Here is a 57,671-nt window from a genome sequence, read left to right as displayed (position 1 = left end):
AAAAAGCCATTGATAAAACGCTCGTAACCAAATTTAGTCGTACCGTATTTACGCGCTTGATGAATAACCTCTTTTTGTGTGATGTTCGTAAATCCTGCATTTTTTGCTAAAACAGGAATATAACGGTGCATCTCGCCGTGGACATCTATATTTTTTACGACTTCGCTTTTGTACGCTTTTAAGCCGCAATTAAAATCATTGAGTTGTACACCACTAGTTTTACGTGCGGCCCAATTGAAGAGTTTGCTGGGTAAGTTTTTAGAAATAACACTGTCGTAACGCTTTTTTTTCCAGCCGCTGACAAGATCGAAATTACCTTCTGTAATCATTTGATACAACTCTGGAATTTCACTTGGAGAGTCCTGAAGATCTGCATCCATAGTAATAACTACTTTTCCTTGAGCGAGTTTAAAACCTGCATGTAATGCCTGAGACTTCCCGTAGTTCGTCTGAAACTTGATGCCTTTTATAGGGTTAAGAGCCTGAACTTGATTCTGCTTTTCTTCCTGCTGGTAGGCATGGCGCGAAAGCTTGCTTATGATGTCCCAACTTGCATCCGTACTACCATCATCTATATAAATAACTTCATAAGATACAACGGTGGTTTCCATGACGCGATTGATCCATGCCTGCAATTCTGGAAGCGATTCTGCCTCATTTAGAAGCGGGATGATTATGGAAAGATCGGTTTTATTCAAACTCGTAAGGTTTATCCTTTTTAATAATTAGACTGGAGATCAAGCCAAGGACAGTAAAAAACGCCAAATTACCTAGGTATCCAATGATAAGACTAGTAATGCCAAAAGGAGTGGGGCTAATTTTCATAGAATCACGTATTTGATCTTCCGAAACTTGTCCAGCAGCATCTTCCATACCCAACCAACCCAGCATTTTCTCACTCATTTCTACAGATGCCTTTATGGTAAGCTCCAGCAATTCCTGTTTTGCGCCTGAATCAATAATATTGAAAATTAAAATACTTGCAACTACATAACCAAAGAACGCAATGGCAGTGGTAATTACAAAGTAGAGTAGGGCAGTCCCAAAACTGATGTAACCACCTAATTCTTTTTTGGCTTGTTTTTGAGAGTAAACAGCCAAAATAAACATCGCAATTGAAAGAGGGTAGGTAATTAGTGGATTTAGGAAAAGACTTAGGTTTATTTTCCACATGATAAAATAGGCCACTATGAAAAGTGTAAAACCTAGGAGTCCGTTTTTAAATGATATTTTTTTTAAGGTTGAGTCCATCATATTAATCTTGAGCATTTAATATCCAAATATAATAAGGAAAATACTACCAACTATCGCTGAGGTATTTTACTAATAACGAGTCCAGAAATCAACCCTGGAACGGTAAACATAAGAGTTTTAGTCGCAAATCCTAAGGCAAATTCTGATAAAGAAAAAGTTGGTTCTTTGAATACTTTAACCTGGGCCAGGTTGCTCTGAGTCTTGTCATTAATGCCACGCCATGCTTGTAATAAAATTTCTTTGGCGTTGGTATCGATATGGTTAAGCAAAAGGTAGTAGGTAATGGATTCGGTTATAAAAACCAAAAGGATACAAATGAAGTAAGCTAAGATAACTTGTCTAAAAGAAACCTTACCATTCATTACGACCCTTGCCCACACTTGTGCGATGACACCAAATATGATGGGGTAAATATATATAGATGTGTTTAATAGCGGGTTTAAATAATCCTGGGCCTTCCACATGTACATATAGATTCCTAGGGTAAATAATGCTCCTACAAGTCCTAAAATTAAGGAGTTTCTCTTGATCGTTTGTTCCACAAAAATGGTTTTTAAATAAGAACGCAAATATAAAGCTAGGAGGTGTGGTTTTAAGCCTTACATTTGTTTTAAATTAATTAGGAATTAAAAGGTTGTTATTTAAAGAAAAATAATTAAATTTGCAGCCGCAAAAGAATAAGATTTAAGTCATGCAAAAAGGAATACACCCAGAGAATTATAGATTAGTAGCGTTTAAGGATATGTCTAATGAAGAAGTTTTCATTACCAAATCTACTGCAAATACTAGCGAGACCATCGATTTTGAAGGATCAGAATATCCATTGATCAAATTAGAGATTTCTCGTACATCTCACCCATTTTATACGGGAGAAAGCAAACTTATCGATACTGCTGGTCGTATTGATAAATTTAAAAACAAATACTCAAAATTTAAGAAGTAATTTTCTTAGAGTTTTAGTCATATTTACAACGCCTCGCAACTTGCGAGGCGTTTTTATTTTTAAGCCTTTCCATAGGTAAAACCGTCATTAGCTAAGTTTTTTTAAGTGGTTTACGGTGATTTATATAGGGACGATTTTCTTACGGCGATACTGGCGCGAGCTACTCTATGAATACTATTAACCTAGCAGGTTCTCTTTGATTCCAATTTATAAAACCTATTTAAACTGGTGTTTAGAAGATTTATCAAAACCTAATCGATCATAAAAAGTCATCATCGTCGACCTGTAAAGCGAGAAGATCATCCACCTGTGAACCGATCTTTAAATGATGGGTTTGCATTAATTTGTTGCTCAAGATTTGGCTATGTATACCGTCAACTTTGATTTTGTTCCATACTTTTGGATTTAAACAGCTTACTTTTGGAATAAAAGTTCTAAGATACCTTGCCCTACTGGATTGATTTTAATGACAAAAGAGGCCTGCGCATCTGCACCAAATTTACTTTTTAATCACTTTTATTTGTAGACTTATTGCTGCTATATTTTATCAGAAGCTCTATCGAGTATGTCCTTTTCATATTTATTGTGAACGGTAATCATGGCAAGTCCAAAAAGAACAGCCACCACAATTAAAATAGTACTGATCGCACCACTCACTCCAAAAGACATCCTTATTAAAATGGTAGATATAATAAATCCGGAGTTTCTAATGATCTTATGAAATTGATCAGTATAAAATAATGATATTAGAAGAAGTACCACATCAACTAAAATAAGCACGGTAAAAAACTCGTCAAAAAATAGATTGTTGATACTCTCAAAAGGTGCTAAGTCATTAGGAGTAAGAGAAAACCCTATAGCCCAAGTGACAAGAGTGTACAAGGCCATAACAAAGAATAATGGCACCAAAATAACGGCAATTACTTTTTTCTTATAAATGAACTTTTCCACTCTGGGCTTTATGTTATTTATTAGAGTTAATTTTCTTCTGCCTTGCTTTTGAAATTGAAATATAAAATAGAATAGCAGTAGTGATCCTATTAAATCATAAGTAAATTGTAAATCTCCTTTTATTTCAAACCACTCAGAAGAAAGTTCTAAAGAAGCTAAGTCTTTAAATAATTTACGAATAATGATCAACGTTATAATTTCATATTGCTTGGTGATATAGGTAGTGATGGACTGAGGTAAATAATAAATAAGTAAATAAACCTCGTAGATTAGGATAAAAGAAAATGGCGTGTAAACGGCAGATATAGGGTTTTTTAATAATCCGGTGTCTATAGATAACTCTATAAAATCAAATTTGAATAAATAGATCACTGCTAGGTGAACAAAAAAGCTGAGAAGAGCAAGATTGAGAATGACTTTTTCAGTTCTTTCCCGAGTCTTATCAGAGAAAAATTTTTCAAATAGGAATATCATTTTGTTCTTTTGCATATTATTTAGCCCCCTTTTTAAGCGATAGTTAACCGGTCAGTCGTAAAGTCTAAGGTATACTAAATTTTTAGATCATTAACTTTAATACATCTCTAATAGAAAAACAAAATTAGTTGACTGAATTTTTGTCAGTGATTGAAAAACTAGACTTAGCCTGCCAATTCTAAAGGATGTTCTTCTATTTGTTTGGAATTTCACCCATAGCTTTTTCGGCAATAGCAGTTATGGTTAGCGATGGATTTACACCCGGATTAGCTGATATCATTGCTCCATCGATCACTAACATATTGATGTAGCCAAAAACTTTATTGTCTTTATCAATCACACCGGTTGTGCTGTCTTTCCCCATAACGGCACCGCCCAGAATATGTGCGGTAGAAGGAATCCCTGCAAGTGTCTCTAACGCAAAAGAGGTACTTACTCCTTTGATGGCTTTGCTGTAGGCCTTCACCAGCTGTATAGACTCTGGGATAAAAGGCGTAGGAGCTTTACCTGTACTTACAGTCGAGGACATTTGCCCAATCGCGTTGCGTTTAAACTTTAAGGTACTATCCAGCGTTTGCATAAATAGTAAGACAACTGTGTTTTTTGCCCAACCGTTAACAAAATAAATTTTAAAATAATCTACAGGATGTTTAAAAAGCTTACCTATTGTCTTAAAAATACGTGAGGTCACATTAGAACCGGTAACATAGGGCAAATGAGCTAATTTCCAGGCGTCGGAGCCCTCTCCATACCGGCAAATTTCTAGATGACTGTTTTCATCGGTGTGGAGAATGCTGCCTATGGCAATACCTTTAGAATAATTTTTATCTTTTTCCAACCCACTAACACTTATCAAGGTTTCATTATTACTGCGTATATCTTCACCCAACTTATCTGATAAATGGGGTAGTGATTTCATTTTGAGTTTTAAAAGTAACTTTACCGTACCTAAAACACCACCAGAAAAGATCACTCCTTTGGTTTTTATTATTTTACGCTTAGCAAATAACTTAGTACTGCTTTTTATGGAAACTTGATAGCCTTGAGAACCATCAGCAGCATTTATAGGCTGCACATCAATCACTTCATTTTCAGCGCGTATTTCTGCACCATTTTTTTGTGCGAGATAGAGGTAGTTTTTATCCAGGGTATTTTTTGCATTGTATCTACAGCCAGTCATGCAAGCACCACAAAAATTACATCCAGCACGTTCTGGTCCTTTACCTTTAAAGTAGGGGTCCTTTACAGTAACATCAGGCTCACCAAAAAAGACAGCAACTCGAGTAGCATCAAATTTTTCCTTGATATTTAAATCTTTTGCAACTTTGTGGAGACCTAGATCCCCATCAAATAATTTAGGATTTTTTGTAGCGCCTAACATTTGAAGTGCCGTATCGTAATGAGGCTGTAGCTCGGTTTCCCAGTCGTTTAATTCTTTCCAACTACCAGAGTTGAAAAATGTAGTTTTTGGTGTGGGTAGGGTATTGGCGTATACTAAAGAACCACCGCCCACACCAGTTCCAGAAATAATCGCAATATGTTTAAAAACAGAAAGTTTCATGATTCCAAAAAACCTTAGATACGGCACCCATAACCATTTTCTGAAGTTCCAATTGGTTTTAGGAAAGTCTTTTGCTTGATACCATTTTCCCTTTTCAATTACCAAGACTTTATATCCTTTTTGAGATAACCGCAACGCACTAACAGATCCTCCAAAGCCGCTTCCTATTATGATATAATCGTATTCCATATTAGTTGAACTTACATTTAAAGCAATTTTTGAAAAAGAAAATATTAAAGGAAGCTAATTTACGAATAAGATTTAAAAATAGTTGGTGTGTTTAAATTCTTCAAAACACTTAGAAAAGTTTTTTAAAACTATTTTTTAATAAAAAGCCTTCCTAACCCCAATAAAAATAAAAACCATGACTGTATACGCCAAAAAGAATGGCAGTATAAGAGCTTTAAAATCCAATACCAGCATTACAGAAATGATGAGTAATTGGAAACCCAGACCAAAGGTAGAAACACTAGTCATGAACCATTTGGGGAATATTTTTCCAATTCCTGCATTGCGATCTAAAGTATAAATGGTCTTATCAAAAGCCCCATAAAAGAATAGGTACAAACTAAAAAGGACATTGACATGTTGTTGTTTTTCGCCTTTTAATGCCACTGGTGTTTTGGTTTCAAATACACGACTGGTAGTATCACCATCAAATTTATTTCGCAAAATCACGTAGTAGTAGTTGTACAGTGTTCCTTGTAACTGCAGTCCTAAAAAGGCGGTAATACAGATCCATATAGGAGTATCTGTAATGAACCAGATAGATAGGAAAAACAAAGCGTTTAGGATAATGTCTGACACCGAATCTAAATAACGACCCGTGTAGGATGGTTTTTGTTTTACGCGAGCCAGCTCACCATCTGCGGCATCAAGTATGGATTTGAATATCAAAAAGAATCCAGCCAGCCAAAAGTACTCTTGTAGAATACAGTAAATAGCTATGAGTCCGGATATGATAAAACCTATGGTCACATGAATAGGCGTGAACGAAGTGTTTTTTAAGGAGTTGGCGATCATCTTTGCTACTGGTCTTCCGTAATCGGAGAGATCAATAAATTTATGCTCTTGGGGTAATTTGGACATGTAATGTCATAGAAAAAGTACTGCGGAATATACCATTTTAGAAAGCTGCAAATATAAGCTTAAATCCCAGTTTATAAATTGGTTTACAGAAGTAATAAGAATCACCATATTTGAACTAAAAAATACATTTCAGACTTATAAAGTTTAATTCAGAAAGCTCGTACAACAAAAAGAGCCAGTCATAATTATAGGGCTGGCTCTTCAGTTTTCATCCATCAGTAAGATAGATGTTTTCTTTCTTTTTCAAAATATCAAGTTCTATTTTTGGAATAGGTCATCAATCGGTTGGTTTGATGATTGAAAGCGATTTAACAATCGCTTTCAAAGCTTAAACGATCATCACCTAGTCTTAGCTCAACTTCAGTTTCTCCTAATTCTTGTTCGATTTCATGCAAGTTCCAGCTGGCATTAAAATCTGGTAAACCGTTTATATTTATGATGATATCAATATCATTTGCAGTCCCTGAAGCTGACCAGGATCCATTCCATGTAGTGGTGTTTTCAACAACCGTTATGGTTCCATCATTGTTAAATGTAAAAACATATCCTGCATAGTTATCTTCAAGATCGGTATCATTTCTTGTTAAGTCGTCTACTTCAAATTGTAGACAAGCAGCAAAAATACGATCTAAATCAGCTGTTGTACAAGTATCACAATCGTCATCATCATAATCATAATCGTCGTCTTCATCACAACTGTCTTCAGCTGTTTCAATAGCATTTTCTAGCTCTTGAATAGTAGTAACGGTTTGCGTTGTTCCGTCAGCAAGTATCACGGTAATAGGGAAATTAATTGTTACTGACGCAAACTCCTCCAGATCATCTATAAAATCATACATGTCATTATCGTTATTGATGGTAATCGTATTCACTAACACGTTGTTGGTATCAAAAACTGACGCCGTAATAGGGTATTGAAAGTCAATGCATTCGATGTCATCATCATCGTCATTTTCATCTGTACAAGTTGCAGTAAGTGTTGCTAATTCAGTATCAGAGTTTACTGTTACTGTTGAATAATCTGCTAGAATTACTGTAATGGGATAGGAGATGACTACACTGTCTACATCATCATCGAATAGATCAATGATATCTTCAATATCCTCATATCCATCCTCGTCATCAATGATAAGTGTGGTGCCGTTTACGGTAACTGTTACCGGTAATTGAACACTTAAACAGTTGGCACTATCTATAATGTTATCTGCAGAACCATCATTGGTTGCAGTCTTACTCATAAGAAGTGCCACATTTGAGTTTGCGGTAATGGTCGCGTCTGTACGATCATTATTTAAACCATCATCTGTATCACAAGAAGTAATGCTTATTAATAATCCTACTAATAGGAATAAAGTGATTTTTAAAGTTTTCATGTTTTGTTTTTTTAGTGTTGGGCAGTTTTTATTATTTAGTTATTAAAATACAGCCTCTATAAATTAAAACAACTCAAAGATTGAAAGTCCCAAGAAATTTGTCGTTTTTCACGTTTGTTATTTAAACAATTCAATAGCAACGGGATAAAGTTGTAATTCATTAGTTTTATGATCTGTTAAGTAACCTATTCTTTTCTGTAGGAGTAGAAAAATATCAGAATTTATATGATGCTCTATTTTAGTATCTAGGTTTTTTACAAATTAGTTACTTATTATGGTTCAGATTATAGGTTGTGGAATGTATTTGTTTCCGCTTTCGCGAAAGCGTGCAATAAAAAAGCCAACCACAATACGGTGGTTGGCCTTCTAATTTATTGAGAATAAAAAATGGTTTTATGCTATTTAACAGTCGCTCAGAAAACTTAACTCGTCATCACCTAATTGCAAATCAAAATTAGCCTCACCTGGTTCTTGTTCTATTTCTACTAAGTTCCAAGTAGTATTAAAATCGGGTAATCCATTTAAATTTATAGTTACCGTGATGTTATTTCCTGTTCCTGAAGCGGTCCAAGTCCCATTCCATGTAGTTGTGCCATCTACTACGGTTAAGGTTCCATCATTATTGAAAGAGAACAAGTAACCGTCATAGCTATCTGTAAGGTCGGTATCGTTTCTTTCTAACTCACTTACTTCCCAGTCGGTACAAGTGGCAAAAAGGCTGTCCAGGTCATTTGTAGTACAAAAGTCACAATCGTCATCATCGTAGTCGTAATCATCGTCTTCATCACAAGTGTCCTCTGCGGCTTCAATAGCATTTTCTAGCTCTTGAATAGTGGATACGTTTTGTGTAGTGCCATCTGCAAGTAAGAGTGCAATCGGGAAGTTGATGGTTACCGCTGTAAATTGATCTAAGTCATCTATAAAATCATACATGTCATTATCATTATTGATCGTAATGGTATTAATGACATCATTGTTTATATTAAAAACAGATGCTGTTATGGGATATTGAAAATCGATACATTCAATGTCATCATCATTTTCATTCTCACCAGCACAGTTTGAAGCAAGTGCCCTTAATTCTGTATCAGAGTTTACAGTGACTGTAGAATAGTCTTCTAAAACCACTACTATAGGATAAGAAATAACTATGGAATCTATGTCGTCATTAAACGAGTCTATGATGTCCTCAATTTCTTGATAACCATCTTCATTATTTACGATTAAGGTGGTTCCGTTTACAGTAAGGGTTACAGGTAGTTGTACACTTAAACAGTTGGCACTGTCTATAATATTATCTGAAGAACCATCATTTAATGCAGTCTTTAACAGGAGAAGTGCTACTGCTGAATTTGCAGTAAGGGCTTCTTCTGCAGGAGGATCAATAGATAAATCATTTTCTGAACGACAAGAAGTGAAAATGATAAGCAATCCTAATAAGAGGAACAGTAAAGGTTTAAAAGTTTTCATGGTTCAGTTTTTATTTTGTGATCCTATTTTATAATAAGGTGTAGATAGTTTTTATTGTATTATAGGCTTCTTATTATTAAAACAACTCAAGGATTGATTCTCCCGATAAATCTATGTTTTTTATTTACCTTTCTAGACTTAAACAAAGAAAAACTACTCATTGCCTAGATCTCTGCATAAAAACATTTGCGATAAATTATATTTTTCAAAACTATATGAAAAGTACGCCCAAAGTTTGAGTAATATTCTGCTTTATAAATATGGAGCTTTGTTAAATCCAGCAGACAAAGTACAAGAGGCATTTATAAAGCTTTGGGAAAATTGTTCTAAAATAGCCCCAGAAGCAGCAAAGTCTTATCTGTATACCACTTCAACAAATATGATGTTAAACGAAGTGAAGCATCAAAAAGTAGTGCTTAAATATCAAAAGGTAAAACCTAAGGACTATACCAACGAATCACCTGAATTTATTTTGCGTAAAAAAGAATTTTTAGTAAAGCTCGAAGGTGCTTTATCTGATTTGAAAGAAGAGGAAAGAGTTGCTTTTTTACTCAGCAAGGTAGATGGCAAGACCCATAATGAAATAGCAGAAATGCTAGGAGTCACTAAAAAGGTGGTGGAACACCGAATATATGCCGCACTAAAAAAGTTAAAAAGCCAAATAGAAGAATTGAACCGAAAATAATTATGGGATATTTCTCAATTGAATTGTTTTATATATAGAGCATCATCTAATGGAAAAAGAATATTTACTTAAAAAATGGTTGAACAATGACTTGTCTGAGGCAGAGGCGAAGGCTTTTAAAGCTATAGAGGGCTCTGAATTATATAAAGAAATAATTGAAGAAGCACAACGTTTCAAAGGAGGTGCTCAGGAAAAAGTTGCTGATTTTGAATTTCTTCAAAGTAAGTTAAAAATTAAAAAGAAAAAAACTGTTCAATGGTGGAACCTGGCTACTAGAATAGCAGCTGTTTTTATACTTGGTATTGGGATTTACACCTATTTAGATCGAGACCAAATCAATACTTTTGCCACTATTACCGGACAAAAGGAATTAATTACTCTTCCAGATAACTCTATAGTCAACTTAAATGAAACCTCTGAGCTTTTTTATAATGCCTCTAAATGGGAGGATAAAAGGGTATTGAATCTTAAAGGGGAAGCCTTTTTTGATGTAGAAAAAGGAAAACGTTTTGATGTCATTACCAATCAAGGAACAGTAAGTGTTTTAGGTACCGAATTTAATGTGTTGTCTAGAGAAGGTGTTTTTAAAGTTTCTTGTTATGAAGGCTTGGTACAAGTAGCTTATAACAATAACTTAGTCCAAGTACCAGCAGGTACAGAATTTACCCTAGGATCTGGTAAAGTTTTGAAAAGTGATGTGTCGTTATCGCAACCTACCTGGTTGAACAATATGAGTGTTTTTGAAAATGCTGCATTTAAAAATGTGGTTCTAGAATTAGAAGATCAGTACCAAGTGAAAATTCAGTTTCCAACGGACACTACTATGAGTTTTACAGGAGCTTTTGAACATGATGATCTGGAGAATGCATTAAGATCTATAACGCAACCACTTGATATGACTTATATCATACGGAATGATAAGGAGGTAGTGATCAGGAATGGACATGAATAGATATTATATAGCTCTCCTAACCATCTTTCTAGCTTTTCAAACTTCATTTGGACAAAGTCAAATGCAAAAGGTGCCTATTATAGAGGTGTTAAATGAGATTACTGCAATTCATTCGGTAGTTTTTAATTATGAGAGCAGTATCCTCAAAGAGGTAAAAGTGTACCCCTTACCTAAAGAGTCCAGCCTTACCTTTAAGATTGAAAATCTCTCCGAGCAAACGAACCTGGTGTTTAACCAAGTTAGTGCTGCGGTTATAACTATTTCTGAAGCCATTAAATTTTGTGGGTTTATTTATGATGCTCCACTACAGCAGCCGCTTTTAGGAGCAACAATTTCTGGAAGCAAGGATGATGCGGTGAGTGATGCGACTGGTTATTTTGAGATCGATCTATCATCCTTGGAAGAAGTAGTAAGTATTAGATACATAGGCTTTAAGGCGATCACACTTCAAGCGAGTAAGTTTGATTTAGTAGAATGTGCTATCATTTCTATGTCAGTTGAACAGGAATTTATAAACACCGTGTTACTCGAGGCTTATCTGGTTAGAGGAATTGATAAAAATGAAGATTGGACCACGTCTATAGACTATAATAAGTTTAGTCTTTTACCTGGTTTAATCGAGGCTGACGTGCTGCAAACTGTTCAGGCGTTGCCGAGCATTAATAGTGTGGATGAAACCGTTTCAAATATCAATATACGAGGTGGATCAAATGATCAAAACCTCCTACTATGGGATGATATTAAAATGTACCAAACAGGTCATTTTTTTGGGCTCATCTCTAGCTTTAATCCTCACATGACTCAATCTACAAGTGTCATTAATAATGGAACAGATGTATCGTTTACTGATGGAATTTCGGGAACGATTCATATGCAGACAGATAAAAAAGTGAATTCAAATTTTAGCGGAAACCTAGGAGTCAATTTTTTAAATGCAGAATTGTTTTCAAATATTCCGATAGGTAATAAGTCTTCTTTACAAGTAGCCTCTAGAAAATCACTGGATGATCTTTATCGATCACCAACCTACAACAGCTATTTTGATCGAGTCACACAATATACAGAAGCTCAAAATAACGCTGCAGAAGTTAGCAGTTCTGATCAAGGATTTGATTTTTACGATACCTCTTTACGATGGTTGTATAGCCCCACAGACAAAGATGTGTTCCGGGTGAATTTTATCCTTCTTAATAATAACTTGAGCTTTAATGAAACAGCTCGTTTCAATGGAAATTTACAGACGAAAGAAAGTAGCGCATCTCAAAACAGCATCGGCGCAGGAATACATTACAAAAGACAATGGAAAGAAGATTTTTTCACCAGTTTTAGCATTTATGAGAGCAATTACAAATTGCGTTCTATAAATGCTGATGTGCTATCTCAGCAATTCTTTTTACAAGAAAATACAGTTTCAGAAACAAGCCTTAAAGTTGAAAATGTAGTCTTAAAAAATAAATGGCAATTCAAACTTGGATATAGTTTTACGGAAACTGAAGTCATTAATTTAAGGGATATTGATTTGCCGCGATTTGTAAGACGTGATGAAGAAGTTTTAAGAGAACATGGAGCTTTTGGACAGACCTGGTTTACTAATGCTACAAAAGACTTTTCAGTTCGCGCCGGAATACGGGCAAATTACCTGACTAAATTTAAAAAAGTAATTATAGAACCTAGGTTAAGCCTGCGCAAGACTCTAGGCGATCATTTTGAAATCGAAGCATTGGGAGAATTTAAACATCAAAGCACATCGCAGATTATCAATTTTCAAAATGATTTTTTAGGAATTGAAAGCAGACGATGGCAGCTTACTGATAACGAGAGCATTCCTATTATGGAAAGCAAACAAGCCTCTTTAGGCGTTCTCTATAAAAATAAGGGTTGGCTGCTAGACGCCAAAGCTTATTACAAAACAGTAGACGGTATTACCACTCAAAGTCAAGGTTTTACTACTAAATACGAATTTGAGAGACAGCAGGGGAGCTATGATGTTTATGGAGCCGAATTTCTGCTGAGGAAGAAGTTTAGAAAATTCAGCAGTTGGATGAGTTATTCCTATCTGATCAACACTTACACTTTTGAAGGTCTAGAAGAAATTCAACTCCCTAGTAATTATGACCTTACGCACTCGTTTACTATGGGAAGTACCTATAGCATTGACTCTTGGAATGTGTCTGCAGGGCTTAATTATAGAACTGGAAAGCCCACTTCCATACCTTTATTGGGAAATGAAGTAACCAATGGGAATGTAAATTTTGACATAGCAAACGAGCAACGATTACGTGATTATTTAAGAATAGATGCTTCTGCAGTTTATAAGTTTAAAATTAGCGACAGGTTCCGGTCAGAAATTGGCGCTTCTCTTTGGAACATATCGAACAGACAAAATGTGATCAATAACTTTTTTAGGGTTGATGAGGCTAGTGAGGCCAATCAATTTTCAAGATTTTCATTGGGCTTAACTTCCAATATGGTTTTTCGTGTTTATTTTTAAGTCCAATAGCAATAGATGTTGGATTTGTCTTGATTTATTGAGCTAGCAACATAGAGCTGTCTTCTAAGTTAATTTGGACTCTTGATAAACTGCTTGTGACTTGATATCCTATTCTTCTAAACAGGTTTATCCTATGGACTTTATATAAGCTTCCCATAGAGCATGGGTACTGTTGATAGTCATTTCTACATCACCACAGCCACAATAAATTTGAGCTATAAGCTCGCCTTGTTCCAACTTATTAAAAAGATATGATCGGTTTTTTGAATATAAATGGACAGATTATTTTCCACATTTCCATGGGAGTAATCCATAATTCTAGCTTCCTTAATGATTTTATCTGAGCCACATTTTTTACAAGTTATAGTTGATTTTTATGGGATGGTAATGGTATTATAAATACCTTATAAAATCGCAGGCATCGCAAATGTACGCGACCTGTTACTCCCGATATTGTTAAGGTATTTCCCAGATGAGCTATATACTATCACCTATCTTTTGGTGTAGAAATCAGCTTTAAACAAGTCTAAATTTTGATAAAAAAAATTAATCTGCCGTAGCTCTTAATTTTAGTCCTGTTTTAATTTTCTTTATCGTCATTTAGGGAAACGGAAGAAATGGCTAACTGGCACAAATAACAGCAACTAATGTGATAAAAGTCATTTTATCTTCTTTTGCTATAAAGCCATAAATGGATAGTGCGGTTGAAAGTGTTAAGCCAATAATTAATGCTATAGTTACCCCCTTATTCAAGGTCAAGCGAGATCGGAGCTGTTTCTTTGTTTTGTCTTTTAAATCGGTATCTCTCCTATCATTTTGTTTTTTAATTAAGAGCTAAAATTGTTGTACAAGTTTTTAAAAGTAAGCTGGAAATGCACTGACGCAATTTTTTCGGTTGTGGAGAAATCTCATACTTTTTTAAAGCTATAAGTTGCCTATAATAAAGTAAATAGCACCAATTACTAAAAACAGATACCTATCAATTATTAAAAATAATCATTTCTTTCTCTATATACTAACCCATATTAAGAGTCCTTTAATAATCCCTCTTTCGCCTGGAGCTGTATCAGGAAAAAATTTTATTTTAAAATAAAATAGAAAGCGGTGTCAAAATCATAAAAAAAGACCCCGACAAAAGCTGGAGTCTTCTCTTAATTTTAATCTATTGTAGGAGAGAGTTAACAACTACTCTTTCGTGAAAGCGCTATGCAAATATTACAACCCAAAATTAATGCCTACCACAAAGGCGCCATAGCTTCTACCGCTGGTCATGCTGTACACATAATCCACACGGAAAGGTCTAAATTTACCCAAACCTATATTATCAATCCCAGCACTGGCCTCAAAGTAGGGCTTGCGGTCTGTAAATAATGCTTTACCGCTTAGAATCAGATCGTAGTTCAACTGGTTCAATCCAGGGATTTTACCCAATACAAAACCCTTAAAATCGTGCTGTAAGTGGAATTGAGCATAATCACCATTGGTACTGTAATCGTAGTAATTCAATAAGCCAAAACCATAAGGATTCAATGCTTGTAATTTGTAACGCAATCTATTGCCGTTAAAATGCTGGTAGTCCACAAAAGAGATGTCTTCTCCATTGAGAAAAGTACCGCCATTTACCCAGTAACTACTGCGACCTAAGTTGCCCATATCAAAGCTTTGGAAGAGGTTTGCACTGAACTGGTGGAAGTTATTGCGACTGTCATTTGCTCCTATACCACCTTCATATCTCAAAGAAATAGTTGGGTATTTTTCATTGCGTATGTTGTACTTCTGGTCTGGGTAGCTCTGGTACTTCTGTCCAGGACGTATGGTCAGTCCCAAACCGACTTTAAACAGTTCGTGCTCTGTTATAGAGGCAAAACGGTTGTTGTCTAGCGCTACAGGATTGTTACTCGTATAATCCACATCACTCTGTGTGAACCACACCTGGTCTGTGGTGTTATTAAGCGGTTGTCTTTTTTCATAATTAGCGCTTGCCGTTAAGAAAAACCCGTTTGCTATTTCCTCATAAAAGCTCGCTCCGGCAAAATCCACTTCGTAGAATTTGGCAAAATTACGCTCAAAGGCCAGACTGGAAAGGGTGTTTTCTAGTGTGCTGATAGGTTCTGAGTTATTGATTTGTCGAGCTTCTGTCCCAGCAGTTATGGAAATGTTTCTTTTATTAGTTCTATTGAATCTGTAATTAGCGTTAAGCGTATATCGCAATCGGTCGTCTGAGATCCCGTAATTGATATCTGTGCTCACATAAAGACTACGGTTGTAATCGTCATCATAGCCTTTGGAATAGCTCAGTCCAGTTCCTATCACATAACCTTGCACGGTATTAAATCCTTTAAAGGACCCCAAGTCCAAGAGTCCATCATAGCTCAATCTTTCGTTTTTCTTGCTGTTTCTATAGGTATACCCATTTAATGGATCTAAGATCTTGAATTTATTATTGACCCTATCTACACTGTCTTTATATTTGGGGTCGTTGCGTACGGTAGCGATGCTGTCTTTTTTCACATACTCTTTATCTTCTTCTAGGGTAAGAGGGACGGGGCGTTTTTGATTCCAATAACTGCTGTCTTTCTTATTGGCATCTTTTTCAAAACTTAATACCTCTGCACCAAAGGACTTTTTATCAAAGGCAGGCTTAAAATCGTAATTCGTATAGTTGGCCAGGAACCTACCATTTCCTTTAAATCCGAAAAACCCAAATACAAAATCAATACTCTGTGATCGTTTTACCCAGTCACCACTGCTAGGCTCATAAGTAAAGTCTTGGTTAAAGGTAAGTTTCTCAATGGCTGGTACATTGATGTTCTCGCCCAGTGTGCTTAGTTCCAAACCATAAATGGTCCATTGATCTTCTACGATGTACAGGATTCCGTTAAAAGTATTATCCTTAGGACGTCGCGAGATCACTTCTATTTTATTAATTAAGAATTTGTTCTCATCGTAGAAAGTACCTAGCAATTTGTATTTGTAATAGCTAAAAGCATAGTCTGCAATAGGAGAGACGATGCGGTTATTGAGGTCTATATTGTTGTTGTAAAAATCAAAGTTAGCGCTTTCAGCACTGTTAGCGCTAAAGCCGTTATCATCTCCAGATATTTTACTGGCGATAATACGTTCCTTAAAATTATTAGGTGCTTCATAAGCGATTTTAGAAACCGTTTCAGACAAATAGATCACACCACTGCGAGATAACGAGTCCAAAGACCCTTCTAAGTCGCCTATTTCTTGTCCCAAAAATTTTTCAGGCACATCTTCCATACGCCAGATTCCGCGAGAGTAGAAGTCTGCTTTATAGCTAGAAAATTTCTTCCGGTTGGCTTCTCTGTTAGCAATTGCTTCCCGTATGACGCGGTCTGCTGGGTTTTCATTAGAGTTGACCACCACGGTGTCCAATGTGGCAATTTCTTCTTCTAGTACCACGTTTTGAACCTGTCCATTTTTTGTAAAAGCGACAGAAATGGTTTTGGGCTGGTATCCTAGCGACTGGTACACGATCTCGTAGGTCTGAAATTTGTCTAATTTCAATGTGTAACTCCCATTTTGATTGGTCGTTGTTCCTGTGTAAGTGCCTTTGATGTAGATGGAGGCAAAGGCTATGGGCTCGTTGCTCGAGTCAGATAATGTTCCTGTGAGTTGCGCTTTCGCGAAAGCGGAAACGAGCAAAGCAATCAGAAAGGCAATAGCAGTTTTAGTAATAAAATTCATTTGGGTGGTTGTTTGAGTGCAAATTAATAAAGCTCATGTTAATTTAGGTGTTAACGACCTCTATCTATTGTTAAGACGAGATAAATCTAACAAAGTTGCCTGAAAATGAAGAAAGTTTTTTAATTTTCCTTTCCCCTCCCGAAAGCTTTCGGGACTAAAAGAGGCAAAAATAAAAGCTTTTTATAGCTTCTAGCATCACAACAGCCTTTGCCTAGCGGTATGATGCATTCCTATCACTTAGGCTCTTCGTATGCAAGAAGAGAAAATCATAATATCAAGTTACTCCCTTCCCACAGATGGCATACACCAACTACCTTTTTTCCTTCATAAAATCTATAGTTCTAGTGATAGAGCAAATGGTACAATTCCCTAAAGTACTTTCTTCCCTAGGGAAGATAAGCGTTGGGTGTTTTGTGCTCTGGTCATAACCTCAAGAGCTTTTAGAAACCAATATACCAAGTATTTGTCTTGGCATGTTTAGTTGTCATCGAACTCACAATTATGTTATTCAGTAACAGCATCGAGAATAAATGTAGACATTTTCAATGCCAACACGAACAGCAGGCAGTTTAAAGCTCAATTACCTTTTACTCTTTTTTATTATGCCGCTGCACAACGGTATCGGCTAGAATCGTTCTCGATACTGGATACTATTTAAATCTTGCCTTTCCCCTCAGCCAGAGGTGCCTTGCTGAGCAAAGTCCAAGTAGAAATCAAATTGCTCAGGGATACTTAAAACCAAAAGGCTTTGATAAATTGTTTATTCCATCAAAAAGGGGCGGTATAAATACGGCCCCTTTTGATGTTTTATACGTAAAGCCTAAAACTATGTGCGATGCATTTTTTTAATCTGATCCATACGTTTTTTATTATCTCGATCTTTCATCGTCTCGCGTTTATCAAATAACTTTTTACCTTTTGCTAGGGCAATATCTATTTTGGCAAGACCTTTTTTGTTGACAAATAATTTTAACGGAATAATGGTGTTACCAGAGTTAGCTACTGCTTTTTCTAGCTTCTTTAGTTCTTTGCGATTCAGTAATAACTTGCGCTCAGCTTTGGGAGCATGGTTGAAATAGGTAGCATGAGAATATTCCTGTACCGTCATATTGATGATGAACAGCTCATTGTTCTTGAATTCGCAAAAGCCTTCAGCGATACTGGCCTTACCTAATCGTATGGCTTTGATCTCCGTTCCTGCGAGTACTATTCCAGCGGTATATTTATCAAGAATCTCGTATTCAAATCGCGCTTTGCGATTCTTGATTTCTATTTTATTCTTAAAATCCATAATTAACAAATATACTTGAATCGATAGCAGAATCTCTTATATCTTTGTGAAATGAAAAAGAATATTTTACTACTCTTTGCGATCACCACTTTCCTTTTTTCTTGTACCACTAATAAGCCAGATGCACGTGCTATAATGGATCAGGCGATGAAAGCCCATGGTACCGCTATTGCTGCAGAGGGAACTTTGTCTTTTAACTTTAGAGGGATTGATTACTCCGTAGAACGCGACAATGGAAATTTTGCATACGAACGTCATTTGATGATAGGAGCAGACACGATCTTGGACCGTTTGGATAATAAGGGTTTTTCCCGTTACCGCAACGCTATTCAGTCACCACTCGCAGATTCTCTTTCTACACGTTACTCGGCAAGCTTAAATTCGGTGATCTATTTTGCCCAACTTCCTTATAGTTTGGATGGTGATGCCATCAAGATAAAATACATTGCTCAAGATACGATTAAAGGAATAGCCTATCATGAATTGGAAGTCACCTTTAAAGAAGAAGGCGGTGGTGAGGATCACGAAGATAAGTTTATGTATTGGGTAAATACACAAGATTATAGGATCGATTACATGGCTTATTCGTACTGTGAAGAAGATTGTGGTTACCGCTTTCGCGAAAGCGAGAACCGCAGAAACCTCAATGGTGTAATTCTACAAGATTACAACAACTTCAAAGCTCAAAAAGGAGATCCAGATCTTTCAAAAATGGATGATCTGTTTGAAGAAGGAAAACTTGTAAAATTGAGCGATATTGATTTGAAACTTGCAACGTTCGATAGCAACTAAAACCTCCAAGAAATTAGTTCTATTTTCTTAGAGCCATAGTTTTTTTGGAAATGAGAGTTCACTATGATTTAAAATATGCTTTGAAAAATGCTATGTTTTGTTCCCGAGATAAATCAGCAGTTTATTTATTGTAACGAGGGGTCGTATTAGTATGAAATCCTTGATTTACTTGTGTATACCTATAGGCTTGATGTACTCTATTATTTGCTTTTAACACTTTTTTAAAAGCAGGCCATCCAGGATTTACTCTGGTATTTAATGCGCCATAATGAAGTAATAAAGGGGCTTTATTTTTGCAGCGTCTTCACCATCAGGTGGTCTCCCGCAATAGGGAACAGCTGCTCTTAAATCTGTTAGTCTAACGGCCATCATATTAGAAATCCACCGCCAAAACAAAAACCAACCACACCTGCACGACCATCACAATTTTTATGCGACCCGAGGTAATTATAAGCAGCGATAAAATCTTCTAACATTTCGTTTCTATCTCGCTTTTTTGCAGTGTTCTACCATCGTCATCATTTCCAGGATAGCCTGCAAGCAGACTTCAAGCGTCTGTTGCTGAAGATATTAATTTTTCTTTTGTTGTGCGACCTGCCACATCTTCCATATAGGGACTTAAACCCCTATTTTTAGGTACCACAATTACCCTTGGCAGCCTTGTTTTAAGATCTTTAGATGGAGATAATGGACCTTTTATGGTTCCACCACCTTAAGGAGAGTCATAAGTAATACAATCAGAATCTAGGGTTGGGTCGTCTGGTGGAACTAATAAAGTGTCTTTATAGTTAGGAGACCTAAAACTGACCAATCCTCCTAAGGTTTAACCACCAATGGCATATAAAGATAGTTTTTCTGCAAATTACCTGCTATGGAGTTTGTTGAGCGCGTAGTCATCATACCAATCAAATACTTATTGTTTAAGGTCTTCTTTTTTTAAATTTTTCATTACTGCAGCATTTGATTTAAAGTTAGCATTCTTTTAAATTACTTATTTAAAAGATGATTTGGTGGTTTCTTAGTATAAACCTTTGCAGTGGCCTCTGTTTTTTTCTTGATTCCATGTCGCAGATACTGCAATTTTTAAGACAACAAAACACGAAGAAAGCAAAAAGCTCTAGAGTTGATCTAGAGCTTTTTTTGATTTCAGTTTTTGTATCTCAACGAGGCTAACATCAACTTCTAATTTAAATAAAATTAAGAAGGAACTATCCCAACACCTCATTCAATAAGGCAGCAAGACGTACGCCACCTTTTTGTAATTGACCACGCAGCTTGTTGAAGTATTCATACATATACCGGTAACTTAAATCAGCTCCTTTTTCAGTATTTGCATAGATGTCTTTTACCATTATGCGACTGTCTTCTAGCCAGTCTCTATGAGTACCGCTTCCCATGGTTTTACGCTGTTTTCTAGTTAAGTAAGGCATGTTGCTAGCTAATTCAGTATAAGACATACCGTAGCTTTCTATCATTTTAGAGTCCCAGACACTGTGTAAATTAGTGCCACTTCTAAACCATTGCACTTGAAAATCGTTACCCCCTTTATCCTCACTTAATCCAGTGTGTAGCGGCTGGTGAAGGTCTCCTATAAAATGAATCAACATGCGCAATTGAAAAGCCTTTTCTTCTTTAGTGGCGGTCTCTGATTTTAGAGTGGCAATACAGGTATCTATCGCCTGAATAATATCACCACGTTCATTTTTAGGATGGTATTCATAATCGGTTTCAAACGGAATATTCACATAATGTTGTGGGCCATATTTTCTATATAGGCTATCACTTTTAATCTCATCTGCATAAGTTGAAACAAAGGCAAGTGATTCTCCATCGAGTAATTTTGCAATGGCTTTTCTGGCTTTTTTAGTCAGGTACTGCTCTGCAATGGCACCGGTAGTTCTATGCCCTGTTTTCCCCCAATCGTCAGCATAGGCATGAAACGTGGTGCATAATACAACAAGAAATAATAAGAATTTGCGCATAAGTAATTTTTTAAACGAAGGTAAGATGTCGGGTTCATTATAAGGTTATCCTAGCGTTAAAAATCCATTATAAATAATAGAATCAAACGGTTTTCTTAAGCTGCGGATTAAAACACAGCTCTAACATTTTATATATTTCAGGATGCTTTCTTTTCATTAATTGAGGTCTAGAAAAGAAGTATTCTGAGGTCACAGCAAAGAATTCTGCTTGATTTGTGGCAGCGTAGGACCTGATATCAGACTTGTCGTTATTGATAGCTTCCATTTCTTGATGCATAAGATTCATCCATGGTAGGATATAGGATTTATCAAGGAAAGCCTCTGGAAGTCCATTAGTCTGCCCATCTGTTTTATCCAGTAGGTGAACAAATTCATGAATACCCGTATGAAGTTTATCAGTATTATTTTTAAAACCGTGGTATAAAGCTGTTCTAGAAAGAATCATTTGTTTTTCAAAACGTCCTGTACCCACAAGGCCAGCTATCATGCGGTCTGCGTGATGGTCTGCATAGCCCAGGTTTTCATTAAAGTTTTCAGGATAGATGATCACGCCGCTTAGGTTGTTATAAGTCCATTCTTTAAATCTAAAGACCGGTATCACAGCACTTGCGGCTACTAGAATTTGGTCTAACTCTTCCAGTTCAAAACCTACGGCATCTATATAAGTTTCTTTTAGAAATGCAGCCATTCGTTGACGAAATACCTTTTGTTCTTTATCATTTAATTTTTCATAAAAATAAACGTATTTTACTAATGGCTTATGCCAATGGGGCTGATCGGCAACCCTTTTGGGAGCATCCTTTTTAAAAACTAAAAAATAAAGAAGAATTGCAGCTAACAACGGTATGATGAAGTAGATCATAAAAACAAATTAAAAATCAAAAGTAACATCAATTCTAATGGCAGTGATCAAAAGGTACTCTTAATATCTTTATCATTAAAGAACCTTAACTATATAGGACAACAGTTCGGTAGGCTTTTTCTACAATTGAGTCAGCTAAAATAGCCGCTTCTCTTTTCATATAGCATCTTTGGGGTGTTCTAAAGGAATAAATTACTTTTAGGTCAAATAAAGAAAACTACATGTTCCTTAAAAAGATTTTTAAACTTATATGGGTATCTGCTTTAATCGCTTTGTCGATTAGTGTTATCAACTTTGTGACCACGGGGAGTCTTAATTCATGGCCTGATGAGATAGAGGCTTACCTAACTAACTTTGTTTTTAGTATTTGCATAACAGCTGTAAACTTTGGTTTTTTTGACGTTTTAGGACGATTCTATACTTGGACTGAAAATGGAATGAAACGCCTGCTAATAGGAGCAATAGGAAGTGTAGTACTTACCATGATCACCCTTTTTGTGGTGCTATTTTCTTTAAGGGTATTGTATTATGGACAACCTGTTGAAGCGTTTTTTGAACAGCAAAAGTTAGAATGGTATTTATTTGGTTTCACATTTACCATGTTTATGTCTGTTATTTTTCATGCCTTTTATTTCTATAAAGAATTACAGGTAAGAAAAGTAAATGAGCAAAAAGTAATCGCCAGGTCTGCAACAGCTCAGTTTGACGCCTTAAAAAATCAGCTGGATCCACATTTTTTATTTAACAGTCTAAATGTGCTGGTTTCTTTGATTGAAGAGAACCCAAAAGCAGCTACTAAATTCACCACATCACTTTCTAAGGTATATAGGTATGTATTAGAACAACGCAATAAGGAATTGGTCTCTGTAGATGAAGAATTAAACTTTGCACGAGCTTATGTAGGATTGCTTAAAACACGTTTTGAAGACAGTATTCAAATCGACATCCCAGAAAAGAGCCATATTATAGACGCTCAGGTGGTACCCTTATCATTACAATTATTACTAGAAAATGCTGTAAAACACAATATAGTGAGTGATAACAAACCTTTAAAGCTTCGTATTTATGAAGAAGGGAATCAACTGATTGTTGAGAATAACTTACAGAAAAAAGAGGTTGCAAGAAGCGGTAGTGGAGTAGGACTTCAAAACATTGCTTCTCGTTATCAATTGCTCACCGACCGTAAAATGAGCATTGCCGAAGATCGTAAACATTTTAAAGTGCAAATTCCTATTTTAACTAACACTCCTGAAAAAGTAACCTCAAATAACGAAGATATGACCGCCGTGGAAGATATTAAATTGGTCAAAGCAAAAGAACGCGTAAAAATCATCAAGGATTATTATGATGATGTGGTAAAGACCATAGGGATCATTTTATTTCTAGCTGCTATCAATTATTTTTCTTCAGATTTTCCATGGGCGATTTTCCCAGCTATAGGAATGAGTATAGGTTTGTTGTTTAAATACCGGCGTGTTTATGAAAAGAACGCATTTTTAGGCAAGGGATGGGAAGACCGCAAGATTGATAAATTATTGAACGATAAAAACTTTTAATATGAGCACTTCAGAAACATATCAGGAACGTTACACCAGAGCTAAGGCTAGAGTGGAACAAATAAGATCTTTTTACAACCACCTTTTTGTTTATATTATCGTAAACACAGGAATCGCATCGCTTAACTATTATCAAAATGAATGGGAAATTGTTTGGTTTCTATTTCCATTAGGTGGATGGGGAATAGGTCTTATAGGACATGCAATAGGTACTTTTAGCTCCAATCCATTTACAGGAAAAGATTGGGAAAAGCGCAAGATTCAAGAACTTCTAGAAAAAGAAAATTAATATGAAAGCTGTAATCATTGAGGATGAAAAGCCCTCTGCTAGGAGGTTAAAGCGCATGCTAGAAGTTTTAAATATTACCCCAGAGGTGATGTTGCATTCGGTGCAGGAGTCTGTAGAATACTTGTTAAATCATCCTGCACCAGACTTGATTTTCTTAGATATACAGTTGAGTGATGGCCTTTCTTTTGAAATTTTTGACCAGGTGCAAGTAGATAGTGCCATCATTTTTACCACAGCCTATGATGAGTATGCTCTCCAGGCTTTTAAGTTAAACAGCATTGACTACCTTTTAAAGCCTATTGATGAAGAGGAATTGAAAGTAGCAATAGATCAATTTAAGTTACGCTTTCGCGAAAGCGAGAACACTACCAACCAAGGTGCTACCATCAATTTTGAAGAGATAGCAAAATTACTGGGCAATCCCATAGAGCGCAATTATAAAAGGCGGTTTACAGCTAAAGTGGGAGAGCACCTCAAACTATTTCATACCGATGGGATACAGTTATTCTACTCAGAGAATAAAGGAACCTACTTAAATCTGGAAAATGGGAGAAATTATTTGATCGATTCAAAACTAGAATCACTGATTGATGAACTGGATCCAAAACAGTTTTTCCGTATCTCTAGACAAGCGATCATTAATATTAATGCTATTGATGATATGATTTCTTATACAAATTCAAGAATACAAGTAAAAATAAATTCTTTTAAAGAACTGGACTTAATCGTTAGCAGAGAGCGAGTTAAGGAGTTTAGAATATGGCTAGAGAAGTGAATTCTTAAGTATACCTCTTAATTTGGTAACGCGTTGGCAAGGTTTTAACACAGCATTTAAAACCGCTACTGTCTTTCTCTCGTAAATGGAGTATAAATTAATTAAAACCATTTTAAGATGAAAAAAATTGCCCTTTGGTCCACACTTGCGATAGCAGCTATCGCCGGTTCTTTAATCGCGGCTGACCACCTCGACGCTCCCAATGTGAGAAACATGAACACTGATATTGCAGACTTTTTTGCTTTTGAAGGAGAAAATTCCACATCTACTACTTTTATTGTCTCTTTACCAGCAGGTAGCGCTGCGTCAAATTTTGACGAAAACGTGATGATAGAGATTAATATTGACAATACAGGTGCAGATGTACCTGGAGCTTTTCCTGCTTCTGTAGGAGTAAGTGAAGATTTAGTAATTCAAGCCTTAAGACAAGGAGATAAAATGTACTTTTTTGGACCTTATGCCCCAAATTCTACTACATTGAGCAGTACTATTGACACGAATGAAGCTATAGGTAGTGTTACTATAGGTTCACCAGGAGAATTATTAACTGGAGGGATACACGCTTTTGCGGGACAACGTCAAGATGCTTTCTTTTTTGATTTCCAACAATTCAATACAGTAGCAGGTACTGCACCAGCTGAGGGATTTGGATCTACAGGTACCAATGCTTTTTCAGGAGCAAATGTGAATGCGATCGTATTAGAAGTACCTAATGTGTTACTAGGAACAGCTCCTACACACCTTGCTGATCAATTCCGTGCAGGATTAGGCGCGCCAGTTTATGGCTTACCTAACTCTTATAATGTATGGGTAGAGACAAAAAGAAGAAACTAAAAGCAAATCAAGTTAAGTTTAAATTTTTAAAAAAAAAATACAATGAAAATATTCAAATATATAATGGCAGTAGCCGTAGTTGCGACACTTACAGTAAGCTGTAGTGATGATGATAATCCAGTAACTGGACAGCCAGCAACAACAGATTTCTCAGGGACATTTACTACCCAAGATCAAATGGGACGTCCAGGGATCAACACAGTTCTTTCTGGTTCTGATGCCAATAAAAACAACTTTAATATTACTACTCCTGCAAATCAGATCGCTGCCTTTTCAGGGGAATTCAATAACACGCTAGGAGCATATTACGCAGCGTACGGAGCTAGTTTTGAAAATAATATTTTAGGATTGGATCAAGCGCAAACGACAGCAGTACTTTCTTTAGATGTACTACAAGTTTCACCAGATGCACCTACTTCATACTTTACTTCTACTAGCAGTTTCTTAACTGGTCGTACGTTAGAAGATGATGTAATTGATGTGTCCTTAATCGTTCTTTTCGGTGGTAACACTGGAGCTCGTTTTGATGGAAACAATGGAACACCTAACTTAGTATCTGATAATGTTTCTCAAGAAATGGGAACCAGCACGAGTACATTTCCATATTTAACACCAGCTCAGTTTTAATAAATTGATTATTTAACAAATGCCGATTCCTTTTATGGAATCGGCATTTTTAATTCCTTACCACTATGAAATTCCTATATGCATTTTTGACACTACTTGTGATTACGTCTTGTAAGAAGCAGAGCGGTTCAAACATAACTTCTACACCTAAAATAGTAACAGCCTCAGCTGATTACAATTCTTATTTAGATACGAACGATTCATTACCCGTAGTAAAACTAAAAAGAGAAATAGATAGTCTAGAAGCTATTATTCAAGTAAACCCTACAGGAGTGTTGGATTTAGGTCGTTTAGCAGCTAAGCTCAACTTACTTTATGATCTTAAAGGAGATGTAAGTAATCTCAACAGATCAGTTCAAATGCAAGAAGCCGTAGTAGCAAATAGGTATATCAATCCTGATAATTCTAAATACAACCTTGCCCAAGCCTACATCAAACAACATAAATTCAAGACTGCAGATAGTTTGCTGCAAACTTTTACCAGAAGTCCACTCGCTAGAGAAAGTCAGATGGTATACTTTGACATTGCGATGGAATTGGGAGATTATTCAAGAGCCGAAAACATGTTGGATCAACTCACAAATAGCAAAGATTACAACTATTTGATCAGAGCAGCAAAATGGAATGATAATAAGGGCGACTTGAAGGCTACCATAAGACTAATGGAAAAAGCAAAAACCTTAGCAGATCAAAGTGGAAATCCATCCATACAACTATGGAGCAATTCTAATATTGCAGATTACTATGGCCACGATGGTCAGATTGAAAAATCCTATGATCATTACCTTAAAACTTTAGAATTAGATCCAATGAATACCTATGCCCTAAAAGGAATTGCATGGATTGTTTATTCTTATGAAAAAAATTCTGAAGAGGCTTTGCGTATTTTAAATAAAATAAAAGAGCGCCATCCTTTACCAGACTATGATCTAGCTATTGCAGAAGTGATGGAGTACCAAAACTTTTCCAATGAAACAGAACCTTTGCGTATGTCTTTTTTAAATGAAGTTGAAAAGAAAGCCTATGGAGCGATGTACAATACGTATAAAGTGGAACAACTGCTTTCTGGAAACAAATTGGAAAAAAAGAGAGCTTTAGATACTGCTAGAGCTGAAGTTAAAAACAGATCTACACCAGAGACTCAAAGTTTATTGAGCTACGCACTTCTCAAAAACGGAAAGCCACAAGAAGCACTCATCAACCAACAGCAGTATGTTATAGGCAAGACCTATGAACCGGTTGCACAATTGCACACGCTTGAAATTTTAATAGCAAATGGCAAAAGAGAAGAAGCTTTGGAGTACAGTAAAGATTTATCTGGTGCCGCCTATGAGCTGGGACCAATTACCATAAAGAGTTATAATGATATGATCAATGAAATTTAAAACCAAAGCCTCTGTAATTACGTAAGTAGTAGTAAGAGAAAGAAAACTTTGTTTTTTTGGTTGGTTAGTTTGGGTGCCTGATTCGTAAAAGAGTCGGGCACCTTTTTTGCTTTAAGCTTTGGTACCCTTTTAAAATCCTTGGGTAAAAGAGGACTTTTCAGACCGAAGGTTGTTGGTTTCCTATGGAATCATAGGACTCATTGAATAGGTGAGCACACTCAGCGGTAAAAAGAAACTCTATAACAGTGCCGTCTTTATTAAAATCGGTCAGGCTCCTGCCTATACCTGCTGGTACTTTACTGAAGGTATATGATAAGTCCATCACCCTTCACTAGCAGAAAGGCTTTTAAAGACTCCTACCACCTTCTGGATAAATAACCACGCTTCCTTTAGTTACCGCAATAAAAGAAGAATTTAGAAGTACAGGTGACACCAGCTGTTCTGGTCATGTAGCAGTTCACATTTCTAAGTCAATAGACCCAATTGCTTATAACTGCCTTTATAAAAGATATGGAAACTCCACCTTATCATAAAATTATAGTTGTTTGGTAGGATTTAACACCAAAAAAAATGCGCAGCTATCAGCTGCGCATTTTTTCAAAATCTAAAGAGTCAGATTAATTAATCACTCCTAAGGTATAGAGTTGTTCTAAATTAGGACCTTCAGCACCTCCATATTCTTCCAGTGTAATACCAAAAGCTTCTGAGGAGTTGGTATTTTCAATCCTTAAAAGATCATTGCTGTTTTCTACCACACCGAGACTAGTAGGCATCAGCGGATTCAATGTCAATGACCATAATTGATATGACTTTCCTTGAGGTGCAGCAGGAAGCCCCGCGACATCTAAGTAAGTGACATTTTCCACCGGATTGTGGAATGCAGTAGCATAAGAGCTTTCAAATCCTTTCTGACCAGCTAGGTTTACTTTAGCCGTGTTTTTTTTCTTGATAAAAGCAAGTGCTTCCTCATAGTCATTGTTGGCCTGTCGTGTATTTTCAACTTCCGTATTTAGAATTTCTTTCTCCTGTTCTGCAGTAACTAGTTGATTTTCTAGAGAAGTGTTGTTTTCTTGAAGATCAGCATTGTTTGTATAGAGGTAACCGCCACCGAAAAGAAGTGCAACTGCTGCCGCCCAACCTATGTAATTGCTCCAAGAGCTGGTGTTGGATTCTGAATTGTCTTTACCTATAATTGCTTGTAGTTTATCAAATAATTCTACCTCATTAGTAGTAGGAGCAATTCCAATTGCGAGTTTCATATAGGTTTCTTCAATGATTTGTACTTCCAGTTGAAGAGGTATATTATTCTTAAGTGCTTGTGTTATTTCAATGGAACGTTCCAGTTCCAGTGCTCCGCATACATAGAGTTCTAAATCGCCGCTATTTATTAATTCTTGAGTATCCATTAGTTTAATATCATATTTCTTAATGCCATCATACACTTTCTATGTCTAGTTTTCAAGGTGCCAGAAGGCATTTCTAATTCTTTTGCACCATCGTTAAATGTAAAACCCTTAAAGAATATTACATCGATAATTTTGATACACATCGGCTCTAGTTTTTCTATCCACTTTTTCAAGTAAATAGCATTTGTCGCGGTATCTAAATCATCACTAGTTTCTAATACATCTACGAAATTATCACTACTTAGGTTTTTTAAACTGTCTTTATGTCTTTTAGACCTTAGATAATCTATAGACGCATTGCGCGAAATGTTTAAGGCCCAGGTAAAAAAACGTCCTTGTTGTGAGTCATAGGATTCAGAATTATTCCAGATTTTGATAAATACGTCTTGCAGGATTTCTTCAGAAACATCTCTATTTTTTACAATATTATAAATGACGCCGTGTAAAGCTTCTTGATAACGATCATAAACCCGTGTAAATGCGGTTTGATCTCCACTTTTCATTCTGGCAATTAGTAAATCAGGTTGTGCACTCATTAATTAATTAATTAGGTGTTAAAGATGCAAAAAAAAAGTCTGCGAGTAAATACGCGCAGACTTTAATTATAATATTGGTTAAAACTACTCAATTACTCCACAAGCTACGCGAGCACCAGCAGCTCCACTAGGTTGAGATTTAAAGTCATCTGCACTAGCGTGTACAATAACTCCTTTTCCAATAATGTTTTTCATTTCATCATCACAACCTATACACCATTTACCTGTTGTAAATTCTAAGGTTGCTTTTCCATCTTCTGATACTTCTAAGTTTCCTATATCACCAGAATGATACATTCCTTCTCCCCATTTTCCGTGATCTTCCATTGTTGGATCCCAGTGTCCACCAGCGCTTTTACCATCGTCAGAACTACAATCTCCATTTTGATGTATGTGTATCGCATGTGTACCTTGAGTTAAGCCTTCAAGATCTACATTCATAGTAACCCCTTCTTCTGTTTGCATGAACTCAATCAATCCACTTACATCACTTCCGCTTTTTGAAGACATAGGTACCGCAACTGATTTACCCATCATCATGCTGCCATCGGCCATAGTATGATCTTCGTAATCCATTCCATCCTCATGATCCATTCCATCTTCATAAGATGTTTCTGTCTCATCGGTAAGTTCATCTGTTTCTTTAGTTTCTTTGCATGATGATATGCTTAGAGTCAAACATAAAGCAAAGATTCCTGTTATTAATTTTTTCATTTTTTGGTTATTTAAAGTTTTAGTTCATGTTAAATGTAAGAATATATAAGAGTTTTTTATCATAAGAGTTTGTCAAATTTCATAGGGTTGTGATTTCCCATTTTTAAATTTTCCATTACATTCAATGCGGTATCAACTTTTTTCTGAGAATCTTTTAGGTTGTAAATCATAAAAATAATGTTGCGTTGTTTGCCTGGAAGTAAGTTTTCAAAAATCGTATAAGCCTCGTAATCACTTAATAGAACAGCTTCTAGTTCCTCTGTCATGGGAGCTTGGTATTTGCTGGTATCTTCTTGCAGGATCACATCTAAGGCATCTCCTTGGGAAACCTTTAGTTTCTTTTGATTGGCCTTTGAAAACATCAGGTAAATGGTACCCTGCCTCTTTGTTATTCCTGCATATAAAGTCAGGTGGTTCTCCCCAGAGCTTATTTGTGCGACGACTCTTTTAATTTTGTCCAAAGCCAGCTGTCCAGCAATATCTTCTGGAATAAGAACAGCTCCCGTAAAGCCACTGCTACCTAAAAAAGTATCAAATTCAAATACCATTAATTAATCAATTTTGTAACTACTTGGGTTTCTGAATGCAAAGTTTTGTGCACTGGGCACTTATCTGCTATTTGTAATATTCTTTTGATCTGTTTTTCGTCTAGATCACCAGTTAACTTGATCTCTCTGGTAAAAGTGTCAATTTTAGCAGATTCCAGTTCGCAATTCTGACAATCTAAAGCATGTTGCTTGTCGTAGTTTACGTGACACTCTACATTATCTACGTTCCATTGCTTTCGCTGGGTATACATTTGTATGGTCATTACCGTACAGGCTGCCAGGCCGCTAGAAAGCAATTCGTATGGTGTAGGGCCAAAATCATTACCGCCTGCACTTTCTGGCTCATCTGCGGTAAAGTAATGCCTTCCTGCTAGCATTTGAGTCGTAAAGACGGCATCACGATGGAGACTTGCAGCCACTTGATTCTTTGTTTTAAAACTGCTATCGTTTACTTGCTCCACATACCGAGAAGCCCAACTTGCAATCACTTCTCCTATGTATATAGAGTCGGCTTTATTCATTAAAAGATGGTCTGCTCCATCAAGACTGATAAAACTTTTAGGGTGCATCGCCGCCTCATATAATTCTACGGCATGCACTATCCCTACCGTTTTGTCTTGTGGAGAGTGGGCAATGAGAATGGGTTTTCTCAGTTCTTTTAAGGTGGCTGTCACTTGTTGTTCGTTAAGATCTTTCAAGAACTGTTCTTTGATCTTAAATGGCCTGCCACTCAATTGGACGACTGCTTCTCCGTTTTTGGTTATGGCTTCGATTTGATCGCCAAATAAATGTTGCACATGTTTTGTGTCACTAGGAGCTCCTATGGTGGCTACAGCTTTTATGGAACTCGCTTTCGCGGAAGCGAATATAACAGCAGCGCCTCCCAAGCTATGACCTATTAATAAAGTAGGAGCTTTATAGTTTGCTTTTAGATAGTCGACCGCAGCCAAAAGATCATCTACGTTTCCTGAGAAATTAGTGTCTGCAAAATCACCGCTGGAATCTCCTAAACCTGTAAAATCAAAACGCAACACGCCAAATCCAGCAGTAGTTAAGGCACGTGATATATTTTTAGTAGCGCTAAAATTTTTACTACAGGTAAAACAATGGGCAAAAACAGCATAATTATGGGGCAGTCCGTCGGCAGGTAATTCCAGCCTCCCGCTCAGATCATAGCCTTGTGCATTTTTAAAATTGATCTTTTCAAAGCTCATAAGAGTAGTTTTGCTTAAAAATAAAGACTTTTTATCACAGCGCTATTAATAGAACTAATTATTATAGATTAGAGTTGGATTCTTTACTTTTACCGCTACAGATCTTTTATAATGAAAAAAATATTTTTTATACTCTCCTTAGCCTTGGTTTCCTGCTTTAATTCTGATGCAGAAAAAACACCTGAGGAAAAGGCAAAAGAAAACTTAACGACCTTTTATTTTATACGTCACGCAGAGAAGGCTACCGATCAAGGTGACGATCCAGGGTTGACAGAAAAAGGACAGAAAAGGGCAGAGCAATGGGTGAATTATTTCTTTTTAAAAGAAGTAGATCACGTGATCTCCTCTGACTATAATAGAACAAAAGCGACGGCAGTGCCACTTGCTAAAGCAAAGAAACTAGGTGTAGAAATCTACCAAGTAAAAGAAGTATCTGGCACCTCTCTTTTAGAGACCTATAGAGGTAAAACAGTAGCGCTTTACGGTCATAGCAATACGATCAATGCCTATGCAAATCAACTTCAAAACGACCAGGTGTATAAAGACCTGGAAGAAACGGATTACGATCATTTTTTTATTGTGCGCATCGATAAAGAAGGTAATTCTAATGCGGTCATGGAGTCTATAGATTTTATGGACTAAGTCGATGAGTCGTTGATAGTGCAAAAAAACATTTTTGGGTTAGAATTTAATTATTTTAGCTAAAAAGAATAAATAACTCTTTCTTCCATACTTCTAAAAACTCAAGCTGTCAGAATAGCAGCAGTAAATGAAAGAGGAAATAGTTAAGGGAATAGTTGATACAAAGGATATGTATTTAAGTGGGCTGCTTTGCCTATTTTACTCCACACCAATTACCAAAATCATATGAAAATATTAAGCTGGAATCTACATCATTTAGAAGGCGATCTCGATAGCGATAGTAACAACTCTCGCAAGCAATTGATCATGGAGCAAGATGCTGACATTGTCATTCTTACAAATACAAAGCTTGGTTTTTACCTAGGAGGTACCTATAAGAAAATTTCTACTTTAGAAATGCCTTTGCGACATGATGGTATCGATTATCAAGAAGGAGAGAACAGAGTCAGTATCTATACCAAATATCCCTTTAAAAATAAAGTCAACACTTATGACGAGTACACTAGTGTTTGCCAAATGATAGAGACACCTTTAGGTAATTTAAATGTATATGGAACGATCATAGGTGCAAAACAAGAGCTTTTTGAATCGGACTATGTAGAGCAAAAAGATGACCTTATGAGAATTGAAGGCGCCCTATGTTATACAGGAGATTGGAACACCTCCTTTACAGGAACCTTATTGCCAGATGAAAAAACCGTTAATGAATTCCAAGAATTCTTAAACGATCAAAAAATAGCCGTCCTTACTGCCGATTTTGAAAACACTATACACCACGTAGCAGTAAGCAAGTCTTTCTTAAAAGGAAACACCACTCAAGTAGAATTATTTCCGGTAGATGCGCAGTTGTCTGATCAGGAAATGGTTCTAGTGGAGATCAAAGAAAAAGAGATCAAAAAGCAAGTTAACAACCCATTGCACGGTGTTAAACTTTCTTATATGTTAGAAAAACTAGTCGATCATTACGGCTGGAACGAACTGGGCGATCGCATCAGAATCAATTCTTTTAATTCCAATCCAGGTATCAAATCCAGTTTGAAATTCCTAAGAAAAACCGACTGGGCTAGAAAGAAAGTAGAAGATTTGTATTTGTTTACTTTTGAGGAGTAGTGCTGAGTTTTTGAGCAGTGTCCCGATAGCTATCGGGATTGAGCTGTGAGTTGATGAGTTTTTGAGTATCAGGTCCAAAAGATGCGGAATTACTTCCGCCTGTTTTGCGATGTCTTATGGCAACTATCAAATACCTCAAAGTTGTGTGTTGAAAGGCTCTTTTTTGTTAAATTTAGACATCATACTAATTTAGCTTCTTAATGACGCATATAAATCCTTGCTTTTTTAGTTTTTAATCGTTAAAAAACAATCTCGTAACCATACTTCAATCAACCTCAGCACAAGTGCTATAAAATGATTTTCTGCCTCAACAAACTAATAAAAACTTTTACTGAGCCGCGTCGAAGTACAAATCAATTTATTTATACGATATTTAAAAACCAAACTGGTAATAGATTATTACAGCAAAATTAAACAGTAACTTTTTTATAAATACGGAATGATAGAACCAATCATAGAACTCAAAAACCTATCTTTTTCTTACTCTAAGAATCAGCCTATTCTTAAAAACATCAATTTGAATGTGCCTCAAGGTTCTATTTATGGTTTTTTAGGACCTAATGGTGCTGGTAAATCTACGACCATGCAATTGCTTACTGATATATTACAAGATCACGATGGCGATATAAAAATGTTTGGCAAATCATTAAAAGAGCAAACACCACAGATTTTTACAAAAATAGGGGCACTGGTAGAATCACCAGCTTTGTATTTACATCTTACGGGCTATGAGAATTTAAAGTGCATCACGACATTAAAAAGCATTGATCAAAAACGTATTCCAGAAGTATTAAAATTAGTAGGTCTTGAAGGTAAAGGCGATTTAAAGGCTAAAAAATATTCTCTAGGAATGAAACAACGTCTCGCCATTGCAATGACATTGCTGGGCGATCCAGAATTATTGCTTCTAGATGAACCTGTAAATGGTCTTGACCCTTCGGGTATTACTGAGGTGAGAGAATTATTAGTCAAATTAAACAAGGAATTAGGCCTTACAATTTTTATTTCCAGCCATTTATTAAGTGAGATAGAGAAAATGTGCACTCATGTAGGTATTATCCATCACGGAGAATTAAAATTTGAAGGTACGATGGGCCAACTTGCTCAACGATCGAGTAAACATCAAATCACCATTCATACAGTAAATGCTGCGCAGCAATTACTTCTCATTCAAGAAAAATATAAACATTCAAAGGTGATCAATGAAAACCAATTTCAAGTTACCTTAAACAGTAAAGAAGAAACTCCACAACTAGCTCAATATGCGATTGAAAAAGGAGTTCCATTATATCAAATCAAGGCAGAGGATGGTTTAGAAAACTGGTTTCTTTCACTTACAAAATAATTATTATGCTACATAATTTTAAAACAGCTCTTCAAACCGAACGTATTAAAATAAAAAGGTCTGGAATCTTTACTCTAGGCTTTATTCTAGCCCTAATCATGCCATTGCTATATTTTACTATTCAAATTATACAAGGTGATATGTACAATGATCGAATAGTGGATACCAACTTCTATTTTCATTTTTACAAAAATCCACTTGCTGGATTAACAGGATTCTTTTTGCCGCTTTTAATTATTATTACCGCTAGTAAAATAGCACAAATAGATCATAAAAATAAAGGTTGGCAACTTATGGAAATGCAACCCATTTCAAAGTTGTCTATTTATTTCTCTAAGTTTTTGATTCTTTGTTTTAATGTGTTCTTAACAGTATTGCTATATACGGTTGCTAGTCTGTTTTTTGCATGGTTGTACCATACATTTTCAGATGTTCATGAATCTTATGATATGAGTTTGCCGCTTTCAGAAATAGGTTATGCAAGTATTAAAGTCTTTGTTGCCTCGTTGGCTATTTTAGCTTTTCAGTATGCGCTTTCTGTTATTATTTCTGGGTTTATTTGGTCTTTAGTGATTGGTTTTGCCATGTTACTAGCGCAACTATTTCTGTCTTCTTTTCAAATAGATTTGAGATGGTATCCACATAATTTTCTATTTGTCTCGGGCATGAATCCTACAGGTGGATTATTAGGGTCCTTTTTTCTTCCTGCGGAGTGGCTGAGTATGGTTTATACCGTCTTTTTTCTTTTTGTAGGTTATCATTGGTATCGATTTAAAGGTTTTTATTCCGCTTTCGCGAAAGCGGTACCTAGAGCAATTACTTCACTACTTATTCTAGCCGTTTGCTCGGGACTAGCTTATTATTTAATCATGCCTAAAACTTTAGAGGCATTTGACAAAACGGTTGTTAAAGGAACTATAAGCTCAGACAAAAATTTTAAGAACATTTATGTCAGAGATATTATGACTCAAGATACGATGGCGGTCATTGCAGTAAAGAATAATAAGTTCAGGCATGAATTTAAAGAAGAACTGGCACCTCAGTTTTATAATATACAGTTTGATAAATATAATGCAATAGATATATTTATGGGCGCTAACGACAGCATACAATTAAAAGAAACCTTGTACGGAAAGGATGCTAGCGTCTCCGTTTTAGGGACAAGAATTTCAGAAAACAAACAGCAAATATTTTATGGCACTACTGGTTTTAGTTATGTGGGTTATCAAATAGAAAATAATTCATCTCTTGAAAAAGTGGCGTATTATATGAAAGAGATTTATAGTGAATATGAGGAAGATTTAAGCGAGTTAAAAAACAGTATATCTGTAGACCACATAAAAGCTAGAGAAGATTTTTTAAATCGTTCTAAAAAATTAATTGCTGTAAAGCATATCAATAAATGGAACAACTATTTAAAGAAAAAGGCCATTTACAATCCAGAAGTACCAGTGGTGCTAACACCTGATATGAATGTACTACTTAGTAGTGTTAGTTATACAGATGACGCCTTGTTAAGTGACAGATTGTATTTCGACTTTATAAAAAATCATCTAGCAGACTCTAATAAAGAGGCTATAGATCAAGGTAAAACAAATTTAGAATTAATAGCAGATTTAGAGGAAGGTACTTTTAAGAATAAGATGTTATTTACCGAGATCAGATCTCAATTAAATGATCAAGTTAAAATAGCTCAAAGAGATTCTATTTTTAATGCATTTGCTGCGGTAGTAACTAATGATTCTTATCGTGATATTCTCGATTACCAGCGCAAGTCCTTGAATAAACTAAGTAGAGGAGTAGAGGCAGTAGATTTTTTATCGATGGACAAAGATGGCAAACAATACACACTAGCCGACTTTAAAGGAAAATACGTTCTTATTGATTCCTGGGCGAGTTGGTGTGGTCCATGCAAGGCGCAAGAACCGTATTATGTAAAGAAGATGATCAAGTACAGAAAAGAAAACATAGTTTTTGTAAGCATGAATATGGACGAGAAAGAAAGCAATTGGTTAGAAGATCTTACCGAAATGAATACCGAAATAGTGCAACTAAGACCTTTAAATGTGGATGCTTATGGAGCACTTTACAATATAGACAGTATTCCTAGATATATTCTTATAGCTCCTGATGGAACAATTGATGACGCTGCATTTACACCGCCTGTGAATAATGCTTTTGATGACTTATTAGATGCTAAGTTAGGTTTGAACACGCGGCCTTAGACTTTTAATTAAAACCACTAGCTAACCAAAGCCTTTTCTTTTTTAAGTATTCTTGAAAACAAGCTCATAGGAGATAGTTTACCGAGAATTATAAATAAAATTAAAAACACGCTGGCATATACGCAACTCAGCAGTGCTATTTTGATAAGCAATGCTAGGAGTCCTATTAGTGCTTCCATATGGTTGTATTAATTCTGATCAAACATTAAAAAGGGCAGAATTAATTCTGCCCTTTGGAAAAAAAAACTCATAGCTCAAGGCTCACGAATCTAAATCAAGTTCTTAATAGGGAAAACCTTCAAAGGTCATTCTCAATTTAATTTTTTCTGCATTAGTTTTGATAGCTGTATTTGTAAGTATTCCCAATGATTGATCTAATTTGAAAACTTCACGGTCGCAGTAAAGGCTGTCGTTTAAATAAATAGTCGCAATTTCTTCATCAATAAAGGTTAAAAAATAAACATAGCTTTTTTTTAAGCTCAAAGCTTGTTGCTTTCTGATAACTAGAACAGCTACTAAAAATGATTAAAACTATTAAAGTTAACTTTTTTATTACTTATTTGTAGCAATAGGAAGTATTCCAAATGGCAGAATTAATTCTGCCATTTGGAAAAAATCTCAAGGCTCAAGGCTCAAGGCTCAAAAATCACAGCTCAAGGCTCAATCCCGATATCTATCGTTACAAAGACCCAAAAACTACTCCTTAAACATATCCACTGTCACCAGCTTCATCTCAGCTACAAAGGCGTTCCATTCTTTTTCTAAGAAGTTTTTAGCCTCTGTATTCACCTCTACAGCAAGTGTTGCTGCTTGGTTATACAATTGGGTTTCTGTGGTGGTTTGTGCTCCCTGACGGCTTCCTATATAGCTAGAAGCTCCATAAATACGATTCATTACCGTTACTTCAGGATTGCGAGTAATTCCCTGACGTTCATCTGGCGTGCCGAAGTATTTGTTCTGTAATTTTTCAATTTGTTTTACTATAGAATCAGTGGCTTTTATTTGTTCTTTAAAAGCTTTTTTATCCTGGCTGCTGAGTAACTTTTTAAAGCTATCGGCTGTTTCCCTGTTTTTAGCCAGTTGAGAAGTTACTATTTCCACATCGCCCATCAAAGATTGCAATTGATCTTGTGCCGCTTGCTTTTCTTTAAGGTCTGCAATTGTGAATTCATCGATACGTGGATCTTCTTTTACCTCGATCATTTGCTCACTAGTCATTTCTCCATAATGCAATACCGCTCTATAAGTTCCAGGGAGCACATCTTTACCGCCTGGTTCTCTTTTAGAATCTCTTAGTGTTCTGGATGGATAATCAATTCCTTTTTCGTCCAGCCTCCACGTCCAAGTGTTGACCCCTTTTTCCTTTGGCACTTTGCTATTTAACGTTCTGATCAACTGCTCTCCTTTATAGATTTTTAAGAAAAGAGAATCAGATTTAATGGTGTCTGTTTTGGCTTTTAAGTCTTTGTCAAAGAAGTATTTAAATGGTCCATTTGGGCTGCTGCGGTTTTCTCCATGAAACATAGCATCAGCTCCAAATCTACTTCCTGTAGGCTGCTGGTAACGTGCAAAATAGGCAGTAGGTGGCTCGTATAACTCGATGGCTTTTCTTTGTTTCGCTTTCGCGAAAGCGGTAAAAGGCTCCAAATCATCTAACACCCAAGCAGCTCTACCGAAAGTTCCAATAATCAAATCGTCTTCACGTGGATGGATCACCAAATCTTTTACAGAAACCGTTGGGAATCCGTTGGTGTATTTGGTCCAGTTTTCACCGGCATCTATACTTACATAGAGGCCGTCGTCCGTTCCTAAAAACATCAAATTATTCTCTTCTGGATGTTCAATGATACTAAGCGCATAACTGATCACGTCGTCTTGGTCTACAATACGTGTCCAGCTTTTACCGTAGTTTGTTGTGCGGTAGGCATAAGGCTCAAAGTTGAACCTGCGGTAATCGTTAGCAACGAGTAGGGCGTGTCCTTTTTTAGTTTTGGAGGCCTTTATTTGAGTAATCCAGCTCCCCTTAGGTAATCCTTTTAATCCTTTAGAAATAGCATCCCAGTCACCACCGCCGTTTTTAGTAACATGTACCAAACCATCGTCAGAGGCTGCATACAACACCTCTTTTTCTACGGCACTTGGTTCAATAACGAGTATGGTGGTATGGTTTTCAGCTCCTGTAGCATCCATGGTAAGTCCGCCAGATTCTGATTGTTTTTGTTTTTCAGGATCGTTAGTGGTCAAGTCTGGAGAAATTACTTTCCAGGTCAATCCTTTGTCGGTTGATTTATGAACAAACTGACTTCCAAAATACAAAGTTGAAGTATCAAAAGGATCCATTTGAATCGCGGCATTCCAATTGAAACGCAGTTCTACATCAGCATCTGGATGCGTTGGACGTACACTGTAGTTGTTACCAGTTTGCCAGTCATAACGTTGTACCGAGCCTTGCTGACTCATAGAATAACCAAATCGGTTGTTATCTGGATCTGGGATGACATCAAATCCATCGCCAAAGCTGATCTCCTGCCAGTAACTATTTCTTATTCCTTGCGCTCTCCATACATAAGCAGGGCCGCGCCAGCTTCCGTTATCTTGCATACCGCCATAAACGTTATAGGGTGTTTCCATATCTACATTAATATGGTAGAACTGAGCAACAGGCAGGTTGCCTATAAATCTCCAAGTCTTTCCACGATCGCGAGTAATATTCAGTCCGCCATCGTTACCATCGATCATGAACTTCCCATTTTTAGGGTGTATGTACCAGGCATGATGATCTGGATGTACGCCGTTATTTGCGCCATAAGCAGGCATGAGTTGGGTAAAATTCTTACCGCCATCATCAGAAACGTTGATATAAGTAAATACCGAGTAGATGCGATTTTCATTCTGAGAGTCTACATAAATCTCTGAATAATAAAAAGGTCTGTTACCTATGCCACTTTTATCATTGATTTTGTCCCATTTGAACCCGCCATCAGTAGATTTATACAAAGCATTTTTCTTTGCTTCTATAAGTGCATAGATGACTTTAGGATTACTGGGTGCTATGGCAATTCCTATACGTCCTAATTCTCCTTCAGGTAATCCTTCTTTATCGGTTACTTTTTTCCAATTCTCGCCACCATCATGAGTGATGTACATTCCTGAGCCTTCACCACCAGATTTAAAAAACCACGGGTCGCGTTTGTGTTCCCACATCGCAGCAATTAGTTTGTTAGGATTTTCAGGATCCATAACAAGGTCTGCCGCACCAGACTTATCGTTGGTATATAATATTTTCTTCCATGTTTTACCTCCATCAGTAGTTTTAAAAACACCGCGTTCTGGATGAACACCCCATGGAGAGCCTATGGCTGCTGCGTATACGATATCTGGATTAGTAGGGTCTATGATCACACGATGTATATTACGTGTTTTTTCTAGCCCCATCAATTTCCAGTTTTTACCAGCATCTAGAGATTTGTAAATACCGGCACCACCATTTAATGAATTACGCGGATTTCCTTCTCCGGTTCCTACCCAGATCACGCTAGGGTTAGACTGCTGCACAGCTACTGCGCCTACAGATGCAGTGGCTTCTTTTTCAAAAATAGCTTCCCAAGTGATCCCGCCATTTTGCGAGTTCCACAATCCACCACTGGCAGTACCAGCATAAATAATTTCTGGATTGTCATGAACTACATCTATAGAAGTCACACGGCCAGACATACCGCCGGGGCCTATGTTCCTAGGTTCTAAGTTTTTGACCAATTCAAGATCTAGTTTTTGGGAGAATGCTTGTGCAGAAATAAAGCACAAGGCAAGGAGAAGAATACGTTTCATAAAGCTTTTTTGTTCAAGGTATAAATATAAAACCTAAAAATGGAAACCTCGAATACTTTAGTAGATTGTTAGGAACAGTTATTTCCAACCTTGTGCAAATAAATTAAAAACTCCTATTATTATTTCCAAAATAAGAAGGTTAAACCCTAAAAACACCCTGCTGATCAAGTTAGAATAATAACAGTATTCCTTTTCCAATGCTATTGTTTATACATATAGGGGCTTTGTAAATTAATAAGTTAACTACCGTATATGCTGGCTAATTTTAAAAATATTTTGCTTAGAAAGTATATTTTTTAAGCAAAACATTTGGCCGTAGAGCTGTTGTATATTTAAAGTCAGTTACTAACTTCTCTTTAGCATTGGTCCTAGTATTTCCCAAACCGTACGAGCTATTATTTTATGACCCTCAACAGTTGGGTGGATGCCATCACTCTGATTGAGTTCCACAATTCCGCCAACATCTTTTAAGATAAATGGAATAAAGGCGATATTATTAGCCGCTGCTATTTGAGCATAGAGTTCTTTAAATTCGGTGGTGTAGTCTAGTCCCATGTTTGGTGGCAGTTGCATCCCAGCGAGAATAATCTTAGTGTTAGGACTTTTTTCTTCTACGATAGTTATAATCGCCTGAAGGTTAGCGCGTGTTTCAGACAAAGGGACTCCCCGTAGGCCATCATTTGCCCCAAGCTCCAAGATAAAAATATCGATACCTTGATTCAAGACCCAGTCAATTCGGCTTTTACCACCCGCTGTCGTTTCTCCGCTTAAGCCTGAATTAACGACCTTATAATTTAAATGTAAAGAATCAATTTTTTCTTGTAGTACTGCAGGAAAAGCATCATTGCTATCCTCTAATCCATAGCCAGCTGTAATACTATCTCCAAAGCATAAAATGATTCCAGTACTATTTTTTGAAGTCTCAGCGATTTGGGATGGTTCGGTTTGTTCTATTGCCGTTGCTTTTTGTGTGCTTTTTTTCTTTTTATCGCCACCGCAGCTCAAGATAAAAGCCAAAGGAATAATATAACAAAGCCTTAAGAGTTTCTGCATAGCGGAAGTTGGTAAAATTAGATTCATTTGTTTATTTTGATCCTTTGACATAAGCTGTCATTTTAATTAAAAATTATATGCCAAAGATATTGAAGATTACTGGGCTAGGAAAAACTTATTCCAGTGGTCATAAAGAATTAAAGGTTTTGCAAAATATCACTTTTGAGGTAGAAAAAGGTCAAAGTTTTTCTATTGTTGGACCCTCTGGAAGTGGTAAAACAACCTTATTGGGCTTGTGTGCAGGTTTAGATAATCCAAATGCAGGAAGTGTGGAATTATGTGGTCAAGATTTAAGTCATTTAAATGAAGACCAAAGGGCTCAATTACGGAATAAGGAAGTGGGTTTTATTTTTCAGAACTTTCAATTATTGCCCACCCTTACCGCTCTTGAAAATGTGAGTGTTCCTTTAGAGTTACAAGGGGATAAAGCTGCAACCCAAAAAAGCAGGGTTTTATTAGAGAAAGTGGGCTTAGCTGACCGTTCAGATCATTATCCATCTCAGCTTTCAGGTGGTGAACAACAACGTGTAGCTTTAGCTAGAGCTTTTGCTAATGCACCTTCTATTCTATTTGCAGATGAGCCTACAGGAAACTTGGATGAGGAAACAGGAGAAAAAGTAATCCAACTATTATTTGAGTTAAATAAAGAAGCCGGAACGACGCTGGTGATTATTTCGCATGATTTAGAGTTAGCCAACAGAACCCAGCAGATATTGCGTCTGAAAGGCGGTCAAATTTTAACCAATCAACGCACAGAAGTGCTGTAAATTCATCTCCTATTCCTATGAATCAAAATACGAAATGGCTATTTAAAATGGCATGGCGTGATGCCAAAGCGAGTAGAGTGCGCCTGATTTTATTTATGGCTTCTATTATCTTAGGTATTGCGGCAGTAGTTTCTATACAATTATTCAGCACCAATCTTAAAGACAATATACAGCTCCAGTCCAAAGCCTTAATGGGTGCCGATTATATTATCGATAGCAGGAAGCAGCCTACAGAACGTGCGCAAGCGATCATAGACTCCTTAAAACCAGATGCTTTTGAAGTCAACTTTGTGTCCATGATTGCTTTTCCTAAAAGTGGAGGTACCAAACTGGTAAAAGTGCGTGCTTTAAAAGGAGGCTTTCCTTTTTATGGTACGATCGATACCGAACCTGTTTCAGCAGCAAGCACTTATCAAGAAACCGGTGGAGCATTAGTTGATGCGACTTTAATGCTTCAGTTTGATATAAAAGTTGGGGATTCTATAAAAGTAGGCGAACTGACGCTTCCTATTGCGGGGTCTTTAAAGTCAATTCCTGGGGCTACGGCTATTTCAACTTCTGTAGCTCCACCAGTGATCATTCCGAATCGGTTTGTAGAAAGCACAGAGCTCCTACAATTGGGTAGTCGCAAGGAATATCAATTCTTTTTCAAAGCTTCAGATACGTTAAATTTAAGTCAGTTGGAGGAGAAAATAAGTCCCATGTTGGATGCAGAGAATTCAGATTTAGACACGCATACCAGCACTAGCGAGCGTTTAGGTAGACGTTATGATAACGTGGGCAAATTCTTATACCTGGCAGCGTTTATTGCTTTGCTTTTAGGCTGTGTAGGTATCGCTAGTTCTGTCCATATTTATATCAAAGAAAAACTGAAATCCATCGCTGTTTTAAAGTGTATGGGAGCATCCAGAATGCAAAGCTTTCTTATTTTCCTTATTCAAATAGCAGGGATAGGGGTTGCTGGTGGTCTGGTGGGTTCGTCTATAGGCGTGGGGCTTCAGGTTTTATTCCCCTATATTTTACAAGACTTCCTTCCGTTTACAGTGGAGATACGTATCTCTTTACAACCCATACTTATAGGTGTTTTTCTAGGTTTGTTTATGTCGGTGTTATTTGCGCTTTTACCCTTGATTAGAACTTGGTATGTATCGCCCTTAGAAGTGTTACGTGTTAATGAACAAGCTTCTCAGGGGCCTAGAAAGGTTCGGTTTTTTGTATTTGCAGCAATACTAGTATTTCTGTTTTTATTTTCCTTCTGGTTGCTCGAGGACGCGCTTTATGCCTTAAGTTTTGTAGGTGCTACGCTACTTACGTTTGCTATTTTAGCCGGGACTGCTTTGTGGTGCATGAAACTTATAAGGACTTACTTCCCAAAACGTTGGGGTTTTACATCACGCCAAAGTCTTTTAAACTTATTCAGGCCAAATAATCAGACGGTAGTGTTAGTGGTCGCCATTGGTCTAGGGACATTTTTGATCAGTACCTTATATTTTACGAAAGATATTTTATTAGCAAAAACAGCTATCGAGCAATCGACAGAAAATGCCAACATCATCATTTTAGATGTGCAAACTGATCAACGTGATGCCGTAGAAAAACAACTTAACAGTAATGACCTGCCCATTCTTGATAACATTCCGTTGGTGACTATGCGCATGCATAAGCTGAAAGATCAGTTAGTAAATGAGTTACGGCAGGATTCCACCAGCCAAGTTCGCGGTTGGATTTTAAGTCACGAGTTCCGAACCACCTATCGCAACACCTTGATTGATTCAGAAGAAATTATAGAAGGGGAGTGGATCCCAGAGTTGAAGTCTGGAGATCCCGTGGAGATTTCTATTTCTGATAATCTTGCTGCAGATGCTAAAGTAAGCGTGGGCGACACCATTATTTTTAATGTGCAAGGTGTGCTTATGGAAACCACCGTGGGTAGTATTCGTAAAGTGGACTGGGGACAAATTCAACTTAATTTTAGTATTGTATTTCCCGAGGGTGTTTTAGAAAAAGCTCCTCAGTTTAATGTTATTACTACTGCGGTTGCAAATGAAGAAGCTTCAGCAAAATTACAGAGAGATTTAGTGGCTCAATTTCCTAATGTGTCTGTGATAGATTTACGACAGGTGTATTCGATCTTGGAAGATATTCTAGGTAAGATTTCTTGGATCATCAATTTTATGGCTTTCTTTAGTATCCTTACAGGCATTATTGTTTTGATAGGTTCTGTACGGACGAGTAAATACCAACGCATTAAGGAAAGTGTCTTACTGCGAACTTTAGGCGCAAAAAACACCCAGATTTTGAAAATTACCGCTTTGGAATATGTGTTTTTAGGACTGCTGGGAAGTTTAGTTGGTATTTTGTTAGCTTTATTGAGCAGTCTCTGCTTAGCGCTATTTGTTTTTAAAGAGCCATTTGTACCTTCTTTGATTCCATTTTTAATCTTTTTACCGGGTATTACGATTTTGGTTTTAACGATTGGTTTGAGCAATATTCAAACCGTTCTGCGCAGTTCGCCTTTGGAGGTGTTGCGAAGAGAAGGCTAGGGCAGGCATTGCGTGAAAGCAAACAAAGATAACAACCATTGTGACCTGTTATTTTTTCCTACACGGCAGATTCTTCCTATTCTTACCAGCGCGATAAAGAACCAAGTGATTTCTATCGAGATCATACAAATGCGCTTCTCGCCACAACCAAGTTTGATCTATAAGATCCTTTTCAAATAGGACTCCTTTTGTTTTTAAATCAGCAACCTTTTTATCCAGATCATCACATTCAAAAAAGACTTTGATTCCAGTTCCTTTGGGCAGTTCTTCTACTAAGGAAAGGCTTAGAGTAGCACTACTCTCTGGCAATTCTAGTCTTGCATAAGCATCATGTGTATGAACAATCAAATGGAGTCCTAACAATTCATAAAATGCAATGGCTTTAGGAATATCAAGAACAGGAAGTGTGATTTAATTGAGGTTTATGAATTATTAATTAGAGATCTCCTTCCACATCTCATTACCAAAGGGCTCCAGTTCATTACTACCGATAATCTCATCATAAGAAACAGTAGGTAAAGAAGAACGAGAAGAACGACCATTCAACAGAATATCTTCCAAGCAACGCGCCAATAAAGGTTCATTCACATCTCCTAGGAAACCTAAGTTTTCAAAATCTTCATTTTGAGTAATATCAGGAACTAACCCGTCAAAATAGTCGGTGTTTCCAACGGAGTTTAAACTTTTAAGCACTAGTGGCTGCATCGCATAACGGTGTGCAGGATTTGCTCCAGATCTTCTAAAATCTGGACTGTCGTACAAGGTAATACTCGCTTGGAATTTCCCTGCGGTAGCATCACCTACTTGTACCACATTGATATATGGATCTAGCGAATTGATCACTAATTCACTGGCGCTGGCGCTACTGCCGGTGGTGATGATATGCACTTTATTGAGATCGAGCGTGCTTAGTGTCGTACCAGAATTGGTTTGGTTTTTAAATAAATTCACTAATCGTTCTGGAGTACTTGCTTGTAATTGTGTCTGTATTTCTGGATTCCATTTTTCTGTGGAGTATACATCTGTAATAGGATTTCCAGAAATTAAACTCCCTAAAATGATAGCTGTATTTACAGAGCCTCCTCCATTGTATCTCAAGTCCAATACTAAATGGGTCACTCCTTGGGCTCTAAAGTCTGCAAAAATGCCATTTAACTGCTCATCAAACTGCGACAAGAACCCCGTGTACATTAAATAACCTATTTTTTGAGTTCCTTGATCAATTACTTCAGTAACTAGAATAGGATTTTCCTGTACGACTTGTTTAGTAAGGGTGATTTCTAATCCGTTAGAAGTGCTAACTCCAGCATTGAGGTCAGCAAGACCTATGGTATAGGTGTTTTGAGCAAGAAGCGTGTTAAAATTATCTCTAGATATACGTATGCCGTTGATCGAGTTAAAGATCATACCTCGTTCCACGTTTTCTCTTTCGGCACTGGTATTGGGTTGCACATAGCGCACATAACCAAAAACATCAGTAGCACTTCCAGTTTCTCCGACGAGACCAAATTTCATCCCGTTATTCAGTGTGTTTCCAGCAAGAATATTTTCTAAAGCTACATAATCCTCAAAAATAACGCTGAAACGATCTGTTCTTGATCGGTCAAATACGAGCGATTCAAAAAAGGTTTCAGGAGAATCAAATTGTGAATGATAAGCTTCGAGCTCTTCAAGGTTGGCAAAACGATCGTTTGCCAGCACATCTACATCAGCTTTATAGAGGTAAAAAGCATTCATACCTCTGTAGATAAAGTTGTTGATTTCACTTTTACCAGCAAAAACATCATCATTATCCTTAAAACAGCTAGAAAGGGTAGTAACTGCGATTAGGCCAACTAAGGCATATTTAAAAAACGTATTCATTTTCATGCTTATTTTCAAGTAAAAATAGGGAAAAGTAGTAGATATAATAGCGGTTCTTCATTACTTCTCTGTATCAGCAAAGGTTCCACAGTTTTCGTTATAAAAGTCAATTGCAGTAATCATATTTGTTATGTGTATTTCTTTGTTTTTAATTTTTGATACTAGATCTGGACAATCTTTAAACATCTTAAGGTGTCTTTTTTTTTATCTTCTTACCTATTTTGACGAGCTTTTCATCCTTAAACATATAATAGCTGGTTGAAGATTTAATATGTACTATAACAGGAGTACTAACAGGTCCATAGCTCATATAACTTTCTCCACCTAGAAATACTTCTGTATAAAGAATGATCTCCCCATGTATCATTTCTTTTAATATCCTAGGTTCGTTATCAATTTGTTGCGTTTTACATATCGATATTTCGCTTCGTCTATATCAAAACCTATAACATGTTGATGATTATAAATAACTGGCTTGTCGCCCTCTTTCTCCTTAAATTTTATACCATCATGACTTCTCACTTGTATAAAACCTTTCTTTAAAGTATTGTTCCTTTTTGAAATTGAGCATTAACGCTTATGGAACATATTAAAACAGTAAAACGGTTGTTTTTCTCTACATTTAATACTCTTTTAAAAGTAAAAATAAGGAAAAGGCTTTAAAAAACACTCTTGAAATTGTGATAGGATAAGATTCAAGAGCCACTACAAGCGTTTTTGCTTTACAACGTAATGGTATAGTAAGGAACAAACTTCATTTCAGTTAAACTTTATTCTACCTCCATACATTTTTGGTTTTCGCTCTTGAGGTTTAATGAAAAAAGACGAATGCTAAAAAAAATCATATTCTTGTAACAATTAAAAAGCAGACTCGTCATAAACGTATAACCAAGGAAATGAACCAACAAACATTTGTAAAGACCTTTAAAGAGGTACAGAAAAAAATGTACTTTCTTTCAAAGCGATTGCTCACCTCTCATGAGGAGGCGGCAGATGCGGTGCAAGAAGTCATGGCAAGACTTTGGGAAAAGCGTTTCCAACTCGAAGAGGTTAGAAATAAGGAAGCCTACGCCATGCAAATGGTTAAAAATTATTCCTTAGACCGATTGAAAAGTAAACAAGCAAGTCATTTAAAAATAGTTCACAGCAACTATGATAGTGAAGAGAGAAATGTAGAAGATGAGTTAGAAAGACTTGGTAAGATAAAGCTGGTACAAAACATGATTAATGAACTGCCAGAACAATATAAAATGATTATTCAGCTAAGAGATATACAGAGATATGATTTTGAGGCTATAGAAAAAATCATGAATATGAAGGCTACAGCGGTTAGAGTAGGGCTGAGCAGAGCAAGAAAAATGCTCAAGGAAAAAATAGAAGAACAGTATAAAACAGAAATCGCATGAACGATTTATTAGAAAAATATTGGAACGGTGAGACCACTCTGGTGGAAGAACAAGAACTTAGAGGCTATTTCAGTTCTGGGAAGGTATCTCCAGAACATGAGGTATACCGCAGCTTGTTTAGCACCTTTGAGTTAGAACAGGTGATGGAAGAAGGTGATTTTGACGCTTTCGCGAAAGTGAAACAAAAACAATCCCTAGATAACCAGTTCCAGAAAAGAACTTGGAAAGGACTCGCCATAGCAGCAGGTTTCTCTCTACTTCTCGCAGTAGGGGCAGGCTACTATCAAGAGCAACACAAAACACAGCCAGACTTAGGAACTTATGAAACTCCTGAAGAAGCTAGAGCAGCAGCAATGAATATGCTGGAGCTCGTAAGTGTCAAGTTAAATAAAGGCCGGAGCAATATGCAGCCACTACAAACTTTAGATAATAAAACAGCAGCCGTTTTTAATCTTAAATAATAATCTCAATCACAATTTAATAAAAGTCAACATGAAAAAGTTAATCCTCACCTTAGTACTCGCAGTAATGGCAACCCCATTATTTGCTCAGGACGCATTTGAAAAGATGGGTTCCCTAAAAAATATTAAAGAAACTGTAGTAACCAAAGATGCCTTTGAACTACTCGCAGAGATGGATATGGATATCCAAGATGAAAATTTAAAAGCAGGTAAAGAATTGTTGAACAGTCTTAAAGACGCACGTTTTTACACCACCTCTAATTCAGATAGTGCTAAGAAAATGATCAGCATTGCAAATGCCTATGTAAAGAGTAATGGTCTTGTAAAATTGATGAGTGTAAAAGAGGATGATCAAGATTTTGCATTCTACGTAAAGAAAGGCAACACGCCAAAGAAAATTCAAGCACTGGTAATGATCATCGATGAAACTATGAATACTGCTAATCCAGAAGCTATAGTAATGAAAATAACTGGAAATATCGATCTAGGTCAAATTTCTAAACTTACTAAGATGATGAATGTACCTGGACAAAAACAAATTGAAGACGCTACTAAAGAATAGATGGTTACTTAATAAGTCCATGTATTGTTAATCTCAAAAACTACTCATTATGAATAAGATCATTTTAAAAATAGTCCTTTTAACACTTGCTGCTACGGCAGCACTTACCTCCTGTGACTCCGACCCAACGCTTCAAAGCTACATCGTAGATAGTGGCGAAAAAGAAGGGTTTATAAGTACCTCTATACCTAAAACGATTCTAGGAATAGACGACAGCAAGCTTTCTGAAGATGCACAAAAAGCTTATAACTCTGTCAGTAAAGTAAATATATTAGTATACCCTAAAACAGATAAGAACGTTGTTACTTTTGAAAAAGAAAGCGCCCAACTCAACAACATTTTAAAGGGTGAAAAGTATAAAACTTTAATGACCCATAATCAAGATGGAATGAAGGCTAAATTCCTTTATCAAGGTGATAAAGATTCTATAGATGAAATTATCGTTTTCGGTACTTCAGATGATATGGGAATGGGCGTCGCTCGTATTTTAGGTAAAGACATGAACCTTTCTGGAATGATGAAGATGATGAAAGAATTGGAGAAGATAGATATAGATCCCGCAGGTATGAAAGGGATTTTAGAAACTATGGGAATTGATACGAAGGATAATGTGGACATCGATGAAGCCGCAATGAAAGAGATGCTAGAATCAAAAGGAATTGACACCTCAAATATGGCAGGTAATAAGGGATAATTAGTTTCCTTGCACTTTATAAAATCTGTATCCCTTAGAGGCAGATTTTTTTATGCGCTATGGGGTCATAAAAATTATTATATGTTTATGGAAACCTTATATTTGCAAGCTTTCGCAGAAAGTCAAGTTCAGTATAAATTTGTATTTTTTTTGACAAAAAGAAAGCGGAATAATAACAAACAATTTTACACATGAAAGCTGGAATCGTAGGACTACCTAATGTAGGTAAATCAACTCTTTTTAACTGTTTATCAAATGCCAAAGCCCAAAGTGCCAACTTTCCGTTTTGTACCATAGAACCCAATGTAGGAGTAGTAAACGTGCCAGATGCACGTCTTAAGAAATTAGAAGAACTGGTTAATCCAGAACGTGTGATGCCAGCAACGGTAGAGATCGTAGATATAGCAGGTCTTGTAAAAGGAGCGAGTAAAGGAGAAGGATTGGGAAATCAGTTTCTTGGGAACATACGGGAGACAGATGCAATTATTCATGTGTTGCGTTGTTTTGATAATGACAACATTATCCATGTAGATGGTCATGTAGACCCTATACGTGATAAAGAAACCATCGATATAGAATTGCAATTAAAAGATCTAGAAACCGTAGATAAAAAACTGGAAAAAGTAAAAAGAGCTGCCAGAACTGGTAATAAAGAAGCTATTAAAGAAGAAGAAGCTTTAGTAAAAATTAAAGCTGCCTTAGAAGCTGGTATTTCTGTACGTGCGGTAGAATTGAGCGATGAGGTAAGAGCAGAGTTTGTAAAGCCTTTACAATTTATCACTGATAAACCAGTGATGTACCTATGTAACGTAGATGACGAGTCTGCTGTTTCTGGAAATAAGTATGTAGATCTTGTTAGAGATGCTGTAAAAGATGAAAATGCGGAGGTTCTTGTGCTTGCTGTAGGAACAGAAGCTGACATTACCGAATTAGAAGACTTTGAAGAACGTAAAGAATTTCTCGCAGACATGGGACTAGAAGAGCCCGGTAGTGCAAAATTGATACGTAGTGCCTACCAGTTACTCCATCAGCAAACCTATTTTACGGCTGGTGTAAAAGAAGTAAGAGCATGGACTATTAATGTAGGTTCTACAGCACCACAAGCTGCTGGAGTAATACATACCGACTTTGAAAAAGGATTTATACGTGCAGAGGTGATCAAATACGATACTTACGTAGAATTTGGCTCTGAAGCGAAAGTGAAAGAAGCTGGAAAGCTCAAAGTAGAAGGTAAAGAATACATTGTACAGGATGGTGATGTGATGCACTTTTTGTTTAATGTTTAGGTTATAAGATCTATTGATAAAATTAAAGCTTCTTTCTCTTCATGGAGAAAGGAGCTTTTTTATTTCTTGCATTTCCCAAAGGGTAGAATTAATTCTACCCTTTAGGAAATAGTAGTTCTGATCAAGTAAACTCATCTCGATTCTTACTAGATTACAGGTAAATTTAGGACGTATTTTTTAGTTTTGTCTAGCTGCTGCAGAGTTGATTTTAGTTTTTTTGAAAATATCCAGCATTTTTCAACCTTTTCTCTTCATGGAGAAAGGAGCTTTTTTATTTCTTGCATTTTCCAAAGGGTAGAATTAATTCTACCCTTTAGGAAATAGTAGTTCTGGTGAAGTAAACTCATCTCGATTGTTACTAGATTACAGGTAAATTTGGGACGTATTTTTTAGTTTTGTCTAGCTGCTGCAGAGTTGATTTTAGTTTTTTTGAAAATATCCAGCATTTTTCAACCTTTTCTCTTCATGGAGAAAGGAGCTTTTTTATTTCTTGCATTTCCCAAAGGGTAGAATTAATTCTACCCTTTAGGAAATAGTAGTTCTGGTGAAGTAAACTCATCTCGATTCTTACTAGATTACAGGTAAATTTGGGACGTATTTTTTAGGTTTGTCTGGCTGCTGCAGAGTTGATTTTAGTTTTTTTGAAAATATCCAGCATTTTCAACCTTTTCTCTTCATGGAGAAAGGAGCTTTTTTATTTCTTGCATTTCCCAAAGTGTAGAATTAATTCTACCCTTTAGGAAATAGTAATTCTGGTGAAGTAAACTCATCTCGATTGTTACTAGATTACAGGTAAATTTGGGACGTATTTTTTAGTTTTGTCTAGCTGCAGAGTTAATTTTAGTTTTTTTGAAAATATCCAGCATTTTTCAACCTTTTTGACCAAAGCTCGTTGCACTCACTTTGCACAGCTTTCAAAACAGGAGAGGAGCTGTTATACTCTTTTGAAGTAGAAGTAATTCTATTAAGGCAAAACCGTTCCATTTCTATTTTGATAGTGCAACGGTATGGCTGCCTAAGAGATGTTAAACGGCATACTTCCTTTTTCTTAACCACATAAATACAAAACCAAAACCAGCGACCAAAAGCAACGGAAGGACCACATTGATCAACTGCCATTTGAATTTCTGGTCAATTATTTTTTTAGTGTCTAGGAAAGGAATTTTGATGTCTTTGTTGCGCAGCTTGATGAGTCTGGTGTCGTCGAGCAGGTAGTTGACCGTATTCATTAAGAATTCCTTGTTGCCGTATAATTGTCCAGTTCTCATGTCGTAGCCTAGTTCTTGAGCTTCTCCTCGGTCTACTTGATTTTTAAGAACATCACCATCTGCTATTAGTACTATCGCGGCATTTTTTCCTTGATCTAGGCTTCCTTTCAAGTTGACCGGTTTCACTCGGTTTTTATAGGCGCTGGTAAAAGAACCTTCGGCGAGCACGGCTAGAGGTAAATGGGATCGGTTATAAGTTTCTGGATTGATTTCTTGACCTATTTCTGCTAAGGAAATTAAAGCGGGTAAGGTCATCACTTGGGTTTTAGAAGAAGTGCTTAGTAATATCGTTTTTTTAATTCCGTTTTTTAAAGTGTCTATGGTTCCTGTATATTCAAACTTGACATCTTCTAGATTTTTAGTAATGAATTGAGCTGTTGCACTTGTATCTAACGAAGTCTTAGAAATAGGGTAGTAGGGCCAGGCATAAGCTTCGTATTGTGTATTGCGGCCTTGACCCGTTGCTAGTGCAATAGGTGCATGTTGTAAATCTTTTACGAGGCCATTGTTCAATCGCAAGCCATACCTAAAGAGCATGTCGTCTAGATTCAGCTTTCTTGGTACAGGATATGCTTTTGCTTCTTGATTGGAAAGACTGTCGTTTTCCATAATTACAGGGTCAATCGCTAGAAGCAACTTCCCACCTTGCATAAGGTATTGATCCAGTATGTATTTCTTGGTCTCGCTGTAAGCTTCTGTAGGTTTTGGATCCACCACAAGGTCAAATTTATTCAAAGATTTCAAAACCTGTTGAGGTTGTATAGAATCACTAGTTATCACAAATTCGATCCCAAAGGGTGCTGCTCTATAATATTCTTGAATACTTTTAATAAAATCGCCGATTTTTAAATCAGACAAGGTGCCGCTATCTCTTAGGAAAGCTACCGTTTTAGTCTTTTTTTGAGAAGCTTTACGCAACCCATCAGCAAATTGATATTCTAATTGTTGGATACTGGAATTCACTCGTTCTTCCGCAGTTGCGCGAGCTACAGTTTTTAGAAGCGGTACAGCAATAGTTTTACCGTCGTAAAGAATTAGTGCGTATGGAAAAACAGTAACCTTAGTACTTTTCCCTCCTTCTTGAATAGTAGCTATAGCTCCTCTTACGCCGCTTTTGGCTAGTTGTGCTGTAATCTGTTCGGTTTCTTGTTGTGAAGCACCTTCAATGGGATTGATAAAATCATATTTCAAATTAGGATGTATCGCTGCTAGTTCTTCTAGAAACTGACCTGTTTCCAACTTCAGTTTACGGAATTCTCCGGGCAACTCACCATCCAGAAAAACATCTATAATAATAGGTTTGTAAGCTTGTTCCAGCACTTTTTCTGTTTCTTCACTTAGGGTATAACGGCTGTCTTTGGTAAGATCAAAACGCTGGTAAACAGATCTAGATAACAGGTTCAACAGAATTAACACGATGACGACCACGATAAAGCTGGTATAGGTTTTTTTCATAGTTATCGTTTTGAGGAGATTGATTTTAGTGAAATTTCGCTTAAAGCGAAAAACAAAACAGCAACACTTAAAAAGTAGATCACATCACGAGTATCGATCACACCTCTGGCCATACTTTCATAGTGATATTTAAGTCCTAATGAGGCCAGAAAATCACTGTCTGACAAATAACTAGAAAGTCCTTCAAAGCCAAAATAAAGAATAAAACACAGCACAGCGGCCAGTAAAAAAGCGACCACCTGATTAGAAGTTACTGTGGAACTAAAAATACCTATAGCCGTATAACTCATCGCCAGTAATATAGCACCTAGATAACTACCAAATGTGCTGCCGTAATCGAGGTTGTTTGCCGTCTCTCCTAATTGTCCTAAGCTCCATACATAAACCAATGTAGGCACTAAGGCAATGACAATTAAAACTAGGGAAGCCAAATATTTACCAGCCACTAATTTTCTAGTGGAAATAGGTCTAGTCACTAACATTTCTAAGGTTCCTAAGTTGCGTTCTATGGTAAAGCTGCGCATGGTAATCGCTGGAATTAAGAACATAAATAACCAAGGAATAATCAGAAAGAAAGGCGCTAGGTCTGCAAAGCCGTAATCTAGAATATTGTACTCGCCTTTAAATACAAAGACAAACAAACTACTGATCATAAGGAAAATACCTATGACTAAGTATCCGGTTAGGCTAGCAAAAAATCCGTTGAGTTCTTTGAGGAAAATCGATTTCATAAAAGGCTGTGAATTTTTACGACCGAATTGGCTTGTGGTTTTTGATCAAAAAGTGCTTTAGTTTGCGGCCATACTTCTTCAAACAACGCACTATTTCTGTATTTATTTAATGCGTCTTCATTTTCCCAATAACTGTAGGTGTAAAAACGTTGCTCGTCATCTTTATCTTGATACAATTCTAAAAAGCTACATCCAGGCTGATTCCTGATTTGTTCCTTATAAGCATCAAACATATTTTGAAACTTACCTACAGCAGTTTCTTTAAAATGCATATTTACAATTCGTACAATCATGATTCCTTAAATGTAATAATTACTGGTGCATTAATTTGCAATCCAAATAAAGTACTCGCGCTTCCTACCGTTAGCGGATTTGACTTATAAGTTGCGATTTCTATGTAACCGGCACTGTTAAAGATAACCAGACCTTTTCCATCTACATCGCGTTTTTTCTCATCATCATCAAAGTTAATGATATCGCTGTAACGTTTGAAAATCTTATTAAATCGTTCATTACGAGCAGAGATCTCAAATTTACGGCCTTTGCCTATTTGTTCAAAAATCTCCTCATTGATATTGGCGACAGAATTACCATAATTATCAATGTAAATAACCTGACCGTAAATAATATTTTTAGTTTCAGATATTTTAGGAGTAACTCCAGATATGGCTCTAATACGAGTGATAGGTTTACCGATCACCTCTAGGGTTCCACCGCGAGCTATGTGACAAGCTGTACTTACAAAAGCATCTAATGTGGTAAAATTAGAAGAGATTCTATCATGGATGTTGATCTCTACCAGTTTTTCTGGACGTAACTTATTCATGATCAAAGCCAGTACGCCATTATCGGCACAAATAAAAAAATGCTCTTTTAATAAAACAGCGATATGTATATTCTCAGGAGTATGTTCTGCATCTACTCCTATAATATGTATGGTGCCGTCTGGAAAGGAGTGGTAGGCGTTTTTAATAATGTAAGCGGCCTCAGCAATGTTGAAAGGCGTTACTTCGTGTGAGATATCAACGATGTTTACGTTTTCTAATTCTTTGTATATAGCACCTTTCACCGCTCCTACGTAAGGATCTTTCCAGCCAAAATCGGTTGTAAGGGTTATAATGGGCATAAAGGATTTTAAAATTGTTAATTAAATAGTCGTTAAATTATCCTTTAGGAGCTCTATGGATTAATCATTTTTCACTAATTTCAAACAGTTTTTCACTGTTAGACAAAACTATAAAATTAAACATTTAATTACTTACTTAATTTACCGCTTTTGAACGAACTTATCATCGACCTGTCAGAGTCAAATCCAATAGAATTTTTTGGAGTAAAAAATAAAAATCTCGCTTTCTTAAAAGCACATTTTCCAAAGTTAAAAATAGTCGCTCGTGGAAGCACGATGAAAATTTATGGAGATGAAGAGCAATTAGCAGAATTTGATAAACGCATACAGATGATGTTGACACACTTCGGTAGATACAATAAGATGGACGAGGATGTCATGGAGCGTTTATTAACTAGTGACAAAAGTCATGAGGACATGGGTAAGGGTCATGATGATATTTTAGTTCATGGCAATTCTGGAATATTAATCCGTCCTAAAACTCCCAACCAACGCAAACTGGTAGAACTTACTAAGAAAAACGATATGGTTTTTGCGGTAGGTCCTGCAGGAACAGGTAAAACGTATATAGGTGTAGCACTTGCGGTAAAAGCCCTCAAAGAAAAACGCGTCAAGCGTATCATTATTACACGTCCAGCAGTGGAAGCCGGAGAGAATTTAGGTTTTCTTCCAGGAGATCTCAAAGAGAAATTAGACCCTTATATGCAGCCTATTTATGATGCATTACGGGATATGATTCCCGCCGAACGCCTTACAACCTATATTGAAAAAGGAACCATTCAAATTGCACCACTCGCTTTTATGCGCGGTAGAACGCTAGATCATGCTTATGTGATTCTCGATGAATCTCAAAATACGACTCATGCACAAATGAAGATGTTCTTGACCCGTATGGGTAAAGATGCTAAATTTTTCATCACTGGCGACCCCGGGCAGATTGATTTACCACGCCGAGTAACTTCTGGACTCAAAGAAGCTCTTTTAATTCTTAAAAATGTCAACGGGGTAGGAATGATGTACCTGGATGATAGCGATGTGGTGCGCCATAGATTGGTGAAAAAAGTTATTGAGGCGTATAAGGATATTGAGAACAGGAATTAAATTAATGTGATTCTTTATAGAATGCCATCGCTAATCGCTTTTAAGTAATTTTGAATTTTACTTTTATTATTTTGATGTGTCAGTTTTCTCGCCTTGCCTAAAGGCTGGCATGCTAAGAAAGCGAAAGAGTTCCTGTTTTCTTCTTTAAAACAATTATGTAACAAGTATCAGCGCTCCAAGTGGAAAGATTATTTCCAAGATTAGGATTGGTAAATCGTAGATCTTTTGTTTTTTATTATTGTAATAGGTCTGTTAATGTTTTGAGAAATAGTCCAATCGTGTTTAGTGTTTGTATATTTTTGACAAACAATGATCTAATAACCACTATAATGAAATCTATTATTTTTTTAGTTAGCGTAGTCGCTTCTCTATTTCTTTTTCCATCTCAACTTGAAGTTCAAGAATTTCAAGGTCAAGCGGTATATATTTCTAAAACCAGA

At 36.5% G+C, this 57,671-nt stretch carries 51 protein-coding genes and 1 pseudogene (2 of these 52 running past the window's edge); 24 read left to right on the top strand and 28 right to left on the bottom strand.

Annotated elements, in window-relative coordinates:
• The 3 genes in view from F0365_RS15230 to F0365_RS15220 are tightly spaced (at most 50 nt apart) and all read right to left on the bottom strand, a layout consistent with a single transcriptional unit that may run on beyond the window.
• Positions 1-698, bottom strand: the 5' portion of a protein-coding gene (locus F0365_RS15230; protein ID WP_169934486.1) for a glycosyltransferase family 2 protein. 301 nt of this gene lie to the left of the window's left edge; only the first 698 of its 999 coding nucleotides appear in the window; the start codon lies at positions 696-698; the stop codon falls past the left edge of the window.
• Positions 691-1,254: a DUF4199 domain-containing protein gene (locus F0365_RS15225; protein WP_169934485.1), complete on the bottom strand. Its 564-nt coding sequence runs from the start codon at positions 1,252-1,254 to the stop codon at positions 691-693. Before F0365_RS15225 ends, F0365_RS15230 begins: the two co-directional genes overlap by 8 nt.
• A gap of 50 nt (positions 1,255-1,304) precedes the next feature.
• Positions 1,305-1,796 carry a DUF4199 domain-containing protein gene (locus F0365_RS15220; protein WP_169934484.1) on the bottom strand — a complete coding sequence of 164 codons (492 nt, stop codon included), beginning with the start codon at positions 1,794-1,796 and terminating at the stop codon, positions 1,305-1,307.
• Between the two features lie 149 nt (positions 1,797-1,945).
• Here F0365_RS15220 and F0365_RS15215 point away from each other — a divergent pair, with 149 nt between their 5' ends.
• Positions 1,946-2,197 carry a type B 50S ribosomal protein L31 gene (locus tag F0365_RS15215; protein WP_169934483.1) on the top strand — a complete coding sequence of 84 codons (252 nt, stop codon included), beginning with the start codon at positions 1,946-1,948 and terminating at the stop codon, positions 2,195-2,197.
• A 537-nt stretch (positions 2,198-2,734) separates the two neighbouring features.
• Here the strand turns inward: F0365_RS15215 and F0365_RS15210 are convergent.
• The 5 genes from F0365_RS15210 to F0365_RS15190 all read right to left on the bottom strand — a co-directional run bounded on the left by F0365_RS15210 (position 2,735) and on the right by F0365_RS15190 (position 9,115).
• Positions 2,735-3,637, bottom strand: a complete 903-nt coding sequence (locus F0365_RS15210) for a hypothetical protein (RefSeq protein ID WP_169934482.1) — start codon at positions 3,635-3,637, stop codon at positions 2,735-2,737.
• A 178-nt stretch (positions 3,638-3,815) separates the two neighbouring features.
• Complete coding sequence (locus F0365_RS15205; RefSeq protein WP_169934481.1) at positions 3,816-5,372, bottom strand: GMC oxidoreductase; 1,557 nt, start codon at positions 5,370-5,372, stop codon at positions 3,816-3,818.
• A gap of 135 nt (positions 5,373-5,507) precedes the next feature.
• On the bottom strand, positions 5,508-6,272 hold the full coding sequence (locus F0365_RS15200; RefSeq protein WP_169934480.1) for a CDP-alcohol phosphatidyltransferase family protein: 765 nt from the start codon (positions 6,270-6,272) through the stop codon (positions 5,508-5,510).
• Positions 6,273-6,580: 308 nt separating this feature from the next.
• Positions 6,581-7,645, bottom strand: coding sequence for a hypothetical protein (locus F0365_RS15195; protein WP_169934479.1), 1,065 nt, complete (start codon positions 7,643-7,645; stop codon positions 6,581-6,583).
• Between the two features lie 402 nt (positions 7,646-8,047).
• Positions 8,048-9,115 carry a hypothetical protein gene (locus tag F0365_RS15190; protein ID WP_169934478.1) on the bottom strand — a complete coding sequence of 356 codons (1,068 nt, stop codon included), beginning with the start codon at positions 9,113-9,115 and terminating at the stop codon, positions 8,048-8,050.
• 160 nt (positions 9,116-9,275) lie between these two features.
• Here F0365_RS15190 and F0365_RS15185 point away from each other — a divergent pair, with 160 nt between their 5' ends.
• The 3 genes from F0365_RS15185 to F0365_RS15175 are packed head-to-tail and all read left to right on the top strand — an operon-like array spanning position 9,276 to position 13,243.
• Positions 9,276-9,800, top strand: a complete 525-nt coding sequence (locus F0365_RS15185) for an RNA polymerase sigma factor (RefSeq protein WP_169934477.1) — start codon at positions 9,276-9,278, stop codon at positions 9,798-9,800.
• A gap of 49 nt (positions 9,801-9,849) precedes the next feature.
• Positions 9,850-10,752: a FecR family protein gene (locus tag F0365_RS15180; protein ID WP_169934476.1), complete on the top strand. Its 903-nt coding sequence runs from the start codon at positions 9,850-9,852 to the stop codon at positions 10,750-10,752.
• Positions 10,745-13,243, top strand: coding sequence for a TonB-dependent receptor plug domain-containing protein (locus F0365_RS15175; RefSeq protein ID WP_169934475.1), 2,499 nt, complete (start codon positions 10,745-10,747; stop codon positions 13,241-13,243). The genes F0365_RS15180 and F0365_RS15175 overlap by 8 nt, the downstream gene beginning before the upstream one ends.
• Positions 13,244-14,458: 1,215 nt before the next feature.
• Here F0365_RS15175 and F0365_RS15170 read toward each other — a convergent pair.
• Both F0365_RS15170 and smpB read right to left on the bottom strand, forming a co-directional pair.
• Positions 14,459-16,954, bottom strand: a complete 2,496-nt coding sequence (locus F0365_RS15170) for a DUF5686 and carboxypeptidase regulatory-like domain-containing protein (protein ID WP_169934474.1) — start codon at positions 16,952-16,954, stop codon at positions 14,459-14,461.
• A gap of 826 nt (positions 16,955-17,780) precedes the next feature.
• Entirely contained in the window at positions 17,781-18,245 is a 465-nt protein-coding gene (gene smpB / locus F0365_RS15165) for an SsrA-binding protein SmpB (RefSeq protein WP_169934473.1), read from the bottom strand.
• A gap of 51 nt (positions 18,246-18,296) precedes the next feature.
• Between smpB and F0365_RS15160 the strand changes: the two genes are divergently transcribed.
• Positions 18,297-19,037 (top strand): DUF6503 family protein, encoded by a 741-nt coding sequence (locus tag F0365_RS15160; RefSeq protein ID WP_169934472.1) that lies wholly within the window; start codon positions 18,297-18,299, stop codon positions 19,035-19,037.
• A 121-nt stretch (positions 19,038-19,158) separates the two neighbouring features.
• Here the strand turns inward: F0365_RS15160 and F0365_RS15155 are convergent.
• The 3 genes and pseudogenes from F0365_RS15155 to F0365_RS15145 all read right to left on the bottom strand — a co-directional run bounded on the left by F0365_RS15155 (position 19,159) and on the right by F0365_RS15145 (position 21,881).
• Positions 19,159-19,986, bottom strand: a pseudogene (locus F0365_RS15155) (dienelactone hydrolase family protein).
• Positions 19,987-20,245: 259 nt separating this feature from the next.
• On the bottom strand, positions 20,246-21,019 hold the full coding sequence (locus F0365_RS15150) for a S1/P1 nuclease (protein WP_169934471.1): 774 nt from the start codon (positions 21,017-21,019) through the stop codon (positions 20,246-20,248).
• Between the two features lie 82 nt (positions 21,020-21,101).
• Complete coding sequence (locus F0365_RS15145; protein ID WP_169934470.1) at positions 21,102-21,881, bottom strand: zinc-dependent peptidase; 780 nt, start codon at positions 21,879-21,881, stop codon at positions 21,102-21,104.
• Between the two features lie 221 nt (positions 21,882-22,102).
• Here F0365_RS15145 and F0365_RS15140 point away from each other — a divergent pair, with 221 nt between their 5' ends.
• From F0365_RS15140 to F0365_RS15115, 6 genes are all read left to right on the top strand, one after another.
• A complete protein-coding gene (locus F0365_RS15140; protein ID WP_169934469.1) occupies positions 22,103-23,437 on the top strand; it encodes a histidine kinase in 1,335 nt (444 codons plus the stop codon).
• A 1-nt stretch (position 23,438) separates the two neighbouring features.
• On the top strand, positions 23,439-23,726 hold the full coding sequence (locus tag F0365_RS15135; protein WP_169934468.1) for a 2TM domain-containing protein: 288 nt from the start codon (positions 23,439-23,441) through the stop codon (positions 23,724-23,726).
• 1 nt (position 23,727) lies between these two features.
• Entirely contained in the window at positions 23,728-24,501 is a 774-nt protein-coding gene (locus F0365_RS15130) for a LytR/AlgR family response regulator transcription factor (protein WP_169934467.1), read from the top strand.
• 117 nt (positions 24,502-24,618) lie between these two features.
• Complete coding sequence (locus F0365_RS15125; RefSeq protein WP_169934466.1) at positions 24,619-25,335, top strand: DUF4331 family protein; 717 nt, start codon at positions 24,619-24,621, stop codon at positions 25,333-25,335.
• A gap of 42 nt (positions 25,336-25,377) precedes the next feature.
• Positions 25,378-25,962: a DUF4331 family protein gene (locus F0365_RS15120; protein ID WP_169934465.1), complete on the top strand. Its 585-nt coding sequence runs from the start codon at positions 25,378-25,380 to the stop codon at positions 25,960-25,962.
• Between the two features lie 65 nt (positions 25,963-26,027).
• A complete protein-coding gene (locus tag F0365_RS15115; protein ID WP_206071288.1) occupies positions 26,028-27,347 on the top strand; it encodes a tetratricopeptide repeat protein in 1,320 nt (439 codons plus the stop codon).
• A 617-nt stretch (positions 27,348-27,964) separates the two neighbouring features.
• Here F0365_RS15115 and F0365_RS15110 read toward each other — a convergent pair.
• The 5 genes from F0365_RS15110 to F0365_RS15090 all read right to left on the bottom strand — a co-directional run bounded on the left by F0365_RS15110 (position 27,965) and on the right by F0365_RS15090 (position 31,765).
• A complete protein-coding gene (locus F0365_RS15110) occupies positions 27,965-28,753 on the bottom strand; it encodes an anti-sigma factor (RefSeq protein ID WP_169934464.1) in 789 nt (262 codons plus the stop codon).
• Complete coding sequence (locus tag F0365_RS15105; RefSeq protein ID WP_169934463.1) at positions 28,753-29,289, bottom strand: RNA polymerase sigma factor; 537 nt, start codon at positions 29,287-29,289, stop codon at positions 28,753-28,755. Before F0365_RS15105 ends, F0365_RS15110 begins: the two co-directional genes overlap by 1 nt.
• A gap of 84 nt (positions 29,290-29,373) precedes the next feature.
• The gene (locus F0365_RS15100; RefSeq protein WP_169934462.1) at positions 29,374-30,003 is read right to left on the bottom strand and encodes a superoxide dismutase family protein; all 630 of its coding nucleotides are present in this window, start codon (positions 30,001-30,003) and stop codon (positions 29,374-29,376) included.
• Positions 30,004-30,062: 59 nt separating this feature from the next.
• Entirely contained in the window at positions 30,063-30,551 is a 489-nt protein-coding gene (locus tag F0365_RS15095) for a YdeI/OmpD-associated family protein (RefSeq protein ID WP_169934461.1), read from the bottom strand.
• Positions 30,551-31,765: a bifunctional alpha/beta hydrolase/OsmC family protein gene (locus F0365_RS15090; protein WP_169934460.1), complete on the bottom strand. Its 1,215-nt coding sequence runs from the start codon at positions 31,763-31,765 to the stop codon at positions 30,551-30,553. The genes F0365_RS15095 and F0365_RS15090 overlap by 1 nt, the downstream gene beginning before the upstream one ends.
• Positions 31,766-31,876: 111 nt before the next feature.
• Between F0365_RS15090 and F0365_RS15085 the strand changes: the two genes are divergently transcribed.
• On the top strand, positions 31,877-32,407 hold the full coding sequence (locus F0365_RS15085; protein WP_169934459.1) for a SixA phosphatase family protein: 531 nt from the start codon (positions 31,877-31,879) through the stop codon (positions 32,405-32,407).
• 861 nt (positions 32,408-33,268) lie between these two features.
• Positions 33,269-33,517 (top strand): VF530 family DNA-binding protein, encoded by a 249-nt coding sequence (locus tag F0365_RS15080; RefSeq protein ID WP_169934881.1) that lies wholly within the window; start codon positions 33,269-33,271, stop codon positions 33,515-33,517.
• Here the strand turns inward: F0365_RS15080 and F0365_RS15075 are convergent.
• Entirely contained in the window at positions 33,501-33,656 is a 156-nt protein-coding gene (locus tag F0365_RS15075; protein WP_169934458.1) for a hypothetical protein, read from the bottom strand. The two genes, F0365_RS15080 and F0365_RS15075, sit on opposite strands and share 17 nt — an antisense overlap.
• A gap of 300 nt (positions 33,657-33,956) precedes the next feature.
• Between F0365_RS15075 and F0365_RS15070 the strand changes: the two genes are divergently transcribed.
• Entirely contained in the window at positions 33,957-34,862 is a 906-nt protein-coding gene (locus F0365_RS15070; RefSeq protein ID WP_240961723.1) for an ABC transporter ATP-binding protein, read from the top strand.
• A 5-nt stretch (positions 34,863-34,867) separates the two neighbouring features.
• Positions 34,868-37,087 (top strand): ABC transporter permease, encoded by a 2,220-nt coding sequence (locus F0365_RS15065; protein WP_169934457.1) that lies wholly within the window; start codon positions 34,868-34,870, stop codon positions 37,085-37,087.
• Positions 37,088-37,369: 282 nt separating this feature from the next.
• On the opposite strand, the gene F0365_RS15060 is transcribed toward F0365_RS15065, so the two are convergent.
• The 3 genes from F0365_RS15060 to F0365_RS15050 all read right to left on the bottom strand — a co-directional run bounded on the left by F0365_RS15060 (position 37,370) and on the right by F0365_RS15050 (position 42,019).
• Positions 37,370-37,570, bottom strand: coding sequence for a hypothetical protein (locus F0365_RS15060; protein ID WP_169934456.1), 201 nt, complete (start codon positions 37,568-37,570; stop codon positions 37,370-37,372).
• A 213-nt stretch (positions 37,571-37,783) separates the two neighbouring features.
• A complete protein-coding gene (locus F0365_RS15055) occupies positions 37,784-40,915 on the bottom strand; it encodes a WD40/YVTN/BNR-like repeat-containing protein (RefSeq protein ID WP_169934455.1) in 3,132 nt (1,043 codons plus the stop codon).
• Between the two features lie 345 nt (positions 40,916-41,260).
• Positions 41,261-42,019, bottom strand: coding sequence for an arylesterase (locus tag F0365_RS15050; protein ID WP_169934454.1), 759 nt, complete (start codon positions 42,017-42,019; stop codon positions 41,261-41,263).
• Between the two features lie 26 nt (positions 42,020-42,045).
• Between F0365_RS15050 and F0365_RS15045 the strand changes: the two genes are divergently transcribed.
• Together F0365_RS15045 and F0365_RS15040 are read left to right on the top strand one after the other, a co-directional pair.
• Positions 42,046-42,735, top strand: coding sequence for an ABC transporter ATP-binding protein (locus F0365_RS15045; protein WP_169934453.1), 690 nt, complete (start codon positions 42,046-42,048; stop codon positions 42,733-42,735).
• Between the two features lie 47 nt (positions 42,736-42,782).
• On the top strand, positions 42,783-45,278 hold the full coding sequence (locus tag F0365_RS15040; protein WP_169934879.1) for an ABC transporter permease: 2,496 nt from the start codon (positions 42,783-42,785) through the stop codon (positions 45,276-45,278).
• Between the two features lie 48 nt (positions 45,279-45,326).
• Here the strand turns inward: F0365_RS15040 and F0365_RS15035 are convergent, their stop codons facing one another.
• Together F0365_RS15035 and F0365_RS15030 are read right to left on the bottom strand one after the other, a co-directional pair.
• Positions 45,327-45,689, bottom strand: coding sequence for a VOC family protein (locus F0365_RS15035; protein ID WP_240961974.1), 363 nt, complete (start codon positions 45,687-45,689; stop codon positions 45,327-45,329).
• A 21-nt stretch (positions 45,690-45,710) separates the two neighbouring features.
• Entirely contained in the window at positions 45,711-47,141 is a 1,431-nt protein-coding gene (locus tag F0365_RS15030) for a S41 family peptidase (protein ID WP_169934452.1), read from the bottom strand.
• An 896-nt stretch (positions 47,142-48,037) separates the two neighbouring features.
• Here F0365_RS15030 and F0365_RS15025 point away from each other — a divergent pair.
• The 5 genes from F0365_RS15025 (at position 48,038) to ychF (ending at position 51,550) form a co-directional block, all read left to right on the top strand.
• Positions 48,038-48,547 (top strand): RNA polymerase sigma factor, encoded by a 510-nt coding sequence (locus F0365_RS15025; RefSeq protein WP_169934451.1) that lies wholly within the window; start codon positions 48,038-48,040, stop codon positions 48,545-48,547.
• Positions 48,544-49,008 carry a hypothetical protein gene (locus F0365_RS15020; protein WP_169934450.1) on the top strand — a complete coding sequence of 155 codons (465 nt, stop codon included), beginning with the start codon at positions 48,544-48,546 and terminating at the stop codon, positions 49,006-49,008. The genes F0365_RS15025 and F0365_RS15020 overlap by 4 nt, the downstream gene beginning before the upstream one ends.
• Before the next feature lie 31 nt (positions 49,009-49,039).
• Entirely contained in the window at positions 49,040-49,570 is a 531-nt protein-coding gene (locus tag F0365_RS15015; RefSeq protein WP_169934449.1) for a DUF4252 domain-containing protein, read from the top strand.
• 49 nt (positions 49,571-49,619) lie between these two features.
• The gene (locus F0365_RS15010; protein ID WP_169934448.1) at positions 49,620-50,264 is read left to right on the top strand and encodes a DUF4252 domain-containing protein; all 645 of its coding nucleotides are present in this window, start codon (positions 49,620-49,622) and stop codon (positions 50,262-50,264) included.
• Positions 50,265-50,455: 191 nt separating this feature from the next.
• Positions 50,456-51,550: a redox-regulated ATPase YchF gene (ychF, locus tag F0365_RS15005; protein WP_169934447.1), complete on the top strand. Its 1,095-nt coding sequence runs from the start codon at positions 50,456-50,458 to the stop codon at positions 51,548-51,550.
• A gap of 1,025 nt (positions 51,551-52,575) precedes the next feature.
• On the opposite strand, the gene gldG is transcribed toward ychF, so the two are convergent.
• The 4 genes from gldG to F0365_RS14985 are packed head-to-tail and all read right to left on the bottom strand — an operon-like array spanning position 52,576 to position 56,130.
• A complete protein-coding gene (gldG, locus tag F0365_RS15000) occupies positions 52,576-54,273 on the bottom strand; it encodes a gliding motility-associated ABC transporter substrate-binding protein GldG (RefSeq protein WP_169934446.1) in 1,698 nt (565 codons plus the stop codon).
• 2 nt (positions 54,274-54,275) lie between these two features.
• Complete coding sequence (gldF, locus tag F0365_RS14995) at positions 54,276-55,004, bottom strand: gliding motility-associated ABC transporter permease subunit GldF (protein WP_169934445.1); 729 nt, start codon at positions 55,002-55,004, stop codon at positions 54,276-54,278.
• On the bottom strand, positions 55,001-55,297 hold the full coding sequence (locus F0365_RS14990; RefSeq protein ID WP_169934444.1) for a putative quinol monooxygenase: 297 nt from the start codon (positions 55,295-55,297) through the stop codon (positions 55,001-55,003). Before F0365_RS14990 ends, gldF begins: the two co-directional genes overlap by 4 nt.
• Positions 55,294-56,130 carry an S-adenosyl-l-methionine hydroxide adenosyltransferase family protein gene (locus tag F0365_RS14985; protein ID WP_169934443.1) on the bottom strand — a complete coding sequence of 279 codons (837 nt, stop codon included), beginning with the start codon at positions 56,128-56,130 and terminating at the stop codon, positions 55,294-55,296. The genes F0365_RS14990 and F0365_RS14985 overlap by 4 nt, the downstream gene beginning before the upstream one ends.
• A gap of 150 nt (positions 56,131-56,280) precedes the next feature.
• On the opposite strand from F0365_RS14985, the gene F0365_RS14980 reads away from it, so the two are divergent.
• Together F0365_RS14980 and F0365_RS14975 are read left to right on the top strand one after the other, a co-directional pair.
• Complete coding sequence (locus tag F0365_RS14980) at positions 56,281-57,231, top strand: PhoH family protein (RefSeq protein WP_169934442.1); 951 nt, start codon at positions 56,281-56,283, stop codon at positions 57,229-57,231.
• A gap of 329 nt (positions 57,232-57,560) precedes the next feature.
• Positions 57,561-57,671 carry the start of a GLPGLI family protein gene (locus tag F0365_RS14975; RefSeq protein WP_169934441.1) on the top strand. The gene runs 753 nt beyond the window's last position, so 111 of the gene's 864 nt are visible here — the first part of the coding sequence; it begins with the start codon at positions 57,561-57,563; the stop codon falls past the right edge of the window.

This window comes from Nonlabens sp. Ci31 (assembly GCF_012974865.1).
In the GTDB taxonomy this organism is placed as follows: Bacteria; Bacteroidota; Bacteroidia; order Flavobacteriales; family Flavobacteriaceae; genus Nonlabens.
This window is presented reverse-complemented; position numbering and strand designations above follow the sequence as displayed.

Bases quoted from the DNA above. Each gene is read 5' to 3' on its own strand.
- F0365_RS15025 (WP_169934451.1), top strand. From the start codon at position 48,038: ATGAACCAACAAACATTTGTAAAGACCTTTAAAGAGGTACAGAAAAAA.
- F0365_RS14985 (WP_169934443.1), bottom strand. From the start codon at position 56,130: ATGCCCATTATAACCCTTACAACCGATTTTGGCTGGAAAGATCCTTAC.
- F0365_RS15125 (WP_169934466.1), top strand. From the start codon at position 24,619: ATGAAAAAAATTGCCCTTTGGTCCACACTTGCGATAGCAGCTATCGCC.
- F0365_RS15020 (WP_169934450.1), top strand. From the start codon at position 48,544: ATGAACGATTTATTAGAAAAATATTGGAACGGTGAGACCACTCTGGTG.
- gldF (WP_169934445.1), bottom strand. From the start codon at position 55,004: ATGAAATCGATTTTCCTCAAAGAACTCAACGGATTTTTTGCTAGCCTA.
- F0365_RS15215 (WP_169934483.1), top strand. From the start codon at position 1,946: ATGCAAAAAGGAATACACCCAGAGAATTATAGATTAGTAGCGTTTAAG.
- F0365_RS15210 (WP_169934482.1), bottom strand. From the start codon at position 3,637: ATGCAAAAGAACAAAATGATATTCCTATTTGAAAAATTTTTCTCTGAT.
- F0365_RS15085 (WP_169934459.1), top strand. From the start codon at position 31,877: ATGAAAAAAATATTTTTTATACTCTCCTTAGCCTTGGTTTCCTGCTTT.
- F0365_RS15225 (WP_169934485.1), bottom strand. From the start codon at position 1,254: ATGATGGACTCAACCTTAAAAAAAATATCATTTAAAAACGGACTCCTA.
- F0365_RS15065 (WP_169934457.1), top strand. From the start codon at position 34,868: ATGCTACATAATTTTAAAACAGCTCTTCAAACCGAACGTATTAAAATA.
- F0365_RS15140 (WP_169934469.1), top strand. From the start codon at position 22,103: ATGTTCCTTAAAAAGATTTTTAAACTTATATGGGTATCTGCTTTAATC.
- F0365_RS15100 (WP_169934462.1), bottom strand. From the start codon at position 30,003: ATGAAAAAATTAATAACAGGAATCTTTGCTTTATGTTTGACTCTAAGC.
- F0365_RS15095 (WP_169934461.1), bottom strand. From the start codon at position 30,551: ATGGTATTTGAATTTGATACTTTTTTAGGTAGCAGTGGCTTTACGGGA.
- F0365_RS15180 (WP_169934476.1), top strand. From the start codon at position 9,850: ATGGAAAAAGAATATTTACTTAAAAAATGGTTGAACAATGACTTGTCT.
- F0365_RS15045 (WP_169934453.1), top strand. From the start codon at position 42,046: ATGCCAAAGATATTGAAGATTACTGGGCTAGGAAAAACTTATTCCAGT.
- F0365_RS14990 (WP_169934444.1), bottom strand. From the start codon at position 55,297: ATGATTGTACGAATTGTAAATATGCATTTTAAAGAAACTGCTGTAGGT.
- F0365_RS15160 (WP_169934472.1), top strand. From the start codon at position 18,297: ATGAAAAAGAATATTTTACTACTCTTTGCGATCACCACTTTCCTTTTT.
- F0365_RS15170 (WP_169934474.1), bottom strand. From the start codon at position 16,954: ATGAATTTTATTACTAAAACTGCTATTGCCTTTCTGATTGCTTTGCTC.
- F0365_RS15010 (WP_169934448.1), top strand. From the start codon at position 49,620: ATGAATAAGATCATTTTAAAAATAGTCCTTTTAACACTTGCTGCTACG.
- F0365_RS15050 (WP_169934454.1), bottom strand. From the start codon at position 42,019: ATGTCAAAGGATCAAAATAAACAAATGAATCTAATTTTACCAACTTCC.
- F0365_RS15130 (WP_169934467.1), top strand. From the start codon at position 23,728: ATGAAAGCTGTAATCATTGAGGATGAAAAGCCCTCTGCTAGGAGGTTA.
- F0365_RS15195 (WP_169934479.1), bottom strand. From the start codon at position 7,645: ATGAAAACTTTAAAAATCACTTTATTCCTATTAGTAGGATTATTAATA.
- F0365_RS15175 (WP_169934475.1), top strand. From the start codon at position 10,745: ATGAATAGATATTATATAGCTCTCCTAACCATCTTTCTAGCTTTTCAA.
- F0365_RS15110 (WP_169934464.1), bottom strand. From the start codon at position 28,753: ATGGATACTCAAGAATTAATAAATAGCGGCGATTTAGAACTCTATGTA.
- F0365_RS15090 (WP_169934460.1), bottom strand. From the start codon at position 31,765: ATGAGCTTTGAAAAGATCAATTTTAAAAATGCACAAGGCTATGATCTG.
- F0365_RS15015 (WP_169934449.1), top strand. From the start codon at position 49,040: ATGAAAAAGTTAATCCTCACCTTAGTACTCGCAGTAATGGCAACCCCA.
- F0365_RS15205 (WP_169934481.1), bottom strand. From the start codon at position 5,372: ATGGAATACGATTATATCATAATAGGAAGCGGCTTTGGAGGATCTGTT.
- F0365_RS15120 (WP_169934465.1), top strand. From the start codon at position 25,378: ATGAAAATATTCAAATATATAATGGCAGTAGCCGTAGTTGCGACACTT.
- gldG (WP_169934446.1), bottom strand. From the start codon at position 54,273: ATGAAAAAAACCTATACCAGCTTTATCGTGGTCGTCATCGTGTTAATT.
- F0365_RS15200 (WP_169934480.1), bottom strand. From the start codon at position 6,272: ATGTCCAAATTACCCCAAGAGCATAAATTTATTGATCTCTCCGATTAC.
- F0365_RS15040 (WP_169934879.1), top strand. From the start codon at position 42,783: ATGGCATGGCGTGATGCCAAAGCGAGTAGAGTGCGCCTGATTTTATTT.
- F0365_RS15105 (WP_169934463.1), bottom strand. From the start codon at position 29,289: ATGAGTGCACAACCTGATTTACTAATTGCCAGAATGAAAAGTGGAGAT.
- F0365_RS15080 (WP_169934881.1), top strand. From the start codon at position 33,269: ATGGTTCTAGTGGAGATCAAAGAAAAAGAGATCAAAAAGCAAGTTAAC.
- F0365_RS15055 (WP_169934455.1), bottom strand. From the start codon at position 40,915: ATGAAACGTATTCTTCTCCTTGCCTTGTGCTTTATTTCTGCACAAGCA.
- F0365_RS15030 (WP_169934452.1), bottom strand. From the start codon at position 47,141: ATGAATACGTTTTTTAAATATGCCTTAGTTGGCCTAATCGCAGTTACT.
- ychF (WP_169934447.1), top strand. From the start codon at position 50,456: ATGAAAGCTGGAATCGTAGGACTACCTAATGTAGGTAAATCAACTCTT.
- F0365_RS15150 (WP_169934471.1), bottom strand. From the start codon at position 21,019: ATGCGCAAATTCTTATTATTTCTTGTTGTATTATGCACCACGTTTCAT.
- F0365_RS15135 (WP_169934468.1), top strand. From the start codon at position 23,439: ATGAGCACTTCAGAAACATATCAGGAACGTTACACCAGAGCTAAGGCT.
- F0365_RS15070 (WP_240961723.1), top strand. From the start codon at position 33,957: ATGATAGAACCAATCATAGAACTCAAAAACCTATCTTTTTCTTACTCT.
- F0365_RS15145 (WP_169934470.1), bottom strand. From the start codon at position 21,881: ATGATCTACTTCATCATACCGTTGTTAGCTGCAATTCTTCTTTATTTT.
- F0365_RS15115 (WP_206071288.1), top strand. From the start codon at position 26,028: ATGAAATTCCTATATGCATTTTTGACACTACTTGTGATTACGTCTTGT.
- F0365_RS15190 (WP_169934478.1), bottom strand. From the start codon at position 9,115: ATGAAAACTTTTAAACCTTTACTGTTCCTCTTATTAGGATTGCTTATC.
- smpB (WP_169934473.1), bottom strand. From the start codon at position 18,245: ATGGATTTTAAGAATAAAATAGAAATCAAGAATCGCAAAGCGCGATTT.